Here is a 57,671-nt window from a genome sequence, read left to right on the forward strand (position 1 = left end):
AAGTTCGTCAATTTCTTTCATGCTTTCGTTTGAAACTGCAGGACAGCCCCAGCCTTCTGGTGTTCCTTCGGGATAAACTTCATTATCTGGCACCGCTTCCCAAGAATGCAAAACAATAGCACGTTTTCGCGCATTAAAATTGCTTTTTTCTTTTCCTTGCAAAACATAATTTACTTTTATTCCCCACTGACTTACACCACGATCTAAAACGACATATTTTCCAACCGAAGAACAATGGGAATCAAATTCGTTGCTCGTCCTTGCATTATTTTTAGAAGAAGTTCCTCCCCATTGATTATCTCCACAACCATGACTTACCATATACGATTTTGAGACTTCCTTCATTTTAAAATCGTAAACAAAAAATCTTTTATAACCAGAATGCAATCCGAGGTCAATTAAAATAAATTTATCTTGATTCAAATCATTGACTTTACAATAGTATGTTGCTTCTTTATAATAATTACTGTAATTAACTTCAATATGAGGATTTTCTAATGAAACCGCTTCGCTTTTATTCTTATTTTCTGAAACAGTTATTCTTTTGCTTTCTTTATTACAAGAAAAAACAAAAGCCAGACAAATTATAAAAAGCATTTTCTTCATATTAAACATTCATTAAAAGCACAAACGAAAATAGAATTAAAAAAGTACATAAAAAAACCTGTTCAAAATAAATGAACAGGTTCTATAAATTGAACTTTGTCAAAGTTTTAAACTTTGACAAAGTTGATAATCCTAGAGTCTAAGAAGCAATCTCCATACGCTTCAATAAGTTTTTACTTAACGTATGTTCTGCATATTCTTTGTCGATTGTCAGACTAATATCATCAGATGTTGGCAGTTCGTACATGGCATCTGTTAAGATAGCCTCACATAATGAACGTAATCCACGAGCACCTAATTTGTACTCTAGAGCTTTATCTACAATAAAATCTAAAGCTTCATCGGTAATTGTAAACTCAACATCATCCATTAAGAACAACTTCTGATATTGTTTGATCAACGCATTTTTAGGCTGTGTCAAAATTGCACGAAGCGTTGCTTTATCCAAAGGATCCATGTGCGTTAAAACTGGTAAACGTCCAATAATCTCAGGAATCAAACCAAAGTCTTTAATGTCTTTGGGGATAATGTATTGCAACAAATTGTCTTTATCTATATTGTCAGCATTTTTAGAAGTTGAGTACCCAACTGCCTGACGGTTTAAACGTTTTGAAATAATACGTTCTACCCCATCAAAAGCACCACCAGCAATAAATAAGATATTTTGAGTATTCACCTCAACAAATTTCTGGTCTGGATGTTTACGTCCACCTTTTGGTGGTACGTTTACAACTGTCCCTTCTAATAATTTCAATAAAGCCTGCTGAACACCTTCTCCAGAAACATCACGAGTAATAGACGGATTATCGCTCTTACGGGCAATTTTATCAATTTCATCAATAAATACGATTCCTCTTTCTGCTTTAGCCACATCATAATCTGCAGCTTGAAGCAAACGTGTCAAAATACTTTCAACATCTTCTCCAACATAACCAGCTTCTGTCAATACAGTTGCATCAACAATTGCTAACGGAACATCTAACATTTTAGCAATAGTTTTTGCTACTAATGTTTTTCCAGTTCCTGTCTGACCAACCATTATGATGTTACTTTTTTCGATCTCTACTTCATCGTCTAATTGCTGTTGCATTAAACGCTTGTAGTGATTGTAAACCGCAACTGACATCACTTTTTTTGTCTGGTCTTGACCAATAACATATTGATCTAGAAAAGCTCTAATTTCTTTTGGTTTCTTTAAAATTAAGTCCCCAACTAGTTTCGCGCTTCCGCTAGATTTTAATTCTTCTAAAACAATTCCGTGTGCCTGTTCAATACACTTATCACAAATATGTGCATTGATACCTGCAATTAATAAATTAGTTTCTGGCTTCTTTCTTCCACAAAACGAACATTCTAATACTACTTTTGCCATTCTATATTTAAGTTACTAAGCTGCAAAGATACTAAGTTTCTAAGCTTTTTGACCTAAAACTTAAAAACTTAGCTCTTTACAGCTTAATATTTTTGTTTAAAGTTTAAAGTTTCATGTTTCAGATTTGCCGAAGCAACTTGAAACATGAGACCTGAAACTAATTCTTAGCTTCTTCTTAATACTTCGTCAATCATTCCGTACTCTTTTGCTTCATCTGCTTTCATCCAGTAATCACGCTCACTGTCTTTGTGCACTTTATCAAAAGTTTGTCCAGAATGTTGAGAGATGATGTTGTATAGTTCATCTTTTAATTTCAACATCTCACGTAAGTTGATTTCCATATCTGTTGCAACACCTTGCGCTCCTCCAGATGGTTGGTGAATCATTACTCTTGAGTGAGGTAGTGCAGAACGTTTTCCAGCAGCTCCCGCACATAATAAAACTGCCCCCATAGAAGCGGCCATTCCTGTACAAATTGTTGCTACATCTGGCTTGATGTACTGCATAGTATCATAAATTCCTAAACCTGCATAAACACTTCCTCCTGGCGAGTTTAAATAAATTTGAATATCTTTTGAAGCATCAGCGCTTTCTAAAAATAACAACTGAGCCTGAACAATATTAGCAATCTGATCGTCAATACCAGTTCCTAAAAAGATAATTCTGTCCATCATTAATCTTGAGAAAACGTCTAATTGAGAAATATTCAGCTGACGCTCTTCGATAATATATGGAGTCATGTTTGTTGGTGTCATCGCTGCTACGATTTTATCGTAATACATTGCGTTTACTCCTTGGTGCTTTGTAGCAAATTTTTTGAATTCTTTACCGTAGTTCATATTTTTAGTTTAAAGTTGAAAAGTCTAAAGTCAGCATGTGACTTAAACGAATTAAACAAAGTTCATACCTTTTTATAAGAAATGCCAATTTGTCGTCTTTTTTAAGATGCTAAGATTCTAAGTTACTAAGGTCCTAAGTTTTTTTTTCTAAGAAACATTTACCAACTTCAAACCTGAAACAAAAAAAGAACGTCAACAGAATAAAAAATTCCATTGACGTTCAAATATAATTATTTTTATCTTTCAGTTTCTGTAATAAAATCTTAATTTTTAAAAAGTATACCTCTTAACTTTAGACTTTAGAACTTTAGACTTTCAGACTTAAATTTATTCTCCGTAAGAAGCAGCAATAAATTCTTCGTAAGTAACCTCTTTAGTAGTTGGGTTAGCTTTTTCTTTGAAGATATCTAACATTTTAGCTGCTACAACTTGCTCAGAAAGTCTTTTTACTTCGTCTTGGTTAGATAAAACTCTAGCCACGATTCCTTGAACTTCTTCATCAGTTGGGTTTGTTTGACCAAATTGAGCCATTTGCTGTCTGATTGCGTTTGATGTAAACTCTTTCAAGTCATCAAATGTAATTTGGATATTGCTTTGAGCCAATGCTTTTCCTTCGATTAATTGGAAACGTAAACCTTTTTCAGATCTTGCGTATTCAACTTCAGCTTCTTCTGCAGAAAGTTTTTTCTCTCCAACAGTTTGCAACCATTTTTTAAGGAATTCAGCTGGTAAATCAAATTTTGTGTTTTCGATCAAGAAATCCTGAACGTCTAATAATAATTTTTGGTCTGCTTGCTGAGCAAATTGCGCTTCAGCATCTTCTTTAATTTTAGCTTTTAAGTCTTCTAAAGAAGCAACATTTCCTTCACCAAAAAGTTTATCAAATAATTCTTGGTTTAATTCAGCTGGTTCAGAACCGTTAATAGCTTCGATAGTGAAGTTTACTTCAACATCTAAACCGTGAACACCTTCGTGACCTACTTTTAAATAATCCATTAATTGGTGATCGTCTTCAAATAAACCTTTTGTGCTTACTGTAACAACATCTCCAACTTTTTTACCTGTGAATTGTTTTTGAGCTTTTTTGCTAAATGCATCAACAGAAATTGTAGTCGTATTATTGATTCCGTTTGCTTCGTTTGAGAAAGTTCCAGTTAAATCAGATTTAGCATCAGAAACTTCTTGAGGAACTGCTTTTCCAAATTGTTTTTGGATACGCTCCACTTGTCCGTCGATTAATTTATCGTCTGCAGTAACGATATATTTTACGATATTATTTTTAGCTTCAAGATCAATTTCGAAGTTTGGCACTAAACCAATTTCATATTCGAAAGTTAACTCTTCAGCATCCCAGTTAAAGTTTTCGTCTACTTTAGCAAGAGGAGTTCCTAAAAGATTTAATCTTTCAGATTGAATATAACGCTCTAAAGCCAAATCAACTACTTTTTTGATCTCTTCTTGCTTAATAGCTTTTCCGTATTGTTTTTCAACAAGATCTTTAGGCACGGCACCTTTTCTAAATCCTTTAACTTGTGCTAAAGGCATTTTTTCGTTAATTCTTTTTGCTACTTGACCTTTATAATCCATATGAACAACGTTCATAACAATCGTCTCGTTTACAGCGTCTATTGCTACTCTTTTAATATCCATCTTCTTCTTTAATTTACATAATAAAATTGGGTTGCAAAATTATAAAATTTTTGCAACCCAACCAAGTTTTTAATCTATTGTATTTGAAGCAGTTTTAATCTGCTCAATTGTTTTATTTATCGTCTCCCAATATTTTATAAGTAAGAGATTGAAGGATAGACAAAATAATGCTGAATATTAATGCCGTCCAGAATGTATCGACTACAAAACCGCCAACAATTTTTGTACAAAGCAAAATAATCAAAGCATTTATAACTAATAAAAATAAACCAAGTGTAACAAACGTTACTGGCAGAGTTAGCAATACCAAAATTGGTTTAATGAAGATATTTAGCAATCCTAAAACTACTGCAACAATTACGGCTGTACCAAAACTTTTAACATCTACTCCAGTTAAAATGTTAGACAATAATAAAACCAAGGCAGCTGTAACAAGAAGTCTAAGTAATAATTTCATAGTTATTCAGGTTTAAAATTTATTTAAAAGTACTAATTTTTCATCAAAAAATAACTACTCTTTCAAAAACTCCGTTGTCAATTCAAAAAACATTTTCGGATTTTCAGCATGAAGCCAATGCCCAGCATTTGGTATGGTTTCTAATTTTAAATTTGGAAAATGTTTACGGATTCCGTCCAAATCTTCATCTTGAATGTATCCAGAGTTTCCTCCACGAATAAATAATGTCAGGTTATTAAAAACTAAATCGTCTTCCAAAGGTTTTCCAATGGCATCCAGATTATTATTAAAAGCTTCAAGATTAAATCTAAAAGCCAATTGTCCAGGTTCTTTCCAGTATAAATTTTTCAACAAAAACTGACGTGTTCCAAAATCCGGAACGTATTGAGACACAATTTCCTCAACATCATTTCGGCTTGGTTTTATCGAAAAATCAACCGCATTTAATCCTGCCAAAATCTCCTGATGGTGCTGTTTGTAGAATCTCGGGCCAATATCTGCCACAATCAATTTATCGACAATCTCTGGATGCGTTGTTGCGAAAAGCATTGCTACTTTTCCTCCCATTGAATGTCCAAGAATATCAATTCGTGTTAGATTATTTGCTTGACAGTATTCATAAACATCTTGAACCATTGCTTCATAATTCCATTCGCTTGAATGAAAACTGCGCCCGTGGTTTCTTAAATCTAAAATATGAACCTGAAATCCAGCTTCTACATATTGCCCCGCAAGAGTTTTCCAGTTATCAGACATTCCTAGAAATCCGTGCATGATGACAAATGGTTTTCCTTCGCCTTCTATTTTTGAGTATAACATTTAATTTGCTTATAAAAATTCTATTTACAAATGTAAAAAACTTATCCATTACGACGATAACAGATATATCTATTAAACATTTTCAGATTATAATATTAATAAAAAAAACTTTACATACTTACGGTTTCCCGTAATGTTTAGAGCATTTAATCCTCTACCTTGCGCCCCAAAATAAAACCTAAAATTTCATTTTAATTTAAACACAAATCATGATCAAAAAACTACTTTTATTATCATTGATTGCTTCGCAACTTATGATTTCATGTTCTAGCGACAACAGCGATGAAGTAATTCCAGAAGTAAAACCAGACCCAAAACCAGAAGTAGAGCTAACTTTAGAAGAGCAAATTGCTGCGTTATTAAAACAGCCTTATTCAAGCCTTACTCCTGATCAGCAAAAAACAAAATTAGAAGCAGAAGCTAATGAAATGCTTGTTCAATTAGATAAAACAAAAAAATTAAGTGCTCTTGAAACTATCGAAAATCTAAACAATCTCCTTCAAGAAAGCCCTGTTGACATTTTTAACGGAAAAAGCGGTAATGGTATCGAAGAAGCTTTAACAGTATCTGGCGCTTATGGCGTATACACTTGGAACAGTACTCAAAAAATCTGGGTAAAAACATCGTCGTCTACTGAATTAAAATTTGTTTTCCCTGCTAAAAAGACACAAACTACTAACAATGCAGCATTTACTGCAAAAAGCACATCTTCTGATATTAAATTTTTAACTATCGATACTTATGGCGAATGGGCATGGAATTCAACTACTAGCCAATACACACAGGTTAAACCAGACTTAAATGACTGGTATTATTTGCCAACATCTGCAGATGCTGTTTTAACTATTGACAATGCACCAGCAGCAACTCTTTCTCTAACAGCAAAATATGCTAATGGCAAACAAGTTCCAACCGACCTTGGTTATAAAGTAACTCTAATCGATGGATATACTTGGGAAATGAGCAGTATAAAAGCAGTGCAAAACACTGCAAAAGCAGCTCTTACTTACAATGGTAAAAATTTACTTTCATTTACTGGCGGAAGCAGCACTGAAGTTGACAAACTAATTGGTAATGACGAACTTGGACAATACAGAGGTAAAGCAAATGGTCTATTGTCATTAATGGATAATTTTGTTGTCATAGCTGATATGGATCTGGCAAAAGACGCTGCTGATCGTATAGCATTAGACAAAAATATGCCTTATCCAACCTCTAGCACTCCTTCTGAAATGAGTATTTACAACAAAAAATACGCTGAGGCTAAAGTCGCTAATTTCAATAAAAACATCAAATTAATCTTAGTTTCTAAAAAAGACGGAACTAAAATCGCAGATATTGTACAGTATGCAGAAAAAGAAGTTAATGGATATTCTTCTGAAATCGATTATTACAATGCTGTGAATTATTTAAAATTTAATGACAAAACTGAAGTAGAAATGGGAGTTTATTTCTCTAAAGGATTTGATACTTTCTATGCTAAATTTAATGATTTTTCTGCTAGTTTTCAACAAAAGTAATACATCATTAAAATAAAATAGTAAAGCCGATTTGATCAGTTCATCAAATCGGCTTTGTTTTTTTAGAAGAAGTCTGGATAATTATATTACTTTGCCCATACCCAGCCCAAATACCTATTCCTCCTTTTATATTCGATTTTAAACTTGTATTCGATGGATAAATTGGATTTTTGGCATTCACAATTTCGTTTTGCCAACTGTTCCAGAAATCTAAAGATTCTTTAGTTTGAGTTCGTAACTTTACATGAATCAAATCTCCGTCAGTAAAATTTGGTGTAAATTTAGTTTTAGGAAACAATAAAACTCCTCTGTTTATCTGCATTTCAATGGCAGGATTTTCGAAATTTTTATCATCTAAATTACCATAAAAAGAGGGAACAAAAATGGGTTCTTCTCCTTCCACTTTTGTTGCAATTTGATAATAATTTTTTTCAGATACTGGATCATCAAATTTCACGAAGACATATCCTGTTGTATCTGTTGCATTCTTTTTTATGTATTCTGCACTTTTAAGCTGTACCGATTTTGGAATTGTGGTCGTTGCTTCAATAACACGGTTTAAATATTCAATTTTCATCGTGTATTCTTTCCCTGCTTGCCCCATTAAAGTCGAACCAAAATATACAAAGGGCGGAATACGGTTTTTATCGTTTTTTACTCTTAAAACTTCTGAACTCTCTCCGTCAGAAATGGTGATTTTTGCAGATCGAATTACATGATTTAAAACGTTTGTAGAATCAATGCCATCTGTCACAGGAATACTGCTAGAAAGCAAAACATTTGCATAATCTCCTTCTTCAATCCAGCCTTCTACAACTATTTTAGATTCCACGTTTTTCTGTTCACTAAAATTATCATTAGAACAGCTGACTACTAATAACCCCAAAAGAAACAATAGATATTTTTTCATCTCATTTTAAAATTTAAATCTCCAGCTCACTGAAGGAAGAATTCTATACAAAACTTTCTCATCTTGCTTTACTACAACTTTGTCTTTGTTTTCGTTTACTTGGACATCCAAAACAACATATATAGGATTAGAAACATTAAATGTATTGTAAATCGAAAAGTTTAAAGCGCTTTCTTTCTTCGAGGTTTTTATAAAATAATAATTAACTGAAAGATCTGTTCTGATATAATTTGGCATTTGAGCATTATTATATCCCGAATATTCTTTGACAGGATTATTATTTATAAAATACCACGACGTTGGCATTGTGAATCTATTTCCAGAACCAAATATTTGAGTTATTCCGAAATTCCATTTTGTATTTAAATCATACATTCCAACTACTGAAAGATTATGTCGTCTGTCATATTTTGCAAAATACGTGTTGCCGTTATTCAATTCATCAAAGTTTCTTTCAGACCAACTCAAAGTATAGCTTAACCAGCCCGTAAATTTTCCATTGCTTTTTTTCAACATCATTTCAAATCCATATGCCTTACCTTCTCCAACATACAAATCGTTCTTTAGAGTTGTAATTTCATTAAACTGAGTTATTCCATACGGATATTCGAGTAGATTTTTCATCGAACGGTAAAACCCTCCAAAAGAAGAAGAAAAATTCCTGCTTATATTTTGATTTGATCCAATAGAAAATTCATTAGAAGACTGCGGTTTAATTCCGTCAGAACTCGCAATCCAAAAATCAGTAGGAATACCAACACTAGAAGTTGTGATCAAACTTAAATATTGATATTGTTTATTGTAAGAAGCATAAAACGAATACTTTTCGTTTGCATAATAATTAAGTACCACTCGCGGTTGAAAATGCAGATATGAATCAGATCCCGAAATATAATAGTTCATTCGAAGTCCTAATTCAGCTGTTAGATTCTCCAATAATTTAGGTTTGGCACTTATAAAAATTGCGACTTCGTTTGCATCAATTTTTCTTTGAGAATAATTGTCAATTGTTGCCAGATTTTCGACATTTATTTTTTGAGGTTGCAAGTCATGATAAACATATTGCAATCCAGATTCAAACGGAACATTATGGATTGAAAATCTTACTGAATTTGCAAATCCTAAGTCCTTTACATAAGAAGAAACTCCAAACTCAATTGTTGCCTGCTCCATATTCAAGTCATTCAAATATTGGCTAAAATAAACCGTATTAGACATACTTACTTTAGACGAAAATGTAGTTGTTAAAGATGGCGATACTGTAAAATTACTCCATTTTAAATCGGTGTCAAGCGCAAAATTCTTATCCTTTATTTTGAGTCTATCAGCACTGTAAAAAGAATTTAAAGAAAATGAATTCTTTTCTGAGACTTGAGATAGAAAAGTAATATTGGCATCCGAAAAACCATATTTCATATCCTGAACATCATTCTTCGAATCAGATTTTAGCAATGGCCCAACGACTTCATCAATATAGGTTTTTCTTCCAGAAATATAGAATCCGGTTTTGTCACTTAACGGAACCGCTAAAGTTACCTGCGACGCCAGAATTCCAGCATTCCCTTGAATCGAAAACTCAGAAGGAATTTTTTTATTGGTATTTAAAAGCGTTGTAGAACTCAAGCGTCCGCCATATTTTGCATTCGAACTCGATTTATCAAATTCAACATCTTTAATATGATCTGTATTGTAAAAAGGAAATATTCCCAATAAATGCGACATTCCATAAATTGGAGTTTCATTATATAAAATCGCATTATGGCCCGGATCACCGCCACGAACATACAAATAACCATTTGCGTCTCCAGAGTTTTGCACTCCAGGTGTTAACTGCAAAAGTTTAATAACATCTGTTGTTCCTAAAAGTGTTGGAACAGCGTTTAATTCTTTCAAGTTAAAAGAAAGTCTTCCGCCAGATAAAGTTTTGATTTGATTTTTCTTATCACCTGAAACGATCACCTCTTTTAACTGAGAAATATCTTTTTCTAAAACTACAGCAATCACAGTATCTTTTAGGATATCGAACTCAATAGTTTTTGAGATAAAATCAGAATGATTGACTTTTATAACAAGTCTGCCAGAAGAAATGTTTTCTGAAAAATTCCCTAAAACATCAGTAGCAACATTCCATTGTTTTTTATTTACTTCTAAAAAAACATTTGCGCCAACAAGATTTTGGCTGTCAGAAGATTTTATATTTCCAGATATCTTTACGGTCTGTGCAAAGAGGCCAGAAAAAGAAAACAAGAGAAAGAAAATAATAGATTTTGGCACTTCGTTTTAATAAGAAAAGTGCGAAAATAAACAATTATAACCCAAATGTATCAGGTTATAATTGTTTTAAGTAGAAAGTTTATTTCAATTTATTCAGATACATATTTACGGTATTATCCAATCCAAGATAAAGTGCCTCTGAAATTAAAGCGTGGCCTATAGAAACTTCTAATAAACCTGGAATATTTTCTTTGAAAAATTTGATATTGTCTAAACTTAAATCATGTCCAGCATTGATTCCTAAACCTAATTCGTTTGCCAATACTGCCGCTTTTGTATAAGGATCAATTCCTTTTTCGTTTCCTAAACTATATTGATGCGCAAAAGATTCGGTGTATAATTCAATTCTATCTGTCCCTGTTTTTTTAGCGCCTTCAATCATTTCTAGAATTGGATCAACAAAAATCGAAGTTCTAATTCCGTTTCTTTGAAACTCGCCAATAACCTCTGTTAAATATTCTTGATTTTTGATGGTATCCCAGCCTGCAGATGATGTTATTGCTCCAATTGCATCTGGAACTAAGGTTACCTGATCTGGTTTGCATTCTAAAACCAAATCAATAAAATTATGTTGTGGATTTCCTTCAATATTATATTCTGTAGTAACAACTGCTTTTAAATCGCGCGCATCCTGATAACGAATATGACGCTCATCTGGACGCGGATGAATGGTAATTCCTTGCCCTCCAAATCGCTGAATATCTGCAGCTACTTTTAATAAATCAGGGACATTTCCGCCGCGAGCATTTCGAAGCGTTGCTATTTTATTGATATTTACACTTAATTTTGTCATATAAATAGATATTAATTCTAGTAATCTTATATTTGTTACGACAAAAATACAAAGTAAAACAGAGCAGTTTTCGGTATTTTTTGATTATTTTGCATCAAATATCCTCAATTGATTTATGACAGAAATTACAAACTATATCACAAACGATTTCAGAGCGATTGACAGTCAGGAAACGATTGCCTCGATTCAGGACTTTTTTATCGATGTAAATTTTTCTCATTTTCCGATTTTAGAAGATGGTATTTTCATTGGAAGCATCTCTTCTGATGATGTTGAAACATTTGACATTGATAAAAAAGCAATTGATTACAAATATACTTTGGAACGTTTTTTTGCGCGAAAATCTATGATTTGGTTAGACGTTCTAGAAGTTTTTGCAAAAAACCATACCAATATTCTTCCTATTCTTGACGAAAACAATACTTACATAGGCTACTATGAAATGGAAGATATCATGAAGTTTTTTCAGGAAACTCCGTTTTTAAAAGAGCCAGGTGCAATTATTATTGTTCAGAAAGGACTTTTGGATTATTCTATGAGCGAAGTAACCCAAATTGTAGAAAGCAATAATGGTAAGATTTTAGGCTGTTTTGTTTCTGAAGCTGATACAGAAAATGTTCAGATTACAGTAAAAATAGGCTTAGGAGCAATCAATGAAATAATCCAGACGTATAGAAGATACGGATACGAAATTATTTCAGAACATCAAGAGGACAACTATATCAACAGCTTAAAAGAGCGATCAGATTATTTAGACAAATATCTCAACATATAAATTATGAATGTGCCAATGGGAGAATTAGTTAATTAGATAATTTTCGCATTTTCCAAATTATCTAATTTACACATTGACAAATTATCTAATTTACAAAGAATGAAAATAGCCATTTACGGACAATACTATCAGAATAGCACTGAACCTATCATAAAAGACATTTTCTCATTCTTCAATACCAATAACGTCGAAATGGTAATTGAAGAAAACTTCCTGAATATGCTTTATGAAAAACAGCTTGTAAAAAAAGAATACAAAACTTTTTCGCCAAGTACTGCTTTAGACAATAGTTTCGAAATGCTGATTAGTATTGGAGGTGATGGAACGATTTTAAGAGCCGCTGCTTTTGTTCGTAATTCTGGTGTTCCTTTATTAGGTATAAATGCTGGGCGTTTAGGATTTCTTGCTAAAGTTCAGAAAGAAAATATCGAAAGTTTATTGCAATATGTAATAGATCAAAACTATACCACTTCTGAAAGAACTTTATTAGGAATTACATGCGAACCTTTTAATGAAGCCTTTAAAGAACTTAATTTCGCTATGAACGAAGTTACAGTAAGTAGAAAAGATACAACCTCGATGATTACAGTGGAGACTTATTTGAACAACGAATATTTGAACTCTTATTGGGCCGACGGATTAATCATTTCTACACCAACTGGTTCTACTGGATATTCTCTAAGCTGCGGCGGCCCCATTTTAACTCCAGATGTAAAAAGTTTAGTTATTACGCCAATTGCCCCTCACAATTTAACTGCCAGACCGCTTGTTATTCCAGACGATACCGAAATTAAACTTCGAGTAACAGGAAGAGAAGACCAATATTTGGTTTCTTTAGACTCGAGAATTTCTTCTGTAAAAAACGAGTCTATTTTAAAGATTAAAAAAACAGATTACAAAATTAAAATGGTTGAAATACCAGGCGAAACTTTCTTAAAGACCTTAAGAAACAAACTGCTCTGGGGAGAAGATAAAAGAAATTAAACTCTTTTCTGATTCTTCACTATACGATAATACCACATTTTCTCGTTCTGCATGTAGTGAATCATCATTAAATGGCTCTAAATCATATCGTAAATTGAAAAAAAAGCACATTTAACCAAAGGAACTTTGATTCGTATTGATAATTATTATATTTGCACGCAATTTTGAATTAAATGAAGAAAATTTTTAATTTATTGTTATGTTTTTTCCCCTTTATTACACTTAATGCTCAAATCCATGAGCTTGGTGTCTTTCTTGGCGGAAGCAACTTTGTAGGTGATGTTGGAAAAACCACTTACATAGCCCCAGAAAAGCTAGCTTTTGGAGTTCTTTACAAATGGAACAGAAGTCCGAGACATGCCTGGCGTTTCTCTTATACACAATCAAACATTAGTGGAAATGATTATAAATCAGATGAAACTGGAAGAAATCAGAGAGGCTATCGTTTTGACAATGATATAAAAGAGCTTTCTGCTGGTTTAGAATTCAATTTTTTTGATTTTAATCTTCACGATTATCACACCAAAATAACACCTTATGTATTTACTGGTCTAAATTACTTTTTCTACAATAATTTATACCGATATACTTCAAGTCCAAACACCGTATACGAGCTAAAAAATCAAAGCTCGGTTGCTATACCTATTATATTAGGTATAAAATCAAATATATCACCACGTTTTGTTTTAGCCGCTGAAGTTGGTGCGCGCTATACCTTTACAGATAATATTGACGGAAGTAATCCTAATACAAGCAGTCCAAATATCATGAAATTTGGAAATTTAAATAATAATGACTGGTATATTTTTTCAGGTATGACTTTAACGTATACCTTTGGAAAGAAACCATGCTATTGCGCATACTAAAAAATGAATTTACTAGAATCAATAGATCACACAAACTTACCTAAGCATCTGGCCATTATTATGGACGGTAACGGACGATGGGCAAAACAACAAGGTTTTTTGCGCGCATTTGGCCACGAAAACGGTACAAAATCTGTAAAAGAAATAATCAAAACTTCAGCTAAGCTTGGTATTGAATATTTAACCTTATACGCTTTTTCTACAGAAAATTGGAATCGTCCTAAATTGGAAGTTCAGGCATTGATGAAAATATTGATCAATTCATTGAAAAAAGAGCTTGTTACCCTTCAAGAAAACAATATTCGCCTTAACGCAATCGGAAATCTTGACAAATTACCCAAAACAGCCCAAAAAGAACTTTTGGATGTTATGGAAAAAACGAAAAACAATACTCGCTTAACTCTTACTCTCGCTTTAAGCTACGGCTCTAGAGAAGAATTAGTAAATGCCATAAAGTCAATTAGTGATAAAGTTAAAAATAATATAATTTCAATAGACACTATTGACGATTCAATTATAAATGAGCATCTTTACACGCAAAATTTACCAGACGTAGATTTATTAATACGAACAAGTGGAGAACATAGAATAAGTAATTTTTTACTGTGGCAGATTGCCTATGCAGAATTGTATTTTACTAATGTCTTGTGGCCAGACTTTAAAGACCAAGATTTATATGAGGCTATTATTAGTTATCAAAAAAGAGAACGTAGATTTGGAAAAACCAGTGAACAAATTAAATAATTTTTTAGTGTTACAAAAAAGAATACCACAAATAATCTGTGCCCTTTTATTACTGGGTAGTTTTTCACAAGTCAAAGCACAAGAAAGAGTTCCTTTTGATCAAGGAAAAAAATATATTCTAGCTAAAGTTTCTGTTGTTGGTAAAATAAGCTTCAATGAGCAGACTGTTGTAACCTTTTCGGGACTTCAAAAAGGCCAAGAAATTACTGTGCCTGGAGAAGAAATCAGTAGTGCAATTAAAAAATTAGGTAAACTAGGACTTTTTGACGAAATCGCTTTCTATGTTAACAAAGTAGAAAACGACAGTATTTATTTAGACCTAGATATTGTTGAGCTTCCTAAATTAAACGAAGTTAAAATCGTTGGCGTTAAGAAAAGCAAAATCGAAGGATTAATTAAAGATAATAACCTGACAAAGAACAAAATTGTCAACGAAAACTTAATTACTACGACAAAAAATTACATCGAAAATAAATACAAAAAAGAAGGTTTTTATAATACGAAAGTTACTATAACAAACACTCCTGACACTATTAACGGGCATCAAGTTAATATGCTTGTTAGAATAGATAAAGGAGACAAAGTTAAAATTAGCAGTATTGACTTCATTGGCAATAAACAGCTTACTGACAATCAATTGCGTGCTGCAATGAAAGACACGAAACAGAAAAACTTCATTCGTGTATTTAAAGCTTCTAAATTTATTCCAGAGAAATACAAAACTGACTTAGAAAAAGTAATTGCTGCCTACAAAGAAAAAGGATATCGTGATGCGCGTATTATCTACGATTCTGTGCAATACAGCAAGCAAAAAAATACCCTTGCAATTAAAATTAATGTAGAAGAAGGAAACAAATATTACTTCGGAAACATCAAATTCTTAGGAAATACTGTTTATTCAGATCAGCTTCTAAGCCGTTATTTAGGAATCAAAAAAGGAGAAACTTATAACGGAGTTTTACTAGAAAAAAGAATTGCAGATAAGACTAAACCAGACGCAGAAGATATTACGAATTTATACCAAAACAATGGTTATTTATTCTCTAACATCAACGCTGTAGAGGTAAAAACAGTTAATGACACTATTGATTTTGAGATTAGAGTTACAGAAGGTCCTATCGCTTATTTCAATAAGATCACTGTTGTTGGAAATGACAAAACAAACGACCACGTTATTTATCGTGAGTTAAGAACAAAACCAGGAGAAAAATATAGTAAAGAACAATTAGTTAGAACCATTCGTGAGATTGGACAATTAGGCTTCTTTGATCCTGAGGCAATTGATCCTAAGTTTAAAAACGTAGACGCCGGAGCTGGAACTGTAGATATTGAGTATAATGTAGTAGAAAAAGGATCTAGTCAGGTCGAACTTCAAGGAGGTTATGGCGGTGGAGGTTTCATTGGTACATTGGGACTTTCGTTTAATAACTTCTCGGCACGAAAGCTCTTTGACAAAGAAGCTTACAAGCCTTTACCAATGGGAGACGGACAAAAAGTTGCGCTTCGTTTACAAGGAAGTACCTATTTCCAAACCTACAGTTTATCTTTCTCAGAGCCATGGTTTGGAGGAAAGAAACCAGTACAGTTTAGTTCATCTATTTCATACAGTAAGCAATTTCTTAACAATTACATCACTAGAACTGTTGATAGAAGCAAAAGTTTTAATATTTTTACAATCCAAGTTGGGTTAGCAAAAAGATTAACGGTGCCAGATGATTACTTCGTATTATCACAATCTGTAAGTTATCAGCACTATGATTTGAACAATTACAACACAGGTTTATTTACTTTTGGTAATGGTGCATCAAGAAACTTAGCGTATACAATCGGGCTTTCAAGAAGTAATAAAGGGGTAAACCCAATATTCCCTACTTATGGTTCTGAATTTAGTATTAGTGCTAAAGTTACACCTCCATATTCATTATTTAACGGTGTTGATTATGGTAATTTACAAAATGAAAAGGAATACAAAACACAATATACAGGAACATCTGGAAGTGGTATAGATGGAAAACCACTTAACAATGGTGACTATGTTAAAACAGAAACTATAAATGGAACATCTGGTTATGTAAGTGTTGGATCTGATTTTGCAAGTGCTGATACAGATGTAGCAAAAGTCGATCAGAAAAAATACAACTGGTTAGAATACTATAAAATTAAATTTAAAGGAGACTGGTATACTAAAGTTTATGGAAAATTAGTATTAAGAACACTTACTGAATTTGGTTTCTTAGGAGCTTACAACCAAGAAAGAGGTGTAATTCCGTTTGAGCGTTTTTACTTAGGAGGTGACGGTATGGCAAACTACTCAATGGATGGTAGAGAGACTATTCAGTTGAGAGGTTATCCAAACAACTCTTTAACTCCAGTAAATGCAAATGGTGATGCAATTGGAGCAACGATTTACAACAAATTCTCTATGGAATTACGTTACCCAATTACATTAAAAGCGTCGGCTTCTATTTTTGCATTAACGTTCTTAGAAGCAGGTTCATCATACCCAACGTTCAAAGATTATAACCCATTCGACTTAAACCGTTCTGCTGGTGCTGGTTTACGTGTATTTATGCCTGCATTTGGATTATTGGGTATTGACTTTGGTTACGGGTTTGACGCTCTTCCAGGACAAACAAAAGCTAATGGTTGGGAAACACACTTTATCATTGGACAACAATTTTAAAGAAATAACGTTTGGTTAAAAATCATCAAATAAAGTTATGTTATGAGAAAACAATTTTTATTTATATTTTTAGCCTTGATTGTAGCAAATACAAGTCAGGCACAAGGTAAGACTACTCGAATTGGCTACATCGACATGGAATATATTTTAGAAAATGTTTCCGATTATAAAGAAGCTAAATCACAATTAGAGCAAAAAGCTCAAAAGTGGAAACAAGAGGTAGAGGCCAAAAAATTAAATATAAATAATTTGAAGGAAGGCTTAAAGACAGAAAAAGCTTTACTTACAAAAGAATTAATAGAAGAAAGAGAAACCGAAATTAAGTTTCTTGAACAAGAAATGATGGATTATCAGCAGAAACAATTTGGTTCTGATGGAAATCTAATGAGACAAAAAGCGGCTTTAGCAAAGCCAATACAGGATCAGGTTTTTACTGCTGTGCAAGATATCGCAGAAGCAAAAAATTACGATTTTGTTTTTGACAAATCATCAGATCTTACCATGCTTTTTAGCAATAAAAGATTTGATATTAGCGATCAGGTTTTAAGAATCTTAAACCGTACCGAAAAACGTGAGCAGCTAACAAAGAAACAATTGAAAGAGCAAGAAGTTAAAGAAAATCTTGAGAATGCAATTGACGAAAATCCAGCAATGGCTGACCGTCAAAAAGCACTTGACGAGAAAAGAGCTGCTAGAGAAAAGCTTATTCAAGATAGAAAACTAGAGCAAGAAGCTAAGAGAAAAGAATACGAAGATAGAAGAAAAGCGTTGCAAGAAGAGAGAGACGCGAAAAAAAATGGCACGGTTTCTGGAACAGCTACAACAACAGCCGTTCCTGCTGCAACGAGTGGTGCTGCTAATACAAACTCGACTGCAAAAACAGCAACGCCTGCAGCCAACGGAGAAATACCTTCAGCTGAACAGTCTGGAATGACAAAAGCAGAAGAAAGACAATTACTTTACGAACAACGTAAAAAAGAATTGGAAGAAAGAAGAAAGAAAATTTTAGAAGAAAGAGAAGCGGCTAAAAAAGCAAAAGAAGCCGAATCGCAAAAAACAAATACGACCAATAATTAATTAATATTTTAAAAATGATGAAACAAATCAAAACTTTACTAATTGCTGCAATTCTTATTTTAGGAGCAAGTAACACAATGAACGCACAAGCGAAGGTAGCTCATGTTGATGTAAGCGAGATCATGTCGAAAATGCCTGCTATGCTAGATGCTCAAAATCAACTGCAAAAATTAAGTGGTACATATGATGCTGAATACAAAAAAATGGTTGACGAATATCAAGTAAAAATCAAAAAGTACGAAGCTGAAGCTGCAACTGTAACTGATGCTGTAAACGGTGAGCGTTCTAAAGAGGTTCAAGATATGCAAAAGAGAATTGTTGATTACAGAGACAATGCTCAAAAAGAATTACAACAAAAAGAAACTGACATCGTAAAACCATTAATGGAAAAAGTTAGAACTTCTATTCAAAAAGTAGGAAAAGCTAAAGGTTTCCAATATGTTTTAGACGGTTCTACTTTATTATTAGCTGATGGTCCAAACATCACTGCTGACGTTAAAAAAGATTTAGGATTCTAAGAAATTAAATCTCTATAATTAAACTGCTCAATTACACGATTGAGCAGTTTTTTTTTACAAAAAATTAAAAGCAATCTTTGAAATTATTTCAAGATTTGACTTAACTTAGAATAACGAATTATCTTAAAAAACATTAAATTTGCTTTATGACAAACAATAATCCTATAGGCGTTTTTGATTCTGGTATTGGTGGAACTTCCATTTGGAGCGCTATTCATGATCTTCTTCCGAACGAAAAAACCATTTATTTGGCTGACAGTAAAAATGCTCCTTACGGGCAAAGAACCAAAGAAGAGATTGTTGCATTAAGCAAAAAAAACGTAGAATTTCTATTAGAGAATAATTGTAAACTAATTGTTGTAGCGTGTAATACTGCGACTACAAATGCGATATTTGAACTTCGTGCAGATTATGATGTTCCGTTTGTCGGAATTGAGCCTGCCATTAAACCTGCCGCAAACAATTCTCAAACACAGGTAATCGGAATTCTAGCTACAAAAGGAACGCTCAACAGCGAATTGTTTAATAAAACTGCTGAGATGTTTCAAAACACTAAAATTATTGAGCAAGTAGGACACGGACTTGTACAGCTAATTGAAGATGGCAATTTGTACTCGCCAGAAATGACTCAGTTATTAGAATCATATCTGCAACCTATGATTGAAGCTAATATTGATTATTTGGTTTTAGGATGCAGCCATTACCCTTATCTAATTCCTCAGATAAAAAAAATTCTCCCAGATCATATTAAAATAATAGATTCAGGAGAAGCTGTTGCGCGTCAGACTAAAAATCTGCTGCGTGATAAAGTTGGTTTTTCTGAAAGTGCAGATCATGATCCTATATTTTATGTCAACTCAAACCCAAAAGTTTTGGAGTCAATTTTAGAACATAAATATCCTGTAATCAAAAAAGACTTTTAAATCATTATTCAAACTTTCGCTTGACGAACCAAATTCCGTCCAACGACAAATTGATTGATATTTTATGGTAATTTTCTTTTATTAAATCATTTGCAATTCGGCCTTTCTGCCCATAAGAATACGAAATGTTAAGTGACGAAAATGTATTTTCGATTGGCAAGTTTAATCCAATAGAAACAGATGCATTATTGACACGATGTTTATCAACTTCAAGATAGCCATTGTCAAAATTTACACCTGCAGAATACCCTACTCTATCCCAATATTTCCTAATATTCTTTTTAGCATTATAGGAAATCCCTAGTGCAAAACGATCTTGATTTACAAATTCTCCATAAAGTTCAGATTGCTTTGTGCTATCCCAGAAACTTTTCTCATAATCTAAAGTTAGATTCAAATTATTTTTAAATCGTTTACTGACTCCAAAACCTAGCTCTAAAGGCATGTAATAATCGTCTGTATCTGTAGCTACATTGGTCTCTACAGCAGTCTCTACTTCATCTGCAATACTTGCTACCGACTGCACTTTGGACGCTTTTATTCTTGACGGAACTTTAACTGTTGTACCGATCGTAAAAGTAGAATCTATTTTGAATTGCCCCCCTAATGTTGCGCGTACGCCATTATAATCTGTTTTTTTATGTATGGTTGTAATGGCATTCGAAATCAAAAAAGCACGATCGTCTACTGTGTTTCCAAAAAGAAACGTTCCTGTTGCTCCCAAGGTTAATTTTTTTCCAAATCTATATCCGTACGAAAAATCCAAATTGTTTAAACCTCCAGATCCCTGTGCTGTCACATAATAATATTCCTGACTATCGGAAATGGGAAGTTTTAAATTTGAAATCTTAAACACCGAACTAGAATAAGGACGAAGTGCTAAACTAAAACCAGAATTTTTAGTGACTGGAAAAGCAAAAGCCAAATGAGAAAATTGAAAATTATTTCGCTTTTCTGTACGAGTACTGCTCTGATAAGTTGTCGCAATAGCTTTTCCTCCAATATCAAAAAGAAAGTGACTCTGATACATAAATCCTAATGATGCCGGATTTAGATTATTGATAAAAGTATCTGAAGGCAAAGCAATTCCAGAACCACCAATGGAAGGCAGATTACCAAAATCTGATTCATACAAGCTTCCAACACCATAAAGTGAATAGGGAGAACTTGAGATGCTTTGAGAAAACGAAGTCAGCGACATTAAAAGGAAGCAACTCCATAAAACAATTTTATTTTTCATTTAGTAAGAGATGTAATAAATTTTGAGCTGAAGTTTGTTGTCGACATGTTTTTGATTTCCTAATACAATTCGATTAACCGATTTAGAAATCGAAGGTAATGTCAGAATAAGTGATGATCTAGAATCGGCTTGCTTGAGCATTTCTTTTTGAAGAAAAGCGCCAATCGGAATGGTGTAACCTAAATTTTCATTAAACTCGTCACTCTTTTTATTCAATATTCCATAGACAGTGGTTCCAGCAGAATTTACCAATGTCCCGCTTATTCGATTCAGATTATCTCCAACATAAACCGCCAAAGAATCTGCCAACGGATATTTATCTGAATAAGAATTATTGATGGGCTTAACGAACAATTCGGCATTTACAATAGCTCCGTTGGTCGAGATATTTTTAAACTGCTTAATATTCGGAAATTCAACCCTACAAGCAACTCCTGTTCCTGACTGAATAAATCCTTGATTATTGGTTAACTTACTGGAGAGATTACTGCTTGAAACCGGAAGGTTTTGCAGTATGGTTCCCGTTTTATCCAGAGAAATAGAATTGAACTGTTTTGTATTGTCAATAATTGTAAAATCGAGATAATAAGAGGCTTGATCTGCATCTCCTTTATATTTTGAATAATACAATCGAATTTTACTATTTCCCCCACTAAATCCGATTACACTAGAAGAATTGGATGTGTCTGGAACCAAAACAAGTCCTTTTAAATATTCGGTAAAACTATCTAAATCTGTAACTTCTTTCTTTTTTACTTTCTGAAAGAGAGCTTCTCCAAACTCATCATTCATTTTAATATTTATAGAGTCCTTTTGTGTTGGTCTTGGCATAAAGGATATCTTTCCCAAGCTTTCAGAACTATAATTAAATGCCGAATTGTTGTATAAATCACTCTCGCCAGTATTGGCCTTAATTTTTTGAAGCAAACGATGAATATCAAATGTTTGAACTTTTGTAGTATCTCCATAATAATACTTATCGTATTTAAGAATCATCGAAATAGAATCGAAAACATAATTTACAGCATCAGTATCAGAGCCTGCACTGTTTAAGGTATAAATATTGCTTGAAACCTGAAAATAGCTGTTTGATTTGACTTTCCCAAAAATAGGATCATCATAATTCCCAACCAATATTCTGTTTTTAGCCGAAGTTACCAGCGAGTCAAAATTAATAGTTGACATTTCTACTGTCACAGTATCTATCATAATTACTTTATTGCTTAAAGCCAGATAATCTGAACCAACAGTAAATTCTCCAGTATCTGTATCTGTACCACATGAAAATAGGGTAAATACAAAAAGCAGTATCAATATAAACTTGTGCATAATTTAATTTTTGGGCAAATATAAATTGTGCACTTTGGCAACACACTATAACATATACTATCGCGCTTTTTTAAGCTACAAATTGTACAAAACGATCTATAATCTGAATTCTATTCTCAAATTCTAATTCGGCCTTAAAAACAACGATTTTGTCTATCAAAACACGTCATATATATATCTTCTTTTTTTTAAGGGCGTCATCCATCTAATTTTGAACCAATAAAATAAATAATGAAAGTAAGGTTTTTAGTTTGTTCTCTTTTTTTGATTTCGTTTTTAGGTTTAAAAGCTCAGGAAAACTTTGGCGCTACGATAAATTTTAAAACGGAGCCAACAGAAAAGATAAATTTTAGCGAAACAGATGTTGCCATTTTTTATCAGAAGAAACTAGGAACAAAAAGCAAAATAACGAACACGTTAGAATATTCTAATTTGAAGGTGAATTACGAATTCAATCCCTATAATTTTTATGCGGATGAGGATAAATTCAATCAAGTTCAAAACAAATTCGAATATTCGTCTAAAATAACAGAAAAAACTAAATGGCAGTTTTCTATTATTCCGACAGCAAATTTCCAGAGCAAACTTGATTTTTCGGACCTGACAGTTCTAGGAAGTTTGACAATAAGCCAGCAGTTGACTTCAAAAATAAATTTAATTGTCGGAGCTGGCAGAACATCGATTTTTGGAGCGCCAAAAATAACACCGATTGTGGTTTTTGATTATAAAATGAATGAGCAAACCGATTTTAAAATTGGATTCCCAGATTCGAGAATTTCTTATTCTAATAATGATCGAAACCAATTCAGTATGACGAATAGTTTTAATGGAAATTTTTATCATTTGAACGAAACAAACACAGACAACAATGCCGAAAAAGCAGTTTTATCGCAAATGACATCGGCTCTAGAATATGAAAGAAATGTTACTGGCAATTGGTTTTTAAATTTTAAAACTGGTTACGATTTCAATAAAAAATACAATTTACTAGATAAAAGTGACCATAAAGTATATGACTACAATAGCGGAAATGGTTACGTTTTAGGAATAGGGATCAAATACAAACAATAAATATTAAATACACTATGATTAATCTAAAAAAAGGAATTTTATTCACCGCGCTTTTTTCAAGCCTCTTTTTGATAAGCTGCAGCAATGATAATGATGATGATGATTTGATGGGTAACTGGATTAAAAAATCAGCTTTTGACGGTCCTGCAAGATCTAGTGCAACAAGTTTCGTTATCGGAGATTATGCTTATGTAGTTGGCGGCTATACTGGCGATGTTTATTTAAAAGATTTATGGGTTTATAACTCAAACGGAGATTACTGGGAGCAAAAAGCAGATTTTGGAGGCGTAGGAAGAAGTTCTGCGTCTAGTTTTGCATTAAATGAAAAAGGTTATGTTGGTCTTGGTTATGATGGAACGAACAAACTGAAAGACTTTTACCAATATGATCCTTCTGCAAATAGCTGGACACAAAAAACAGATTTTGCAGGAACAGCGCGTTATGCCGCCGTAGGTTTTCAAGTTGGCGGTAAAGCCTATTTTGGAACAGGTTACGACGGAAACTATTTGAAAGATTTCTATCAGTACGATGATCAGGCAAATACGTGGACTCTGGTAAATGGTTTTAGCGGTAACAAAAGACGAAATGCAACGGTCTTTACAATTGCAGACAAAGCATATTTAGTTACTGGTGTAAATAATGGGGTTTATCAAGAGGATTTCTGGGAATTTGATCCAGCGACAGATGTGTGGACCAGAAAAAGAGACGTTGACAAAGATACAGATGACGATTACAGCTACAATGATGATTATGCTATTGTACGTTCTAATGCTTCAAGCTTTTCTATGAATGGATTAGGATACATTATAGGTGGTGAAAACATAAAAACAGTTTGGGAGTACAATCCATCAACTGATTTATGGACAGAAAGAACTCCAATGGAAGGCGCTACAAGAACAGATGCTGTTGGTTTTGCCATCAACAACCGTGGATTCTATATGTTAGGAAGAGTTGGTTCTACTTATTTTGATGATGCATGGGAGTTTAGCCCATTAGACGAACAAAGCGACGATGATAATTAATATTAAACAATTCTTCTGGAGTAACATCCAGAAGAGTTTTGTAGTTTTTGCTATTCTATTTTTCATCGCTTGTGCGAAAAAAGAAACTTTAACAACAGCTTCTTTTAAAACAAACTCCGGTTGGGGATACACCATTGCCTACAAGGAAAAAGTTTTAATTAAACAGTCTGTTATTCCCGTAATAAGCGACACTAAAAGTTTTGAAACAGAAACAGATGCTCTAAAAGTTGCAGATCTTGTTAAGCAGAAGCTCCAACAAAACTTATCTCCAACGGTAACTAAAAATGAATTAATTTTATTAAAAATAAAATTGTAAATGCAGATCGATACCATTAAAAATACAGGCTATAACAAAATATTATTCCATTCTATGATATGGATTTTCTTTATTTTAACTTCTTTGATTCAATTTTACGAAAGTCCATTTAAACTCGACAGCGATTTTTACGCCCAATGGTTTTCTGGAATTTTATTGTTTTATCTGAACTATTTTTATTTGGTTCCCAATTATCTGTTGCAAAAAAAATATTGGCTGTATGGTATATTTGCTATTGGCCTGATTGTACTATTTATGGTAATAAGATTTAATTATTTTGTTCCTGAATTTAGACACTTAAGACCTGAAAATGCAATGTATGCTAAAACCGCTATTCGTGACCCTCATTTTTTTCCGAGAGACGGCAGAATACATCACAGAGTAGAAATGAGACAGCCGTTTTTTTTTAAGATTGCTCCTTCATTTTTCTACATCCTGATCATTACCATTTCAGCAATTATTAGAACATTAACTGAGTTTTATAATAATCAGCAAAATAAACTGATTGCCGAAACACATAGAACAAATACAGAATTGATTTATCTGCGCAAACAAACCAATCCGCATTTTTTATTCAATTCTTTAAACAGTATTTATTCTTTGGCACACAAAAAATCTGATTTGGTCCCTGATGCCATCGTGACCTTATCTGAACTGATGCGCTACATGCTGTATGAGACAGATAACAAAACGGTGGCTTTAGAAAAAGAAGTCAATTATATCCAGAATTACATAGAGTTACAAAAACTGCGATTAAATAATATCGAAGACATTGTTATCAACGTACATGGCGATACTAAAAATAAATTTATCGAGCCTTTGTTACTAATATCTTTTGTCGAAAACGCCTTTAAGTATGGAACAGATTATAAAGGTGCGGCTCATGTAAAAATTAAGATTCTAATTACAGATCATAATCTGGATTTTTGGATTGAAAACACCATTGAGAATTACGTAAAAGATCCTGAAAATTCAGGAATTGGATTAGTAAATATTCAAAGCCGTCTTGATCTTTTATATCCTAACGCACACGAACTAACCATTACTCAGGATAATGAATATTACCGAGTTCATTTGAATTTAAAGTTGGACGAAATTAAAACTGCAATACATTAAAGAAAACTGATTATGGACAGAAAGAAATTTATCCGAAATGGTATTTTGGGCATTGCATCATTGGCAACAGCTTCAAAATTTTTAGAATCTTGTTCTAAAAGCGACAATGACGAAACTGACACGAGCAATTCTGGAGACGGAAGCTGTACCGTTTCTCCTTCAGAAACAAAAGGTCCGTTCCCTATCAAAACGCCAAGTCAGCTAGTTTTAGAAAACATCAAATCTGATCGTGTTGGAATTGCGCTATTGATTAATTTAAAAATCGAAAATAAAAGCAACAATTGCGAACCTCTTTCGGGAGCTTTAGTAGATGTTTGGCATTGCGACAAAGACGGAAATTATTCCGAATACGGCGGCACGCAAATGCAGCAGACAGATTATACTTCTGTTCATTTCCTTAGAGGAAGGCAAACTTCTAATGCTAGCGGAGAAGTTTCTTTTATTTCAATTTATCCTGGTTGGTACCAAGGAAGGGCTCCTCACGTGCACGTAGAAGTTCTATCAAGCACTGGAACTTCTTTATTGGTAACGCAGATTGCTTTTCCTGAAACCATTTCAAGTGAAGTATATTCAAGCACAAATTATGCCGCACACGGGCAAGCAGATACTGCAAATACAAAAGACAATGTTTTTGCTGATAGCTTATCCGACGAGCTAGCTACCATAACGGGTAATTTGACAGATGGTTTCACATTGACTAAGACTATAACTGTTAACGCATAATTTTGATTTGTAAAAACCAGTATTTTATGAAAATTTTAAAACTTAATTTACTGGTTTCAAACTACTTTTGACTGCGAAATAAACTTTAAAAAATTAATCCCGAAAAAGATGAAATGTGTAATTATTGATGACGAACCTTTAGCTGTAGACTTATTGCAGGATTTTGTCAAAAAAGTAGATGCTCTAGAGCTGGTAAGCACTTTCAATAATGCTATTGATGCTGTTTCATTTATCAACCAGAATAATATTGATTTAATTTTTCTAGACATACAGATGCCTCATTTTTCTGGAATTGATTTTTTAAATACAATTGAAAAAAAACCTCTTGTTATTTTTACAACTGCTTATTCTGATTATGCTGTAGAAGGTTTTAATTTAGGTGCTGTCGATTATTTAGTGAAGCCAATTCCGTTTCATCGATTTTTGAAAGCAGTCGTAAGAGCACAACAAGTCTTGCAACCTGTCGCCAATACTGCAATTGCAGAAAACAATAATGCACCCGAAATTGAGCAGGATTTTATGTTTGTTAGGGCTGAATATGAAAATGTAAAATTGAATTTTGCTGACATTCTTTTTATTGAAGGCCTAAAAGATTATGTCAAAATTTATACAACAGATAATAAATTTACACTGACATTAATTAGTTTGATCAAACTTGAAAATCTACTTTCAAGCAAAGGTTTTGCAAGAATTCATAGATCGTATATTATCAATATCAAACACGTAAAATCGATTCAGAAAAACAAGGTTTTAATTAGCGATAAAAGAATTCCAATCAGCGAAAGCTACAAAAATACTTTCTTCGAAAAAATCAATCTATAAATTTCTGAAATTCCAATAATAAAAAATTCCAAATTCCAAGGATCTGATCTTTTTGGAATTTGGAATTTCTATTTTGGGATTTTATTATTTTTATTTTTCTTCTTTAAACCAACTAGAATACATCACATAATTGTTTGAAATACGCCCTATTTCGCCTGCAAAATCAGATTGATCAATGTCTTTCACTTTTTTGGCAGGAACTCCAGCATAAATACTTCCAGAAGTTACAACAGTATTCTGAGTTACAACGGCGCCAGCAGCAACGATAGCATTGCTTTCTACCACACAGTTATCCATTACAATTGCTCCCATTCCGATTAAAACATTATCATGAATAGTACAGCCGTGCACAATTGCATTATGCCCAATTGAAACGTTATTCCCAATAATTGTTGGGTGTTTTTGATACGTGCAGTGAATTACGGCACCATCCTGAATGTTAACCTTGTTTCCGATTTTAATGAAATGAACATCTCCTCTCACAACAGCATTAAACCAAACGCTACAAGATTCTCCAAAAGTAACATCTCCTACAATAGTCGCGTTTTCGGCAACATAACAATCCTCTGGAATAAGAGGTGATTTTCCGTTTACAGATTTAATAAGCATAATAATAATTTTAGTTCACCGCAGGACAATTACAGTCGTAACGTGCTTTTCTGCAGAATAAATTAATTCCTAAAGTAATTTGATGAAAACCGCCTGTATCAAACTTAACATCTCCCATTAACTGAGTATAGGTGTAAGCAAACATAAAGTTCTTGAAATTAACACCAACAATCGGTGTAAAGTATTGTAATTTTTGAGAGGATACTCCAGTTCCCGAAATATATTGAGCGCCATCAAAACCTCTTCTATAAGATAAAGCCGCCCATAGACTTCCAAAATCCATGCTTTTGTAGGCTTTCATATTCAAATCAAGCGTTTTTGCTTTTGTCTGATCAAATAGCTGAAAAAGAATAGAAGGCTCCCAAGTCCAACTGCTATTTTTCCCAAAAACATAACCAGCACTCAATAAAAACTTTCTAAGATTATCCGATTCATAATCAGTATATAATTCTCTTCTAGTTTCTAACAATCCTTGAACTGTTGCGTGGGCATAGAAATCTAAATAATTATAAGACGCTCCAACATCAAGATTGAAATAAGAGTCTTTCTGAATTGACCCAAAAACAATTGGATCAAAAGTTCCGCCAAATTTAGTTTCGTCCAATTGGCTTTGTATTAAACCTCCGCTAATTCCAAAAGACAACTGATTCAAATCTAATTCATCTCTTGAAAACATAATATGGTGCGCGTAAGTCAATTTCACACCTTTTTGAGAATGATATCCGTTTTTATCATTAAAAAGAATTATACCAGCTCCAGAACGTTCTCCAACTCTTCCGTTAAAACTTAGAGTCTGTAAAGATGGAGCATCTTCTTCTCCAAACCATTGCTTTCTGGCCGTTAATCTTATTTTGGCACAGTTAGCCGCGCCAGCCATAGAAGGGTGAATTAAGTAATAATTATCAGACAAATAATCAGAATAAACTGGTAGTCCCTCTTGAGAGTAGGAATAAAAAGTAGTAATAAGAAAAATTAATAAAACCTTGATTTTAAATTCCATAAAGACAATTTTGTTTTCATATAATTTTCACTCTTGCAATTTAACACGATTTATTTGAAAAGAGTCTTAATTATTTCATTAAAAAATCAAATATAGCCATTAGTAGAAAATAACTTTAGTAAATTTGCAAAAAATATATTACCATGACTAAAATCACTATAAAAGAAACTCAAAATCCAACTATTTTAAAGTTCGAATTTGATGATTTCATTACTCAAAATCAAAACTTTGAGTTCAAAAATATTGATGAAGCGCAAGCTTCTCCTCTAGCACAGCAATTATTCTATTTACCATTTGTTAAAACAGTTTATATCTCAGGAAATTTTATCGCTATCGAAAGATATAGCATTGTAGATTGGGACGATGTAAAAGACGCGGTTGCAGAGCAAATTAGTGCTTTTGTTGACAAAGGTGGAGTTATCATTAAAATTGACGAAACAAAAGCAAAAAAACAGCCTATTACAGTTTACGGAGAAACAACTCCAAACCCTTCTGCATTAAAATTTGTTGTAAGCAGAATGTTAACTCGCAATGCTGTAGAATATAAAAATATTGACCAGACTGCTTCTTCTCCATTAGCTCAGGAATTATTTAAATTTCCTTATGTGAAAGAAATTTTTATTGACGAAAATTATATTTCGGTAACAAAATATGAAATCAATAATTGGGATGAAATAACTTTAGAATTAAGAACTTTCATTAAACAATTTATTGAAAATGGAGGAACTGTTTTAGACGAAAGTTTAATCGAAACTAAAGTCAAAAATGAAGCAACAAAAGATGAAGCTTTTGATAAATTGGATGTTACTTCACAGCAAATCATCAATATCTTAGAAGAATATGTAAAACCAGCTGTAGCTGCTGATGGTGGAAACATTGCTTTTGAATCTTATAATGAAGATGATAAAACAGTAAAAGTATTATTGCAAGGTGCTTGCAGCGGTTGCCCTTCATCTACATTTACTTTAAAAAGCGGTATCGAAAATATGCTGAAAAGCATGTTGAATGATGACGCTATAAAAGTAGAGGCATCAAATGCATAGTTTGACTAAATTATTATACAAAGCGTCTCATTGAGGCGCTTTTTTTATTATTAACCACTAGTTACCAATTATTTACCATTTAAAAAACGAGTAATTCTATAAAATTAATTAATATTGTAATCTTAACCAATTAATTAACAACCATGGGATTATCTTCATTTTTTAAAAATCTATTTGGCTCAACCAAAGAGTCTGTAACTGAATTGGCAAACAATGCCGAAAGTACTTTTGAGCAGGCAAAAGAAGCTGCTGCGCCATACATCGAGAAAGCGGAAGCTTTTGCAGAAGAAGCAATTGAAAAAGTAAAAGAAGTTTCGGAACCTATTATTGACAACGCAGCCGAGTATGCTGAAAAAGCAAAAGATACCGTAAGCGAATATGCCGATAAAGCCGCTAAAGTAGTAAATGATGTAGTCGATTCTGTTAAAGAAAAAACAACTTCTGCAACAGTAAGCGAGACGCCAGAAACTATTTATGAAACTGTTGTTGATGTAAGCGAAAAATCGGCTTCAGAAGTAGAAGAAATCGCCGATGAAGCAGCCGACAAGGCCTAAACTTACTTTTCTGATAATGTAAATATTTTTATATTTGCACTACTAATATACCTTCTCTTTTGAGAAGGTTTTTTTATTTCAAAATCATGAACATTAGCCCAGAACAAGTCAGTAAATACGTTGCTCGATTTATTGATATTTTAGTCGATTATTCACCAAAACTGATTTCTGCATTTTTAATCTTATTTGTTGGTTTATATGCCATCAGATTGATTAATCGAATTATTAGAAAAATAATGATTCAGCGAAATCTCGATCCAACATTAACAAAATTCTTAACTGACATTTTATTATGGGCATTAAGAATTTTATTATTTGTAACCTTTATTTCTAAATTAGGAATTGAAACTTCTTCATTTGTTGCCATCTTAGGAGCAATGGGACTTGCGGTTGGCTTATCATTACAAGGATCACTTTCTAATTTTGCTGGCGGAATGCTTATTATTGTTTTTAAACCATTTAAAGTTGGAGATACGATAGAAGCACAAGGCATTGTTGCTACGGTTGAAGAAATTCAAATTTTTGTAACAAAAATGATTACTGGAAACAATCAGACTGTTTTTGTTCCCAATGGGGCTTTGTCTAACGGAAATATCATTAATTATTCCATGAAGGGGGAAAGAAAAGCCGACTTGACATTTTCAGTTTCCTACGACTCTGATATTAAAAAAGCAAAAGAAGTTCTCTTAGATGTCTTGCTTAAAAACCCAAAGGTTCTTAAAAATCCTGCTCCAGAAGTTTTTGTAAAAAATTTATCTGCAAGTTCGGTGGATTTTGCAGTTCGCCCTTGGGCTAAAAATGCCAATTATGGAGCTGTTTTTTCTGAAACTCTAGAGAATTGTAAAATAGCTTTGGATGAGGCAGGAATTGCAATTCAGCCGTACACAATACAGAAATAATATGTTTACTCGTGGGGCAAAGAATAAAATAATTTTGCGCTACGAGCAAAATCTAATTTAATCTGCTAAAATCTTATCAAATCTGCGTGAAATACTTTTTACGCAGATTTTTTTTCACGCAGATTTAAAAAGATTAAAGCAGATGCAAACAGATTAAATTTAAACATGAGTTAAATTCTTATTCTTGTTTCTTTGGAGGAGCAATCATAAAATCTTTTAAATAATAAGGTTCAAAATAAGCGACATCTACAGTGTCGCTTTTTTGATACTTATCAAAACTGATTTTACTCATTGCTTGCGCTGAAGGATATTTTATGTTATCTAAAAACACAAAATTGTCTTTAGTCAAAACAGATTTACATTTATCAGCACAATCGCCAACAAAGTAAAGTTTCTCTGTATATTCTTGAAATGAATTTTCGTCAATAATTTCAGCTTGAATAGCTCTTTCGACTGTCAAATCTGAGTTAAAAATAGCGCTGTAAACTTCCATTCGGCGCGCATCTAACATAGGTACAATTTTTCCGTCTGTAACTCCCGCCTGAGAAGCTAGAGTTTTTAAAGTGTCTACAGCAATTAACGGAATATTTAAAGCATAACACAACCCTTTTGCTGCCGAAACTCCAATTCTTAAACCTGTATAAGATCCTGGACCTTGGCTAACCGCAACAGCATTTAAATCCTGTGCCGAAATTCCTGCTTTTGCAATTACTTCTTCTATAAAAACATGCAGTTTTTCGGCATGCGAATAGCCTTCATCTGCCAATTCATTGCAAACAATTGTTTCACCATCTTTTGCAATAGATACAGAACAATTTTTAGTAGCCGTTTCGATATTGAGAATAAAAGACAAAATATGTAGTTTTAAATTAATTATTGATGCCAGGCTGAGCGAAGTTGCAACTTCGAATTCGCTCAGCCTGACAATATGCTTATATTGTTATTTTTTTGGAGCTTCAGCTTTCTTAAGCTTTACCTTGTCTCCAGAATTAAGATCTTTAGAAACTGTTGTGTAAGGCCCTGTAATTACGACATCCCCTGGTTTAAGACCAGACATTACTTCAATATTAGTATCATCCTGAATTCCAGTTTTAATAACTCTAATCTTGGCCTTATCTCCAACTTTCACAAAAACACATTCGAATTTTTTATCGCTTTTTGGAGCTGCTTTTTTATCTTCGTTTGGATCTTCAACCTTAAAATCTTTTACGGCGGTAGTATCCGACTTTACTACAACAGAACTAATTGGCACTGCCAAAACATTTGTTTTTGTTGTTGTAATAATGTCAACCGTAGCCGTCATTCCAGGTCTAAAAGGAGAATATGTACTTGGCTTTCCTTCTAACAAATCCTGATAAGAATCTTTTAGGATACGAACTTTAACTTTAAAATTTGTTACCTGATCTGAAGTTAATGTTGTGCTTGCAGAATTAGAAATACTGGTTACAACGCCCTTAAATTTCTTTTTTAAATAAGCATCAACTTCAACATTTGCTTCGTCTCCAATTTTAATCTTTACGATGTCATTTTCATTCACATCTACTTCAACCTCCATATTGTTTAGGTTTGCCACACGTAAAAGCTCCGTTCCGGCCATTTGCTGTGTTCCTAAAACTCTTTCTCCCAATTCTACATTTAATACCGAAATGGTTCCATCTGCAGGAGAATAAATTGTGGTACGGCCTAAATTATCTCGAGCTTCAGTAACAGATGCCGAAGCACTCTGCACATTATAATAAGCACTTTGTTTTGTTGCTTTAGCAACTTCAAAAGTAGAAATGGCTTTATCCCAATCTGATTTTGAGATTACACCTTTATCATACAATATTTTATTACGCTCATAATTTGCTTTTGCCTCTTTAAAACTTGCGTCAGACTGAGTTAGACTTGCTTTTGTTCCAGCTAAATTTGCAACAGATCTTTCTAATCCTGAGGTGTACAAATCGGGATTTATTTTTACTAATAAATCTCCTTTTTTCACCACTTGCCCTTCTTTTACATTTAATGAGATAATCTCGCCTGACACCATCGAAGCAATTTTAACTTCAATTTCAGGCTGAATTTTACCTGTTGCCGAAACAGTTTCTACAATTGTTGAAGCGGTTACTTTTGCAATTTCTACTTCTTTTCCTTCGTCCTTATTTCCTATTACTCCAGCCTTAGAAAGACCGACCAAAGCTGCAATAATAACTATTGCACCACCTAATAAGAAATAAACAGTTTTTTTTGACATAATGAATTATTTTGTAATAATTGGAACAATTGGAATTCCGAAATAAAACTCTAATATTTTAATTTTAAACATGTAATCGTATTTTGTTCTGATAACATCAGACTGTGCATTAGTCAATAATGTTTGAGCTTGAGTGAAATCAAATGAATTCATTAAACCAACATCATATTTTTCTTTTGCATAATTGTAAGCCTGCTGTCTTGCCTCTAAAGTTACAGTAGAAGATTCGTACGTATTTAAAGCTCCTCTTGCATCTGTAAAAGCGGTGTAAACGTTACGCTGCAAATCTAAACTTTTTTGCTCTAAATCTATTTTAGATTTTTCTAAACTTACTTTATTACGCTCTACATTATTCTTAACTGAGAATCCATTGAAAATAGGAACATTTAACTGCAAACCAAAATTATGTCCTTTATTATCGCTAAACTGCTGGAATATAGGATCTGGACCTACAGTATATGGATTACCGCTTGCATCTAACCTAACTTGATCACTATAACTTGCTCTGGTATTAAACCCATAGAAACCAGAAAGTGTTGGCTGATAAGCTCCTTTGGCTATAGCAACATTTTTTTCGGCAATCTCCAAATTGGTCTGTGCTAATTTTAACTCTGTTCTAGTTTCTTTCGCTTTATTGTAAATTTCAATTGGAGTCTGAGCTAGGATATTATTTTCATCCGCTACATTAGTATCGTCAACTACATCAAAATCTGCAAACTCTTTTAATTGTAAAAGCTGTGCTAAACTCAATTTAGAAATCAGTAAATTATTTTCAGAAACCGCAATGTTTTGTTTGTCTGTTGCAACAGTAGCTTTCAAATCGAACAAATCTCCACGTGGAATAGTTCCTGCATTTACCATTTCTTCAGAACGAGCATATCGTTTTTCGTCAATTAACAATTGCTCTTTTTTAACCTTTAAATCTTCTTTATTAGATAAAATCTGCAAAAAGGCACTAGCGACATTCAACGAAATATCTTCCTGCATTTTTAACAGCTGATAATGTGAGGCAATAATACTTAATTTTGCCCTTCTCATTGTATTTTGATTCTGCAGACCTTTGTAGATGTCAACTCCTGCGTTTATCCCAACTGAAGAATATTGTGTAGTTTGATTACGTAAAATACCTGTTGTAACATCCTGGTTCAAACCGATATTCCAAGAGTGAGAAGCGGTTCCATTTACAGATGGAAGATAATTTCCTAAAGCTCCTCTTTTATCGATCTCAGCATTTTTTACATCTAATTCAGATAGTTTTACCGTGATATTATTTTCGAGTGCATATCTCACACACTCTTCCAATGTCCATTGTTTTGATTGTGCCTGCCCAGTTAATCCGAATCCGAATAACACTGCAAAAATCAGACTATTATATTTATTTATTTTCATATACTTTTAATGAAGGCGCAGTAAACCGAACTACGCAAATTTAACATTTTTAAAACCAAAAAGATCCTTAACCTTTCAAATTAGCTTATTTTTTTTCTTTGTCTCCTTCGTTAATCAAGCCCTGATTCCAGATTTTAATTTTATCTGTATCACTTATACCGCTTTTAACTTGAACGTAGATTCCGTCGCTTACCCCCAGAACCAAATCCCTTCTTTGAAATTTCTGTGGAGCATTTTCGACTTCTACATAAGGCTTTTGTGTTTTTTTGTCAAATTGAACCAAAGATTCTTTTATTGCTAAAACTTTCTCTGCTTTCTCCAAAATAATAGAAGCATTGGCACTTAAACCAGCTCTAATAAAAGTATCATCTCTGTTGATCATTTGTGCTTTTATTTCAAATTGGATCGCACCATTTTCTGTAACTCCTTTTGGAGCGATATAGTTTAAAACTGCATCAAATTTTTTATTTTCGATTGCACCAATTGTAATCTCGATTGGCATTTTTTCTTTGATTTTTCCAACCTCAGATTCATCAATTTTACCAATAAAAATCATTCTTCCAACATCGGCAACACTTGCAATTGTAGTTCCTTCGTTAAAGTTATTACTTTCGATAACTTGGTTCCCTACTTTTACCGGAACGTCTAATACCATTCCGTTAACTGTCGAACGAATTAATGTATTAGCATAATTTCCTAAAGATGAAGTTGTTCCTGTTTTAACAATATCCAAACCTTGTTTTGCAGCCAGATAATTTTGTTTTGCCTGATTGTAAGCCAGCTGTGCAGCATCATAATCATTTGCAGAAATTACATCTTTCTCAAATAATGTTTTCTGTCTTTTATAAATTTTTTCCTGATTATCTAATGCTATTTTAGCAGTCTGTACCTGATTCTGAGAGCTACTTACATTCGAAACGTTTGCTACAACTCTAATCTTAGCAATCATATCGCCAGCTTTGATTTTTTCACCAGCTTTGATATACACTTCTTCAATAATACCTGAAATATTTGGTTTGATTAAAACTTCTTCATCAGGCTGAATATTTCCTGTCGCAATAGTATTTTTTACGATAGTTTTTATTTCTGCTTTTTCCGTTTTAAATACAATCGGTGATTCTTGGTTTTTCGCATACAAATAGTAAAGTGCGCCAAAAAAAACAACTGCAATAAATATTAAAATGGTTACGGTTACTCCTTTTTTCATTTGTTCTTGGTTTAATCGATTTATTTTGATTGATAATTTATTCTGTCCTTAATGCATCTACGGGTTTCACATTGATGGCGGTCTGTGCCGGGATAAATCCAGCGAGCAAACCAGATCCGACCAATATAATTAATGCTACAAATACAACTCCTAAATCTACAGTTGGATTGGCAAACATAGTATTTTGATCAGGAGGCATCGAATCTAGTACCATATTTAAAAGTGCTATAATTCCTGTTGCAACAGCAATTCCGAGCATACCTGAAATAATGGTTAAAAATATTGACTCCGATAATATCTGCCCTCTAATTGCTCCAGGAGTTGCACCCAAGGCTCTTCTAATTCCGATTTCTTTTGTGCGTTCTTTAACCACAATTAGCATGATATTCGAAATTCCAATTACACCCGAAATCAAAACTAATGTTCCTACGAAATACGCAATTACTTTTAAGATATTAAATAAGCTTTGTACTTTATTAAACTGCTCATACAAATCAAAATTTCCAACCGCTCTTTCATCTGTCGGATTTATAGAATGTAGTGCTTTTATAATCTCTAAAATTTTAGGCTTTAAATCGGTTATAGAAGTTTCGTCTTTTGCCGTAAGCGCCATCCATCCCACTTTATCTCCATAATTAAAGGCTTGCTGAAAAGTTGTAAAAGGAATAAAAATATTTTTCTGTTCCTGTTCTGCATTTCCTCCCTGCTGTTTCGATTTATAAACTCCAACAACCATGAAATTAATGCTGTTAATTTTTATATAAGTTCCAACAGCTTCCTCTTCTTTACCATAAAGCTCACTGATAACTCCTTTACCAATTACGCAAACTTTTCTTCTCTGCTCAATATCCTGCTGATTTACAAATCTTCCTTTAATAATATCCATCGGCTGTTGTTTAATCAGCTCTGGGTAATCTCCATAAATTGTAAATGCAGAAGTTTTTGTGCCTCTTACCACGTTATTTGTTCCGTTAAAATCCCCCAATTGATTTCTCGGAGAAACATATAATAAATCTGGTAGTGCTGCTTTTAAAGCTGTTACATCACTATTTCTAAAATCATAACGTCTTGTTTTTGGTAAACCTTTATAAGCCTTAGAAGTAGTCTGGCTCCACATAAACATGGTATTGGTCGCGATTCCGTCAAAACCTTTTTTGATACCATTTTCCAAACCATTACCTGCAGCAAGTAAAATCACCAAGATAAAAATACCCCAAAAAACACCAAAAGCCGTCAGGATAGTCCTGAAAGGATTGGCAGTTAAGGCCTGTAAAATCTCGTCCCAATTATCTTTTTTAAACATAATTATTCGTCTCTAAGTGCTACAATAGGTTTAATTTTGGCTGCTCTGTAGGCTGGAAAAAATCCTGCCATTGCTCCGGCAAAAACAAGTAATACCAAAGTAGTTAAAGCTACACTAAAATCTACTTCAGGATTTCTGAAATACTCGCTCTGAACCATCGGACCAACGAACTCCAATAAAGCAAGACTGGCCAATAACCCCACAAAACCAGCAATGGTCGTAATGAAAATTGATTCATGAAGAATCATCGTGATAATAGAAAAAGGTGAAGCTCCCAGAGCTTTTCTAATTCCGATTTCTTTTGTACGTTCTTTTACAATAATAAGCATGATATTACTAACTCCAACAACTCCTGCTATAATGGTACAGATACCAACCCACCAGAAAAAGAGTCTGATATATAAATTTAAATCGTAAAACTGTTTAGCGTCTTTAACCGAATTATAAACTCCTACACCTCCATCATCTTCGGGTGCCACTACGTTTTTACTTTTTAATAAGTTTTTTAAATCTTGGGTAAATTTTTCTGATTGAGCCAATGCTTCATCATAATCGCTTGTCTTTTTTAGGGTAAAAAACAAGTTGCTAATTTTATCGCCACCTCCAAATGTTTTCTGAACTGTAGTTAAAGGCAAATAAGCACGAGTCTCTTCTCTTTCTCCTCCTGGATCTGTAAAGACTCCAACTACTTTAAAGTTAATGTTGTTAATTAGGATTTCTTCTCCTATTGCTTCTTTATCTTTAAGCAAATCGGTTTTTAATTTCATTCCGATAACCGCCACTTTTGCATTACTTTCTAAATCCTTTGCGTTTACATAACGGCCTTGAACTATGGTTAAATTCTCGATTCCGCCATAATCTGGATTTACTCCTCTAAATTGATAATTACCAGATTCTTTGCCATAAGCAAAAGACTGCCCCCAGTAATTGTTTGTTGAAGCTCTCAAATCTAATTTATCTTCGAATTTCTGTACCGATTGATTGTAATCGCTATTGCGAAATTGAATTTGCCTTCCTGGGTTTAATCCCTTATATTCTTTAGTGGTCGTTCCAGACCAAACCTCTATAATTCCAGCTGCATCACGTTCGAATTGTTTTTCAATTCCGTTCTGAAGACCTTTTCCTGCACCAAGCAAGATTACCAAAATAAAGATCCCCGAAGCCACAGAGACTCCCGTTAAGAATGTTCTTAAACGGTTTTTAGAAATGGCTTCAAATATTTCCTGCCAACGTTCAATATTAAACATAAGACGAAGCTCTAACTTGTTCTACTCTTTTATCATCGATAATTAATCCATCTTTTAGGACTACATTTCTTTTGCACATTGCCGCAATATCGGGTTCGTGTGTCACAATCAAAATTGTTTTTCCCTCGTCATTGATTCCTTGAATAAGCTCCATAACTTCATAAGACGTTTTGGTGTCAAGAGCCCCCGTTGGTTCATCGGCAAGTAACACTTTGGGATTTGAAGCTAATGCTCTCGCAATAGCAACACGCTGTTTTTGACCTCCAGAAAGTTCATTTGGCAAGTGGTTAACATGAGAACCCAAACCTACTTTCTCCAAATACTTCATTGCAATCTCGTAACGTTCCTTCCTTTTAACGCCTTGATAATACAATGGCATCGCTACATTGTCTAATGCTGTTTTGTAATTTATTAAGTTAAAAGACTGAAAGACAAAACCTAAAAATTTGTTACGATATTTTGAAGCAATTGTTTCGTTTAATTTCTTAATTGGTGTTTTGTCTAAAATATAACTTCCTGAATCGGCTTCATCCAAAATTCCTAAAATGTTAAGAAGTGTTGATTTACCTGAACCAGACGATCCCATGATTGCAACCAATTCTCCTTCCTCTATATTAAAATTAATTCCCTTTAATACATGTAATTGCGAACTTCCCATTTTATAGGATTTGTGTAAATCTTTAATTTCAATCATGGTATTGTTAAATTTTTTAGACAATAATAACGTATTTATTAAGTAATTTATGATAATAAAAAGTTAATAATTATGTTACCTATTTTCTATTAGACTACCTTTTTGAGTTATTGTTACACTTTTTTCAGAAAATATGATTGTTTTTGTAATTTTACCTTGTCTAAAAATTCATATTAAAATGAAGCTTACTTCTATTATTACAATGTTTTCGGTGCTTGCCGTATTAACAAGCTGTTCTTCAACTTCAAAATTAGAAACATTAAAACCCGAACCCGACGATGCCAGTCCGCTAGTTTATGACAGCAGCCCATCCTTTATTAACCTTCCGATTACGATCAAATTAAGTGATATCGAAAATCAGACAAACACGCTCCTTAACGGATTGATTTATGAGGACAACAACATCCAAGATGATGATATTGAAATGAAAATCTGGAAACAGGCTCCAATCAAAATTCAAAATGATCCTTCAAATCCGAACAAAAGAATTAGAACGATTTTACCGCTTAAAGCGAATATCAAATATCGAATCGGAACAAAAAAAATGGGGATAGAGCTCTACGACGTTAGAGAATTTAACCTAAACGGAGTGATAACTTTATCTAGCGAAACCACTCTTACCAATTGGAAACTAACAACAAAAACAGAGTTCAAGTCTCTTAATTGGAACGAAAGCCCAACAATGACTGTATTTGGCAAAAACATGCCGATTACTTATTTAATAAATCCAGCTATTTCTATTTTTAAAACCCAACTGGAAAAGGAAATTGATGGAGCAATTGAAAAATCAATGGATTTTAAACCAAACGTTCTTCAGGCTGTTGAAAAAATTTCTACTCCTTTTCAAATGAGTGATACATATGAAAGCTGGCTGCGAATTGTTCCAATTGAAATTTACTCTACAAATGCAAAACTGAAAAACGATTCTTTCTTGCTCGATATGGGAATGAAATGCAATATGGAAACCATCGTTGGAAAACAGCCAGAATCAAAATATAATGCTAGCAAAATTGCTCTAAAACCTGTTGCTAAAATCCCAAATCAGATTTCTGCTAATATTGCTGCCATTTCGAGTTATGTAGATGCATCCAAGATTATGACCAAAAATTTTGCAGGTCAGGAGTTTGGTTCTGGAAGCAAAAAAGTAACCGTAAAAAATGTTTCCATTTGGCATAAAGACGGAAAAATGGTCATTGCTTTAGACATTTTAGGTTCTATAAACGGAACCATTTATTTAAATGGATTTCCTTCATACAATGCACAAACAAAAGAGATTTATTTTGAAAAGCTGGATTATGTCTTGGACACCAAAAGCAAATTGATGCGTACCGCAAACTGGCTTGCGCAAGGATATATACTTAGAAAAATGGAAGAAAGCTGCCGTTATTCTATTCAACCGAATTTGGAAGAAGGCAAAAAAAGTATGGCGGGTTACTTAAAGAACTATTCACCGATGCCTGGAGTATTTGTTAACGGAAAAATGGAAGACATTCAGTTTGATAAAATACAGTTGACCAATCAAGCCATTATAGCCTTCATCAAAATAAACGGAACGGTAAATGTCTCCGTAAACGGACTTAAATAAAAACAAAAAAAGCAGTGTAAAATTACACTGCTTTTTTCTTTTTAGAATACATTCGATAAATCAAATATCCAATTATTAATACAAGCAAATAAGGAATTACCATTAAGTAAACAATTCCATCATTTACAGCTTCAGCCTTTTTGATATTAGAATCTCCTCCTAAAGCCGCACGGCACATTGCACATTGTGCATTAGCAGAAATTCCAATAAAGAAAAAACAAATTCCAAAAAACAGAGCTTGAAATTTGAATTTCACGGTTTGAATATTATTTTTTCTAGTGTACATAATATGGAGAAATCATTAAGTAAACCACTACTCCCGTTACTGCTACATATAACCAAAGGGGGAAAGTGATTCTAGCTATTTTTCTATGTCTGTCAAAACGTTTTGCAAGCGCTCTTACATAAGTAATCAAAACAAGTGGAATAATAGCAATTGACAATAAAATATGCGTTACAAGAATAAAGAAATACACATAACGCAATACTCCTTCTCCTCCATATTTTGTAGAATCCGAAGTCATATGATATGCTACATACATAACCAAAAATGCAACAGACAATGCAATAGCAAAAGTCATTAATCTTTCGTGTAATTTTTGGTTTCCTTTCTTAATTGCCATAACAGCCAAAACTAACACAACAGCAGTAATACCATTTGTAGTTGCATAAATTGGAGGTAAAAAAGATAAAGGCTCTACATTGAAACCAAAATCTTTTAATTTAACACCAAATAAAATTGCCACGACAACTGGAATTACAATTGAAACCGCAATAATAAACTTGTTATATTTTTTCTCTAAAGTATTATCTTCCATTTTTATTCTTCTAATAAAATTTTAATGTCTTGCTGAATATCTCTAACTCCTTTTTTATCTAAACCATCGTAGTATATACTTGGATTTCCGAATTCGTCTTTTCTGCATCTAATGTTTCCGTCTTTGTCAATTAGAGCAAACAAACCAGAATGCTCAAATCCGCCGCTTACTTTATCATTTTCTCCTGCATAAAGATTAAATCCTTTATTAGACAAATCCATAATTACGTTTCTGTCTCCAGTTAAGAAATTCCAGTTTGAAGATTTTACACCTAACAATTTAGCATGGTCTTTCAAAACTTGTGGAGTATCGTGTTTCGGATCGATCGTAATAGAAACAATTCCAAAGTTTGGGTTTCCAAAAAAAGTCTTTTCAATCTCCAGCATACTCATATTCATCTTTGGACAAATTGAAGGACAAGTTGTAAAGAAGAATTCCAAAACATATACTTTTCCTTTATACGTTTCATTAGAAACCTTTACGTTATCTTGATTCGTCAATTCGAATTTTGGAGCTGGCCCAATTGTCAAAAGCTTAGCATCTTTTGAAGATTTAGCCTCTACATTGTCCAAACGGTTTCCTTTTACAACGTCACCGTTTTTAACTCGATCGACAATTTTAGGAATGGCATAAATCCCGAAGATTAGAATCACAAAAGAGATTCCGATATATGATTTGTTCTTAAACATTATAAATGATTTTTTAAAGTTGCTTTGTAGCGTTATGATTCTTCTTTAAAGCTGCGCGATATTCGTAAAGAATAATCTTGAAGTCATCAAGCATTTCATTACTCAACTCAGACGGATGAAAAGTATCGTAACCTTCTTTATATTCTTTCTGATCTTTTCTACCTCTCAAATTACGTTCTTTATCGATAATATAAACATTAGAAGTTCCAAGGTTTTCATTTAGTTTTTCTTTTAAATGCAATCCGTCATAAAATTTCTGGATTTCTTCTTTTGAAGCAAAAACAAAATTCCAATTCTTAACATCTGTAAAAGGAGATAATGCATCAACAATTTTTTGAGCTTCTTTTTCAGTTCCTGTTGGACACAGCACTACAAACTGAAGATCTTCAAAACCGTTATAACGTTTGTAAATCTTTTCATTTAGATTAAAATAATTACCTCTATTTTCTAAAATATTTGTACCAGCAAAACCTAGCACGGTAATCTTTTTATCAAGGGAGATTTTTTTTCCGTTTAATGAATTCCAATTTCCAAAGTCGGTCACTTTTGGCGTTATTACAGGAAGTGTTGTAAAACTATTTACACCGGAAGCGAAAAACAAATACGCTACAATTGGCAATACAAAAAGTACAAAGAGAACTATATTTTTTTTCATTGTATAACGGAGAATTATTGAGGTACAAAAATAAAAAAAGCTCCGTAAATCGGAGCTTCTTTTCGAATTAATATCATGTTAAAAATTCCATTTAATAGTAGAATCTTTAAAAACCCCATAAATATAATGTCCTTCTGTCAATAGAATAAACAATAAATATAAAACTAGGAAGATAACAGGAGAAACTACAGACCATCTAAGGCTGCTTTTTTCACCTTCCATGTGCATAAATGCCCATACAATATAATATGCTTTGAAAATTGTAAGGATATAGAAAATCCAGTTTAACAAATTCAAACCAACGAAATGAGTAAATTCTAATGATGCAGGTTTGTAGATACCCAAAATAACTTCAACTGTAGTTACTACTGAAAGTAATGCGAAAACAAACCAGATTCTTTTTGTATTTGATACGTGCTCGTGTGACATAATAATGAAATGCTAAAAATTAAACTAGGTAGAAAACTGTAAATACAAATACCCAAACTAAATCTACGAAGTGCCAGTATAAACCAACTTTTTCTACCATTTCGTAGCTTCTTCTCTTCTCGTAAGTACCTAATAATACATTAAAGAAAATAATGATATTGATGATAACTCCAGAGAATACGTGGAATCCGTGGAAACCTGTAATAAAGAAGAAGAAATCAGCAAATAATTTATTACCGTACTCGTTTCTGATCAAGTTAGCACCTTCTACTACATACTTAGCTGTTGCTAAATGTTTTTCAGATTCTTCTCTTGACAAGATTGTCTTTTTCTTTTTATCTGTAAGTTTTTCTGTTCTGATTAAAACTTCAGGGTGTGCTTTAAAACCAGCCTGAACTTCAGCAACTGTGTAAGTCGGTAGAGACTGAGCATCTTCCATAAACCAAGTTGAGTGGCTTCTTGTTAAAGCTTCTCTTTGTTCTGGCAATTTAACAGCAAAATCAGCTAAAGCTACTCTTTTACCATCTTTATCCACAAACTGAAGCAAACTACCTCCAGCAGTTTCAACTGCACCATATTCTCCTTTAATGAAGTTTTTCCATTCCCAAGCTTGAGAACCAACGAAAATTAAACCTCCAATAATAGTTAAGAACATGTAAACAGCAACTTTTGTCTTTTTCAATTGGTGTCCTGCATCAACAGCTAATACCATTGTTACAGAAGAAAAGATCAAAATAAAAGTCATTAATGCTACATAATACATTGGAGCCGCAACACCATGCATAAATGGGAAGTGAGTAAACACTTCATCAGCCAAAGGCCAAGTTTCAATAAATTTGAATCTAGAAAAACCATAAGCTCCTAGAAATCCAGAGAATGTTAAGGCATCTGATACGATAAAAAACCACATCATCATTTTACCATAACTTGCTCCTAAAGGCTCATTGTGACCGCCTCCCCAAGTTTTTTCGTCGTTGTTTGCAGTAGTAACTGTCGCTCCCATAAAAGATATTCGTTAAAAAGTTCCCAAATTTACGTTTTTTTCTTATTTAAAGAAATATAAAAATAAAAATAAATATACCCATAATAAATCCAAAAAGTGCCAATACATCGCACCTAGCTCTATCCCAAGAGTTTGAGTCGAATTGTATTTTTGTTTAAAATGATTATAAATTATAATTAAAAGTGAAATTAATCCGCCAGCTAAGTGTAACAAGTGTGTAACTGTTACCACATAAAGAAAAGTTGTAGTAATTGAACTACCTTCTCCTGTAAAGTAATACCCTTCTGAAACGATTTGTCCAAATCCTTTGAATTGTAATACCACAAATAAAACCCCTAAAGCTAAAGTTCCAATAAGCAATCCTGTAACCGCACTTCTATTGTCTTTTTGAATGGCTTTTTTTGCCAAGTAAAAAGTAACACTGCAGGCAATAATTACTGCTGTACTCCAATAGAAAGCTGAAGGAAGTTCAAAATTCTTCAACCAGTCTGCTCTTGATTTACTAACTACAAATGCACTTGTTAAACCAGCAAACATCATGGTCATACTAACCATCGCGAAAAGCAGAATCAGTTTTGCCGATTTTGATTTCCTTGCTTGCTCTTCATTTGTTTTCAATGTCATTTCCATAACAACTATCTTAAAAATTTATCTACTATAAATACAATTTGCAAAAGCGAGATATAAGAAACACTCACTAGCATTAATGTTCTCGCTGCCTTTGCAGTTCTTAACTTATACAAACGAACCGCATAAAAAAGCATCCAAATCCCTAAAAGAAACACTAAAACTGCCGCAATTGGAGAAATAAACAACTGCCCCGTAAAACCTAACATAGGTAATAACGATGCTATAATAAGCCAAATTGTATACAATATTATCTGTAATGCTGTTCCTTTATCTTTTTTACCTGTCGGAAGCATAAAAATTCCTGCTTTCTCATAGTCTTCATATAAAAACCATCCAATAGACCAAAAATGCGGGAACTGCCAAAAAAATTGAATTAAGAACAAAGTCCCTGCCTCGATGCCAAATTCGCCAGTTGCTGCTACCCAGCCCAACATAAACGGAATCCCTCCTGGAAATGCCCCAACAAAAACAGACAACGAAGTTACTGTTTTTAATGGTGTATAAACACTTGTATAAAGAAATATAGAAATCGCAGCAAACATTGCTGACTTTGCATTTATCGTATAAAGAAGCGCAATACCAATAATAGTAAGCAAACTTGCTACTAATAAAGCGACTTTAGGAGACATACGTCCTGAAGGAACTGGACGGTTTTTGGTACGATCCATTAAAGAATCGATATCTTTTTCTATTACTTGATTAAAAGCATTCGAAGCTCCAACCATGCAATAACCTCCAACTGCCAAAACAGCCAAAACACTCCATCTGAAGGGATGTTCAGAATCTACTCCTAATAAATATCCAGCGATTGAAGAGAACAATACACTAATAGCTAAACCAGCTTTAGTAATCTCTTTAAAATCCAGAAATATTGATTTGATTGATAATGTATTTTTTGCAGCGTTCAATACCGTTGTATTTTGTGTATTTTTTTTGAGTGGTGCAAATGTACAAATTAGATTGTAGAATTTAAGCCTATAAAAATAGATTTTTTTCAATAAAACCTTTGCAAATTAAGATCTCAGCATTCTTTAACACTATTATTTCGAAAAATCTTATTAAAAAGACTAGTAATCAAAATACCAATTAAAAATATCTGATCGCAGACCAACACTAAACCAAGTTGTACTTTGCTTAAAAGTTGTTGCTGTTTCTTGAGTCGGATCAAAATTTCTATAGATTAAACTTCCAAATAATTTCAAGTTTGTCATTGGATTAATTAAATATCCTCCTTGAACGTCTGCAATAAAAACACTAGTTTTATTTCCTTGTCCAATTTTCACACCTGTATCATAAGGGCGTTTTACATCGTAACTTTTATAGATATTTCCTCCATAATTATAAGAATCTGCTGCAGTATCAAAATCCAAACCTCTAGTTCCAACAGTCAATTTCGCATCGGCAAGCCAACGTCCTTTATGGTATCTCGCAATTGCAATAAGTTCTTTAAAATTGCCTCCCCATTGATGCCCTACACTCTGATTGTTGTGTCCGTAGTTTGTAATAACAGCGCTGTGCGAGTACACATAAGGACGTACACTGTTCAATTCTACCTGCAACAAAAGATCTTTTACATTAAATGCGTTGAAATATTTTGCTCCAAATTGAAATCCGAATTTATTTTTCCAGCTTTGATTTCCCGCTCCAACATCTGAAACAGAAAACTCATCAATCAAGAACTGCGAATACAGATTTATGCTATTATTCCATTTGTATTTACCCGTAATCCCCAAAAGTGCATTTCCACTTTTAGATGAAGATCCAAATTCTACTGCACGGTAAAAAATAATCGGATTGACAAAATTAGCATCAAAACCTCTATTGTTGGTATCTGTCCAAACTACAGATTCAAAAAATCCTAAGTTTACTCTATTTGAAACATTCCAACTTAAATAATGGTTCGCCATAAATTTTGTTGCATACGTCTTTTCGGCTGTTACTTCTGGACGAACATCTTTCATCCACATATACGTATTGGTATATTTAATTTTCCAAAATTTAGTATTGATTTTAAAGTACGGGTACGGACTTGCTCCATCGCTTTCCAACAAAGAACGATAACCATCACCTATGAAATTTCTTCCATAACCCAATTGAAAATCAAATATTTTTCCTGGTGCAAAAGTGATATTCGCTTCCGCTAAAGGAAAATCGTAAGCATCTGTTTTGAATCTTTTTGCAATTCCAACTCCCGGAATTATTGCCGGATTTCCTCCAGATGGCTTAATAGATTCCGCATAATCGTTAAAATACCCTGCAAATCTTCCCTGACTTTCAAAAAATGTAGTCGTAAAGTTAATTTGTTTCCCTAAACCTCCTCTAAAGTTTAGAGCTCTAGTATTCACATAAGTGTAAGATGCATCAAGATCTGAAGCCTTACCCATTTGTAAATCTACAATCGGGTTTAAAGAAAACCAGTAATCCTCTCCTTGAATCTGTACCAAGTTCTCATTCCACCATTTTCTTCCTAGCCAAGTCGATGTTTTTTTCTGCAACGATTCATTGACCGCTCTCAAATTATAATATTTTGAAACCTCAGCGTAAGTATAAGGTTTAGACGCTGTATGGTTATTAATCCCAACTTGATTCATTTCTGCATCAAACTGCGCATAATAACTATGTGAAAAAGGAATATTTAAATGGCTATCAAATTCTGGATTATTGTATTTTTTGTATACAATACTATCCAGCTCAGTCATTGGTTTTTGTGTTGGCTTTAAGATTTCTGCCGCTGCCTGAGCTTCTGCTGCAAGCTGCGACGCACTTTTCAACGGTATATCAATAGAAATCGTATATTTAGAATACGTTGGTTTTCCATTGTAAGTTGAAGGTTTTATTTTCGGAAATGTGCCAAAAACTCTTTTTGCTTCTTCAGACAATTCTTCAGTTTCTGCAGAAACATAAATTACCTTAAATTCGCCTTCCGCATTTACCTCAAAAAGTACTTTTACCACTCCTTTATAATTGTTTTCTTTTGACTTTTGAGGGACTTGAAAATTGCTAAAAACAAAATCTTGCACTTCTTTATAAAAACAATTTTCTAATTTTTTTCCTTCTAAATTTTCGCAGTTAGGAAAAACTGGAAACATTTCTGCCGCAAAACCTGGCTGAACAGAAGAATTACCATTTTGCTGAGCAGAAACAATAAAGAACGAAGAAATTAAAACAAGGGACAAAAAAAACTTATTCACTTAAAATTTGGGTATTTATTTAATATTGATTTGGGGAAATTTCTCCGTTTACAATTGCTTTTGCTGCCGAAGTTCCGATGCGTTTTACTCCTAAACGAATCATTTCTGCTGCTTCTTCAAATGAACGGACTCCACCAGCTGCCTTTACTGAAAGTGGCGAAGCATTTTCGAGCATTATAATTATTGCTGGAACCGTTGCTCCATTTGGAAGATCATTCTCTGTTTTATAAAAACCCGTAGAGGATTTCACAAAAACAGAATCAAAATCTTCTTCTTTAAAATTAGACACTACAACATGTTTTATTAAAGAAGATAACTGGATGATTTCTTTATCTGTTAAGGCCGCAACTTCAATAATCCATTTTACTGTTTTATCATTTGCCAATGCGATCTGCGTTCCAATTAAGATTTCTTTTTTAACCAAATCGAAATCTCCATTCTTGAATGCTTCGTAATTACAAACAAAATCTAAATCGTCAGCTCCATTTGCAATTGCTTCGTTTGCTTCTTTAATTTTGGTTTCCAAACTTGACTTTCCTTCTGGAAAATCAATTACAGTTCCAACCAACAAAACAGAATTGGCTTCAACAATCATGTTTTTTGCCAAAGAAACATACTCTGGACGAATCATAATTAGCTTAAAACCTTCTTGAATTGCTTCGGCAATGGCATTTTTGACCACAACAGTATTTTCTGCTTCCGAAAGACCAGCTTGCGATGCAGTTTTCAAATACGTGGAGTCTAAATATTGCTTTACATTCATTTTGATTGAAGTTGCAGGAAACCAGCACAAAAGTACATTTTATATTGAAAAAACATAGCTTTTAACTGCTTGATTTTCTTGTAATAAAAAACCCACCGAAGTGGGTTTTGAAATTATATTTTATCGATTTGACTTTTAAAAGCTATTGCAGAAAAAACTGCCACAAACGCTCCTAGTGCATTTGCTAAAACATCTGTAACATCTGAAGCTCTTGTTACTGTAAGAGCGCTTTGGAGAATTTCAATTGTAATTCCGAAAAAAACAGAGAATATAAAAGAAATTAAATACGCTTTATAAGCGTCTGCTTCTTTTCCTTTTAACTCTTTTTTGAAAAACAAAATCCATGAAATTGTAAATCCAAAATGAAAACAGAAATGTACAATTTTATCAATGCTTGGAAAACTAACCGCTGGTATATTACTAGAATCTGTAAGACAAAAATAAGTAATGATTCCAGAGCAGATAATTGCCCAAATTAATAATAGTTGTTTAGGCACCGATTAATTCTTTATAAGCTTGATCAGACAATAAAGTGTCAATTTCTGAAGCATCAGCAATTTTTATTTTAATCATCCATCCAGCTCCATAAGGATCTGAATTTACAGTTTCTGGAGCACTTTCTAAGTCTTCATTAAAAGCAATGATCTCACCTGTTAATGGTAAAAATAAATCAGAAACTGTTTTTACAGCCTCAACAGTTCCAAAAACTTCATCTTTTGAAAGTGTCTGATCTAAAGTTTCTACCTCAACATACACGATATCTCCTAACTCTTTTTGTGCAAAATGAGTAATTCCTACAGTTGCAACATCTCCTTCGATGCTAACCCATTCGTGATCTTTTGTGTACTTTAAATTTGCTGGTATGCTCATAATCGTTGTGTTTGAAAATTGATTGTTTAAAATTTAAGCCACAAATGTAATAATCTTCTAATAAAATCTAGTTTAGAAACTAAAATTTAATTTCCAAAATTATAACGAAGTGTGAAACCTGATCTGATATTCGTTAAAGGGAAAGAAGTCGAAATAACTGCTTTCGAGAACGAATGATCGTAATAAAATATCGCTGTTAAGTTTTTACTGAAAGCATAATCGGCCGTTAATTTTAAAGTCCAGATGTTCTGTCCCGCTGCCAGCTGATTATTATCATAATCTAAATATCGAACTAAAGTCTCATTGTTTCTATATGAAAAATCAGCTTTTATATTGATATCACTCTTAATAATTCCAGTTGGATTATCTGCCAATCTTGATGAAATAATAACATCTTTAAAACGATATCCTACTCCAACAACATATTCAACTCCTTTAACCTCTGTCAATAAATTATTATCAAAACTCATAGACAATGCACGGTCCTTTTTAACTTCTGTCAATAAACGGAATGAATTTTTCAATTCAAAATCAATTCTCATCAGCGGACTAAATTGCTCCACTAAGTTAACATTAGACATGATTGTTTTATTGAAGAAGTTCGTATTTACATCTTGCCCTCCAGGGGTTTCCAAATAATCAAAATTTGACCTAAACTGACTTATTGTATATGATGCTCTATAATTATGTTGTAACGAAAAACGTCTAAAATGATCTTTGAAATACTTATAACGCATTAAACCATTATACTTCACATTCCAGTTCGGGATAGGGAAACTTCTAAAAATACCTGTTGAACTCTTTGAAGCATCTGCTCCTGTATACGCCGCCATAAATGAAGGCAACAATACCGCTTGATTACTTTTTGAGAAACCAATAGGATAACCTTGATTGGCTACATAAATTTTGTAATTCGGATCTGATTCATCTGGAATAGGATTATTTGCATCTCCGTATCTCGGAATTTCCCCTCCTCCATAATGCTGTTCTGCCAAACGATTTGCAATAACTAAACGATTGCTTCTAAAATCATCAAATGCCGAAGACTCCGTTTCTGTACTTGTTGAGAAAGCAGTCTTAATCAATACAGTAGAAATTGAAAACATTCCATAAGTGTATGGAGATAAAGGCGTATAAAACTTTTGTCCAATAGAATCTCTAACTGTATATTGCTCTGATGAATTTTCAGAATAAGCGCGATCCATAGCCAGATCGATTTTCAAATCGGGCAATAAATCTACGTTTGCCATTACTTTCAAAAGCTTATTACTTACTTGCGTATAGTTTTGATTAAAGTTCTGGTAACTAGTCAGCCATCCATTTTTAGCAGCTTCAAAACGCACATCATCCTGACTACCAAAAACAAAACCTAACGAAGGTTTCGATGTACCAAAGAAACCAACTCCAGGAATATATCCTGGTAAAACGGTTCCGCTGTTTTTTGTATAGTTGATCTGAACATTTTTAACACTTGTTAAAACTCCAATCAAACCATCATAAAAAGGATTACTGCTGGTAACTGGTTTAGCCGTATTTACAATTTTCTCTCCTGGTTTTGGCGGTGCAGCAGGTTTTGCTTTTGCTGGCTTGCCTCCAGGTGTCAAACCTAAATATTTATACAGTGTATTCATATTTAATGTCGTAGAGAAAGTATTCGAATTGGCATTTTGAACCGTATTTCCTAAATCCCAAGACACTCCACTATCATCAACGTATTGAGAAAGTGCCGTAGACGATCTTTGCCAATTGTAATCTGCCGTATAAGAATAGTTTGCTTTTATGAAACTAAATATTGGAATTTTGTTAATTGGAATGTCATAGTTTAAAATCAATTGTTGTAAATGCTGATTTGGTATACCAATATCAAAATAATCATCCCAGATATTAAAATCTTCTTTTGGCGTATTATCGTCGTTCAAAAAGTTTCTTACAATATTGTTAGACGCTGCTGTGTAATTTAATTTTAACGATTTTGTCAAATTAAATCCGAAACCATATTGATAATTAAACGCAAAGTTTCTTCTGTAAAGAGGATCTAATCCAATACCTTCTACATCAACTTGTCTGTATTGCTGGCGATTACTTTGTCTTAAAATATTGGTGTTAAATGAAACGTTCGAAGGAAGATAATTGATATTAAAATCGCTTAGCAATTTCCAATATTCACTTGTTTTCATGAATTTGGTTTGCTTAAACGGAACTACTTCTTTAGGCTGAAAAGTGTAAGCATAATTGACAGAAGTATTAGACTGCTCATCATTATAACTTTCAACTTCATAATCATGTCGCTCTACCTGATTATAAGACTGCGAGAACGTAAAGTTTTCTACATCATAAACATGCGGTTTCTGTTCTGGCGCTCTATCCTTTCTTACCCCAATAAAATTGATGCTTTTACGCTTCGTGTAATCAACCGCACGAGTTCTAATATTTTCTTTTTCTGCCGGATCTGTCGTTTCTTTAATCAATTGATCTAACTTGATATCCTGATTAAACGGATCATATTCTGGCGTAATAACTTCTTCTCCAATAGCATAATTGAATGGAAGATTAATACCCCATTTCGGTGGCAATAACTTTCCTAAATTTATATTGGTTACAATGTTGTACTGCTGAATATCTTCACGATCTCTCTCGTTGGCTCCCTGCTCAAGAGAACCAAAACCGATTGTGCTCTTTTTTCCAGAAGCCGATAATGTCATTAAATCGGCCATATTGGTATCTACATTCAGTAATGCAGCCATACCTCCTTTGTTTTCCAAATCGGACATACGAAGTTCGTTAAACCACACTTCTCCCATAATATCCTTATGGTTTGCCGCGCTTTTTACCCCGACCATTAAATTTCGAACTAAACCGAAATTCGGATTTCCTTTAATACCTAAAGTCAACTTACCATCCTGGTCACCACCGTCTACATCTGGATCTCGGTCTGGATAATAAATACCATTTATATCTCTTTTTGGCGAATTAATATCGATATTCATTCCCAAGATTTTCATTCTGGTAAGTAATGAAAGTGCTACATCAATATTATTTTCTTCAAGCCACACTTGATCTGGACTTATAGTACAACTTCCTCCAGTTCTCGTTACTTTTAATGGAATCTCAATTTGATAAAAGTTTTGTGTAAAGTCATTACCAAAACGAATAAATCCGATCATCTCATCGTCTAAAAGCTGAGTTTCATTTGGAAGAGATTCTGCGTGAAGGAACATTTTCAGTTTTTTGTACTGACGCATATCAACACTTACATTTTTGAAAACTGCTCTAGAATCTTGATATTCTAATCCTGAACCAGCAATTCTCAATGCTAAAGACTGTTCGTTCTGATTGATAATTGTATTGTTGTTGTACAATTGCTCCCTTTGAACTCCTGGCGGAATAACATAATTTACAGGACATTTAGTTCCGTTTTCCTGAATATTTACAGCTGCAACATCAAATTGAGTTCCGTCATCATCAGGGTTTGTATCATTTGCATCAAGCGTTCCTGTATACTTTCTCCATTCTCCTCTAACTAAATCTAATGCTCCAAAACGAACTGTCATTTGATCATTAAACCCAGTCATGAACATACGCATGAAACGAATAGATCTAAAATCGGTAATATTTCCAATAGTATTTTGAGGTTTCGAAACCGGAATTTTAAACTGAATCCATCTTGCATTGGTAGTACTACCATTAGGAAGATCTACATTTTGAACCTCTCTAATATCTGTAATATAATTTTCTCCAACCTGCATTCCTGGTCTTACATCAATACTATACTCATAATACGCATTGATTGTACTCATGGTATTATCACGATTAATGTCTTCAACATCTGGAAGAGTGGTTGAACCACGATTTGGATCATCAACGCTTACAGCAGAGTTCCCCTCTGTTCCATTGTATCTTTTATAACGCTGTAAAATGCCTCCTTCTGTATTTAAGAAGTATTTATAGTTGTCTGCTGCGGGATCTTCTTCTCCTGCATAGTTGGTATAGATTGATCCCTCTTTTGCGTCTGGCAAACCATCTAAACCAACATCCTGATTTTTACGATTGTCTGGATTAGTATCAAATGCATAAATCAATGATTGAGATGCTGGCACGTCTCCCCAAATTGGCTGTGGGTTTACCATTATTTGATCTGGCCCTAAACCGTTTTCATATTGTTTTCTTCCATCTTTCAGAACATCTTCTGAAACTTCTCCTAAATTGAAGTAAATTTTTCCATTATTAGTTCCTTGAGCCTGCCCCGTTCCAACATAAGGATCCAATACCCAGAACTGAATGTATTCAACATTTCCTTGCTCAAAGTTTGTAGAATTCAGCGCACGCATAATTCCACCAAAATTAGATGAAGCGCTACTTGAACTAAAATTAGGGTTATTATTGTAAGGCCCTCTATCTGATGGATAATACGTTAAGTCTAATGTATTAACAACCTGAATCTGTCCTTGTGCAATATCTGTATTTGGATAAAGCTCTCTGCTATAAATTCTTCTTGTTGAGTTTAATGATAAATCATCATTTGAGACTCCAGATGGTTTTGAGGTGTAGAAAATTGGATCGATAGTATACCAAGCCAATTTTGCACGTTTAAAACCATACTCAAGCGTATTGGAGTTAGCATTGAAAGTATTGTCTGTTGCAGAAGTAATAAATGGTGTAGAAGCCAAACTCCACGCGTAAGCAGACCTCATATCAATTGTGGTCTGAGTACCTTCAAAATCATCAATATAAATAGTTGCTTCGCCTTCAAAATCACTTGCCTTTGGAGCATCTGGTTTCAAAAATGCGACTTCTCCACGAATCGAAAGATTGGACGGAACGTCTGTGTCTATGTTAGGCAATTTATTAGCCAATCTTGTCAAAAACGGAACTTCTGTCGCATAATTTCCATTAAAACCAAAAATGGTATTATTTACAGACTCTTGTCCGTAGCTTGATTTTTGAGTGAAAGGACGTTCTGTCATTTTCAAAAATGTACCTCCAACAACAAACTTTTCAGAAATTTTATGTTCAACATTGAATCCCATAAATCTTCTTGTCTGCTGCCCAAAGATTGAATTGTTCTCCAACGAAACTTCAATCGGTGTATTAGAAGCTTGAAGCGAAGGATCTAATATCTGCACACGTCCTAATTGATAATCAACACTATAATCTATACCCTCTACTAAAACACGTCCTGCAGCAGTTACCACAACAGACCCTTGCGGAACATTAAAGGCTCCGATAGGAATACCATTGCTTCCCGAAGATTTATATTTTCCTCTTAATAAGAATTTGTTTTTATCACTATCCTGCAATGCACCAGCCTGAGTATTCTTGTACATGTTTCTAAACACATATTTCCTCTGATTTGCATTATAGGTAGCCGGATCATCATAACTTTCTCCAGAGTTGGTATTCAATTTTCTAAATAAAAGTTCTCCAAAAGGCTCTTTAGTGGTGAAAATAATTCGGGCATTCTGCACATCAACCGTAACTCCTGGAACATAATCGAAGAATCCGTCTCCTCCCGTTTGCGGATCGTTGTTGTAATTTAAACGGTCAAGATTAAAAACATTCAATAATGGCGTTTGGTCTATTTTATCGTCTGGTGCAGGATTTGCCGGAAAAGTACTTCCTGTTACTGGCGTAATATAATTTATTGGCGAAGGATCGGTATAAAGAATATTAAGTCTAAAATCTTCTTGTTTGATTTGATAGGCTTGAGGAATTTGATAAACGTTTTTCATCATCAAGTTCCAAACTGGATTTTGAACGTTTGTCAAACTACTTTTCAGCATTTTTAAAACCAAACTCTGTGTTACAATTGCTTGATTGGCATTGTTGTTTCCTGTAACTACAGTTGCATCTACACCATCACTACCAAACTCCCCTACTTGGTATGTTTTTCCTCCAACGGTATATTCAAACGCAACCGCTAGAATTTCGTCATTGGCCAATCGCTGTTGTAACGAGATGTAACCTAACTGTGCGTTAAAAGTATACTCGTTTGTAGTTAATTTTCTAGCATTTTCTAGAACAGAATAATCAGTTCCCTCGTTTACGTTGGTATTATTAAATCCAGATTTTGCTGTTACAATTTCTCTAATATTAGAGTTTAAATAACTTCCTGCTTTTCCAATGGATGCCGGATCGTATTTGTTATTTGTATTATCTGTAGGTGAATCTATTGGGTTATTAAAGAATCCGGCAGAATTTGTAATTACAACAACCTGGTTATCTGGCACACCAGAAACTTGTCCTTCCCCTAAATCCTGAAGCGCAATAACGTTTCTTAAGTTGTTACTTGTTGTTGTTACCCTATTCTGTTTATTCGTTACCCATACTTCGATTCTTGTAACTTGAACACGGCTGTCAATTAACGGATAGTTTTTAAGAGAAGCATCGTATTTATTTCTAAAGTATTGTGATAAGAAGAAATGTCGGTCATTATCATAATCTAAGGCAAATAAATCAAAGTTTTGTACGGTACCGCCACCCTCTGCGACTATACTTTTGGTTTGAGACTTTTGTTCTGAGAAAACTCCCGTAACAGTTGTCTTACCAAACTGCAGTTGCGCTTTAACCCCAAATAAACTTTGAGCACCTCGAATTAAGGTACTATTTAAAGGCATACTAACGTTACCGACCTCAACTTTCTGAACAATATCGTCTTCTGAAGGTGTGTAAGCTAGTTTAAATAAATTCTGAAATGCAAATGTAGATTGTGTATCGTAGTTGGCATTTACCTCCAAACGAGTTCCAATTTTCCCCATTAAACTCATACTGATTCTTTGGTCGAAATCAAAAGTTAGAGAGGATCTGTTTCTTGGCGAAAATGATGGATTATCTTGTTTTGTATAACGCATACCCAAGTCCATTTCTACTGACCCTGTGGGCTTTACATCTATAGTATTACTTCCAAAAATACTTTCGAATAAGCTCGAGTTGATGTAATATCTTGGCAATAAATCTTTTTTGGCTGCCTCGGCTCCCGCTTTTTTACCATCAATAGCATCAGATTTTTTTCTAAAATAATCTCTTCTTGCTTCTTTGAGAACTAAATCTTCGTATTCTTTTGGAGTTAGAATTAAAGGGTAATTGATGGAGAAACCATCTACCGAATTGGTATAGATATAACGATCTGTAATAGGGTCGTATCTATATGCCGAAAGTACGCTCGGAGGATCTTCGAGCTCTATCTTACCTACTGAAAACTGAGTTTTAGTTGTATCTTGTGCCGCCGGTGTAACCTGTGCCCGTAAAACATTACCGCAGAGCAATACCAGCAACAAAATACAAATTTTACGCATAGAATTCTTTTATATAAAATGAAATTTATAAGCTTTTTAAAGCCTTTTTGATAATTGTTTCAACGGTAGCTTCTGGATCTTCTTTTACGATTTTTTCTACCACTTTTTCGGAAGCTTTT

Annotated in this window: 53 protein-coding genes (2 of these 53 running past the window's edge); 19 read left to right on the forward strand and 34 right to left on the reverse strand. The window is 33.5% G+C overall.

Annotation, left to right across the window (positions count from 1 at the left end):
- The 6 genes from NCC77_RS01650 to NCC77_RS01675 form a co-directional block, all read right to left on the reverse strand.
- Positions 1-597: the 5' portion of a murein L,D-transpeptidase catalytic domain-containing protein gene (locus tag NCC77_RS01650; protein ID WP_250834091.1), read on the reverse strand. The gene continues 45 nt to the left of window position 1, outside the view; only the first 597 of its 642 coding nucleotides appear in the window; its start codon is at positions 595-597; its stop codon lies beyond the left edge, outside the window.
- A 148-nt stretch (positions 598-745) separates the two neighbouring features.
- Positions 746-1,978 (reverse strand): ATP-dependent Clp protease ATP-binding subunit ClpX, encoded by a 1,233-nt coding sequence (gene clpX / locus NCC77_RS01655; RefSeq protein ID WP_095927868.1) that lies wholly within the window; start codon positions 1,976-1,978, stop codon positions 746-748.
- A gap of 164 nt (positions 1,979-2,142) precedes the next feature.
- Complete coding sequence (clpP, locus tag NCC77_RS01660; protein ID WP_095927869.1) at positions 2,143-2,817, reverse strand: ATP-dependent Clp endopeptidase proteolytic subunit ClpP; 675 nt, start codon at positions 2,815-2,817, stop codon at positions 2,143-2,145.
- A gap of 327 nt (positions 2,818-3,144) precedes the next feature.
- Positions 3,145-4,467: a trigger factor gene (locus NCC77_RS01665; RefSeq protein ID WP_250834092.1), complete on the reverse strand. Its 1,323-nt coding sequence runs from the start codon at positions 4,465-4,467 to the stop codon at positions 3,145-3,147.
- 112 nt (positions 4,468-4,579) lie between these two features.
- On the reverse strand, positions 4,580-4,924 hold the full coding sequence (locus NCC77_RS01670) for a phage holin family protein (protein ID WP_250834093.1): 345 nt from the start codon (positions 4,922-4,924) through the stop codon (positions 4,580-4,582).
- A gap of 54 nt (positions 4,925-4,978) precedes the next feature.
- Positions 4,979-5,743 carry an alpha/beta fold hydrolase gene (locus tag NCC77_RS01675; RefSeq protein ID WP_250834094.1) on the reverse strand — a complete coding sequence of 255 codons (765 nt, stop codon included), beginning with the start codon at positions 5,741-5,743 and terminating at the stop codon, positions 4,979-4,981.
- A 209-nt stretch (positions 5,744-5,952) separates the two neighbouring features.
- Here NCC77_RS01675 and NCC77_RS01680 point away from each other — a divergent pair, with 209 nt between their 5' ends.
- On the forward strand, positions 5,953-7,263 hold the full coding sequence (locus NCC77_RS01680) for a hypothetical protein (RefSeq protein WP_250834095.1): 1,311 nt from the start codon (positions 5,953-5,955) through the stop codon (positions 7,261-7,263).
- A gap of 43 nt (positions 7,264-7,306) precedes the next feature.
- Here NCC77_RS01680 and NCC77_RS01685 read toward each other — a convergent pair whose 3' ends face one another.
- The 3 genes from NCC77_RS01685 to NCC77_RS01695 form a co-directional block, all read right to left on the reverse strand.
- Positions 7,307-8,173, reverse strand: coding sequence for a DUF4249 domain-containing protein (locus NCC77_RS01685; RefSeq protein ID WP_250834096.1), 867 nt, complete (start codon positions 8,171-8,173; stop codon positions 7,307-7,309).
- Between the two features lie 6 nt (positions 8,174-8,179).
- Positions 8,180-10,447, reverse strand: coding sequence for a TonB-dependent receptor plug domain-containing protein (locus NCC77_RS01690; RefSeq protein WP_250834097.1), 2,268 nt, complete (start codon positions 10,445-10,447; stop codon positions 8,180-8,182).
- Between the two features lie 79 nt (positions 10,448-10,526).
- On the reverse strand, positions 10,527-11,240 hold the full coding sequence (locus NCC77_RS01695) for a pyridoxine 5'-phosphate synthase (RefSeq protein WP_250834098.1): 714 nt from the start codon (positions 11,238-11,240) through the stop codon (positions 10,527-10,529).
- A gap of 115 nt (positions 11,241-11,355) precedes the next feature.
- Here NCC77_RS01695 and NCC77_RS01700 point away from each other — a divergent pair, with 115 nt between their 5' ends.
- From NCC77_RS01700 to murI, 8 genes are all read left to right on the forward strand, one after another.
- Positions 11,356-12,015, forward strand: coding sequence for a CBS domain-containing protein (locus NCC77_RS01700; RefSeq protein WP_250834099.1), 660 nt, complete (start codon positions 11,356-11,358; stop codon positions 12,013-12,015).
- A 99-nt stretch (positions 12,016-12,114) separates the two neighbouring features.
- Positions 12,115-12,999, forward strand: coding sequence for an NAD kinase (locus NCC77_RS01705; RefSeq protein ID WP_250834100.1), 885 nt, complete (start codon positions 12,115-12,117; stop codon positions 12,997-12,999).
- Between the two features lie 173 nt (positions 13,000-13,172).
- Positions 13,173-13,865 (forward strand): type IX secretion system protein PorG, encoded by a 693-nt coding sequence (porG, locus tag NCC77_RS01710; protein WP_250834101.1) that lies wholly within the window; start codon positions 13,173-13,175, stop codon positions 13,863-13,865.
- Between the two features lie 3 nt (positions 13,866-13,868).
- Positions 13,869-14,609, forward strand: a complete 741-nt coding sequence (gene uppS / locus NCC77_RS01715; protein WP_095927880.1) for an undecaprenyl pyrophosphate synthase — start codon at positions 13,869-13,871, stop codon at positions 14,607-14,609.
- Positions 14,542-17,292: a BamA/OMP85 family outer membrane protein gene (locus NCC77_RS01720; protein WP_250834102.1), complete on the forward strand. Its 2,751-nt coding sequence runs from the start codon at positions 14,542-14,544 to the stop codon at positions 17,290-17,292. Before uppS ends, NCC77_RS01720 begins: the two co-directional genes overlap by 68 nt.
- A gap of 42 nt (positions 17,293-17,334) precedes the next feature.
- Positions 17,335-18,369 carry an OmpH family outer membrane protein gene (locus tag NCC77_RS01725; RefSeq protein ID WP_250834103.1) on the forward strand — a complete coding sequence of 345 codons (1,035 nt, stop codon included), beginning with the start codon at positions 17,335-17,337 and terminating at the stop codon, positions 18,367-18,369.
- Between the two features lie 14 nt (positions 18,370-18,383).
- Positions 18,384-18,887: an OmpH/Skp family outer membrane protein gene (locus tag NCC77_RS01730; RefSeq protein WP_172426837.1), complete on the forward strand. Its 504-nt coding sequence runs from the start codon at positions 18,384-18,386 to the stop codon at positions 18,885-18,887.
- Positions 18,888-19,033: 146 nt separating this feature from the next.
- Positions 19,034-19,810, forward strand: coding sequence for a glutamate racemase (gene murI / locus NCC77_RS01735; protein WP_250834104.1), 777 nt, complete (start codon positions 19,034-19,036; stop codon positions 19,808-19,810).
- Between the two features lie 4 nt (positions 19,811-19,814).
- Here the strand turns inward: murI and bamG are convergent, their stop codons facing one another.
- The gene (bamG, locus tag NCC77_RS01740; protein WP_250834105.1) at positions 19,815-21,050 is read right to left on the reverse strand and encodes a BamG family beta-barrel-assembly machinery protein; all 1,236 of its coding nucleotides are present in this window, start codon (positions 21,048-21,050) and stop codon (positions 19,815-19,817) included.
- Entirely contained in the window at positions 21,051-22,379 is a 1,329-nt protein-coding gene (locus tag NCC77_RS01745) for a DUF4270 family protein (RefSeq protein WP_250834106.1), read from the reverse strand.
- 231 nt (positions 22,380-22,610) lie between these two features.
- Between NCC77_RS01745 and NCC77_RS01750 the strand changes: the two genes are divergently transcribed.
- The 6 genes from NCC77_RS01750 to NCC77_RS01775 all read left to right on the forward strand — a co-directional run bounded on the left by NCC77_RS01750 (position 22,611) and on the right by NCC77_RS01775 (position 27,449).
- A complete protein-coding gene (locus NCC77_RS01750; protein ID WP_250834107.1) occupies positions 22,611-23,450 on the forward strand; it encodes a DUF6268 family outer membrane beta-barrel protein in 840 nt (279 codons plus the stop codon).
- Positions 23,451-23,464: 14 nt separating this feature from the next.
- Entirely contained in the window at positions 23,465-24,472 is a 1,008-nt protein-coding gene (locus NCC77_RS01755; protein WP_095927887.1) for a Kelch repeat-containing protein, read from the forward strand.
- Entirely contained in the window at positions 24,462-24,788 is a 327-nt protein-coding gene (locus NCC77_RS01760; RefSeq protein ID WP_250834108.1) for a DUF4907 domain-containing protein, read from the forward strand. The genes NCC77_RS01755 and NCC77_RS01760 overlap by 11 nt, the downstream gene beginning before the upstream one ends.
- Entirely contained in the window at positions 24,789-25,904 is a 1,116-nt protein-coding gene (locus NCC77_RS01765) for a sensor histidine kinase (protein ID WP_250834109.1), read from the forward strand.
- A gap of 12 nt (positions 25,905-25,916) precedes the next feature.
- Positions 25,917-26,627, forward strand: coding sequence for a dioxygenase family protein (locus NCC77_RS01770; protein ID WP_250834110.1), 711 nt, complete (start codon positions 25,917-25,919; stop codon positions 26,625-26,627).
- 108 nt (positions 26,628-26,735) lie between these two features.
- Entirely contained in the window at positions 26,736-27,449 is a 714-nt protein-coding gene (locus NCC77_RS01775; protein WP_250834111.1) for a LytR/AlgR family response regulator transcription factor, read from the forward strand.
- Positions 27,450-27,539: 90 nt separating this feature from the next.
- On the opposite strand, the gene NCC77_RS01780 is transcribed toward NCC77_RS01775, so the two are convergent.
- Entirely contained in the window at positions 27,540-28,058 is a 519-nt protein-coding gene (locus tag NCC77_RS01780; RefSeq protein WP_095927892.1) for a gamma carbonic anhydrase family protein, read from the reverse strand.
- A gap of 10 nt (positions 28,059-28,068) precedes the next feature.
- The gene (locus tag NCC77_RS01785; protein WP_250834112.1) at positions 28,069-29,058 is read right to left on the reverse strand and encodes a PorP/SprF family type IX secretion system membrane protein; all 990 of its coding nucleotides are present in this window, start codon (positions 29,056-29,058) and stop codon (positions 28,069-28,071) included.
- A gap of 143 nt (positions 29,059-29,201) precedes the next feature.
- On the opposite strand from NCC77_RS01785, the gene NCC77_RS01790 reads away from it, so the two are divergent.
- The 3 genes from NCC77_RS01790 (at position 29,202) to NCC77_RS01800 (ending at position 31,554) form a co-directional block, all read left to right on the forward strand.
- Complete coding sequence (locus NCC77_RS01790) at positions 29,202-30,101, forward strand: NifU family protein (RefSeq protein ID WP_250834113.1); 900 nt, start codon at positions 29,202-29,204, stop codon at positions 30,099-30,101.
- Between the two features lie 143 nt (positions 30,102-30,244).
- Entirely contained in the window at positions 30,245-30,655 is a 411-nt protein-coding gene (locus NCC77_RS01795) for a YtxH domain-containing protein (RefSeq protein ID WP_250834114.1), read from the forward strand.
- An 86-nt stretch (positions 30,656-30,741) separates the two neighbouring features.
- Positions 30,742-31,554 (forward strand): mechanosensitive ion channel family protein, encoded by an 813-nt coding sequence (locus NCC77_RS01800; protein WP_250834115.1) that lies wholly within the window; start codon positions 30,742-30,744, stop codon positions 31,552-31,554.
- A 178-nt stretch (positions 31,555-31,732) separates the two neighbouring features.
- On the opposite strand, the gene tsaB is transcribed toward NCC77_RS01800, so the two are convergent.
- The 7 genes from tsaB to NCC77_RS01835 all read right to left on the reverse strand — a co-directional run bounded on the left by tsaB (position 31,733) and on the right by NCC77_RS01835 (position 39,627).
- On the reverse strand, positions 31,733-32,407 hold the full coding sequence (tsaB, locus tag NCC77_RS01805; RefSeq protein ID WP_250834116.1) for a tRNA (adenosine(37)-N6)-threonylcarbamoyltransferase complex dimerization subunit type 1 TsaB: 675 nt from the start codon (positions 32,405-32,407) through the stop codon (positions 31,733-31,735).
- An 87-nt stretch (positions 32,408-32,494) separates the two neighbouring features.
- Positions 32,495-33,787: an efflux RND transporter periplasmic adaptor subunit gene (locus tag NCC77_RS01810; protein WP_250834117.1), complete on the reverse strand. Its 1,293-nt coding sequence runs from the start codon at positions 33,785-33,787 to the stop codon at positions 32,495-32,497.
- A 6-nt stretch (positions 33,788-33,793) separates the two neighbouring features.
- Positions 33,794-35,176: a TolC family protein gene (locus NCC77_RS01815; RefSeq protein ID WP_250834118.1), complete on the reverse strand. Its 1,383-nt coding sequence runs from the start codon at positions 35,174-35,176 to the stop codon at positions 33,794-33,796.
- A gap of 85 nt (positions 35,177-35,261) precedes the next feature.
- Positions 35,262-36,383 (reverse strand): efflux RND transporter periplasmic adaptor subunit, encoded by a 1,122-nt coding sequence (locus NCC77_RS01820; protein WP_095927900.1) that lies wholly within the window; start codon positions 36,381-36,383, stop codon positions 35,262-35,264.
- A 37-nt stretch (positions 36,384-36,420) separates the two neighbouring features.
- A complete protein-coding gene (locus NCC77_RS01825; RefSeq protein WP_095927901.1) occupies positions 36,421-37,686 on the reverse strand; it encodes an ABC transporter permease in 1,266 nt (421 codons plus the stop codon).
- Between the two features lie 2 nt (positions 37,687-37,688).
- Positions 37,689-38,933: an ABC transporter permease gene (locus tag NCC77_RS01830; protein WP_095927902.1), complete on the reverse strand. Its 1,245-nt coding sequence runs from the start codon at positions 38,931-38,933 to the stop codon at positions 37,689-37,691.
- Entirely contained in the window at positions 38,926-39,627 is a 702-nt protein-coding gene (locus tag NCC77_RS01835; RefSeq protein WP_095928196.1) for an ABC transporter ATP-binding protein, read from the reverse strand. Before NCC77_RS01835 ends, NCC77_RS01830 begins: the two co-directional genes overlap by 8 nt.
- A gap of 178 nt (positions 39,628-39,805) precedes the next feature.
- Between NCC77_RS01835 and NCC77_RS01840 the strand changes: the two genes are divergently transcribed.
- Positions 39,806-41,212, forward strand: a complete 1,407-nt coding sequence (locus tag NCC77_RS01840; protein ID WP_250834119.1) for a DUF4403 family protein — start codon at positions 39,806-39,808, stop codon at positions 41,210-41,212.
- Between the two features lie 22 nt (positions 41,213-41,234).
- Here the strand turns inward: NCC77_RS01840 and NCC77_RS01845 are convergent, their stop codons facing one another.
- The 14 genes from NCC77_RS01845 to ruvA form a co-directional block, all read right to left on the reverse strand.
- Positions 41,235-41,498: a hypothetical protein gene (locus tag NCC77_RS01845; RefSeq protein WP_250834120.1), complete on the reverse strand. Its 264-nt coding sequence runs from the start codon at positions 41,496-41,498 to the stop codon at positions 41,235-41,237.
- Positions 41,488-42,030, reverse strand: a complete 543-nt coding sequence (locus NCC77_RS01850) for a DUF420 domain-containing protein (protein WP_250834121.1) — start codon at positions 42,028-42,030, stop codon at positions 41,488-41,490. Before NCC77_RS01850 ends, NCC77_RS01845 begins: the two co-directional genes overlap by 11 nt.
- 2 nt (positions 42,031-42,032) lie before the next feature.
- Positions 42,033-42,719, reverse strand: a complete 687-nt coding sequence (locus NCC77_RS01855) for an SCO family protein (protein ID WP_250834122.1) — start codon at positions 42,717-42,719, stop codon at positions 42,033-42,035.
- 13 nt (positions 42,720-42,732) lie between these two features.
- Positions 42,733-43,374 carry a hypothetical protein gene (locus tag NCC77_RS01860; RefSeq protein ID WP_250834123.1) on the reverse strand — a complete coding sequence of 214 codons (642 nt, stop codon included), beginning with the start codon at positions 43,372-43,374 and terminating at the stop codon, positions 42,733-42,735.
- Positions 43,375-43,452: 78 nt separating this feature from the next.
- Complete coding sequence (locus NCC77_RS01865; RefSeq protein WP_250834124.1) at positions 43,453-43,803, reverse strand: cytochrome C oxidase subunit IV family protein; 351 nt, start codon at positions 43,801-43,803, stop codon at positions 43,453-43,455.
- Between the two features lie 19 nt (positions 43,804-43,822).
- Entirely contained in the window at positions 43,823-44,806 is a 984-nt protein-coding gene (locus NCC77_RS01870) for a cytochrome c oxidase subunit 3 (RefSeq protein WP_095927908.1), read from the reverse strand.
- A 42-nt stretch (positions 44,807-44,848) separates the two neighbouring features.
- Entirely contained in the window at positions 44,849-45,436 is a 588-nt protein-coding gene (locus NCC77_RS01875) for a cytochrome c oxidase subunit 3 (protein ID WP_250834125.1), read from the reverse strand.
- A 5-nt stretch (positions 45,437-45,441) separates the two neighbouring features.
- Positions 45,442-46,344 (reverse strand): heme o synthase, encoded by a 903-nt coding sequence (gene cyoE, locus NCC77_RS01880; protein WP_250834126.1) that lies wholly within the window; start codon positions 46,342-46,344, stop codon positions 45,442-45,444.
- Between the two features lie 159 nt (positions 46,345-46,503).
- Entirely contained in the window at positions 46,504-48,627 is a 2,124-nt protein-coding gene (locus NCC77_RS01885) for an energy transducer TonB (RefSeq protein ID WP_250834127.1), read from the reverse strand.
- Positions 48,628-48,646: 19 nt separating this feature from the next.
- A complete protein-coding gene (deoC, locus tag NCC77_RS01890; RefSeq protein ID WP_250834128.1) occupies positions 48,647-49,390 on the reverse strand; it encodes a deoxyribose-phosphate aldolase in 744 nt (247 codons plus the stop codon).
- Positions 49,391-49,503: 113 nt separating this feature from the next.
- Positions 49,504-49,887 carry a VanZ family protein gene (locus NCC77_RS01895; RefSeq protein ID WP_095927913.1) on the reverse strand — a complete coding sequence of 128 codons (384 nt, stop codon included), beginning with the start codon at positions 49,885-49,887 and terminating at the stop codon, positions 49,504-49,506.
- The gene (gcvH, locus tag NCC77_RS01900; RefSeq protein ID WP_095927914.1) at positions 49,880-50,260 is read right to left on the reverse strand and encodes a glycine cleavage system protein GcvH; all 381 of its coding nucleotides are present in this window, start codon (positions 50,258-50,260) and stop codon (positions 49,880-49,882) included. Before gcvH ends, NCC77_RS01895 begins: the two co-directional genes overlap by 8 nt.
- Before the next feature lie 86 nt (positions 50,261-50,346).
- Positions 50,347-57,552 (reverse strand): T9SS outer membrane translocon Sov/SprA, encoded by a 7,206-nt coding sequence (gene sov / locus NCC77_RS01905; protein WP_250834129.1) that lies wholly within the window; start codon positions 57,550-57,552, stop codon positions 50,347-50,349.
- Positions 57,553-57,577: 25 nt separating this feature from the next.
- On the reverse strand, positions 57,578-57,671 hold the 3' portion of the coding sequence (ruvA, locus tag NCC77_RS01910) for a Holliday junction branch migration protein RuvA (protein ID WP_250834130.1). 488 nt of this gene lie beyond the right edge of the window; 94 of the gene's 582 nt are visible here — the last part of the coding sequence; the start codon falls outside the window, past its right edge — the gene reads right to left on this strand; the stop codon is at positions 57,578-57,580.

The organism is Flavobacterium tyrosinilyticum (assembly GCF_023656565.1).
Taxonomy (GTDB): Bacteria; Bacteroidota; Bacteroidia; order Flavobacteriales; family Flavobacteriaceae; genus Flavobacterium; species Flavobacterium tyrosinilyticum.

Bases quoted from the DNA above. Each gene is read 5' to 3' on its own strand.
- bamG (WP_250834105.1), bottom strand. From the start codon at position 21,050: ATGAAAAATAAAATTGTTTTATGGAGTTGCTTCCTTTTAATGTCGCTG.
- sov (WP_250834129.1), bottom strand. From the start codon at position 57,552: ATGCGTAAAATTTGTATTTTGTTGCTGGTATTGCTCTGCGGTAATGTT.
- NCC77_RS01865 (WP_250834124.1), bottom strand. From the start codon at position 43,803: ATGTCACACGAGCACGTATCAAATACAAAAAGAATCTGGTTTGTTTTC.
- NCC77_RS01720 (WP_250834102.1), top strand. From the start codon at position 14,542: ATGAGGCTATTATTAGTTATCAAAAAAGAGAACGTAGATTTGGAAAAA.
- NCC77_RS01685 (WP_250834096.1), bottom strand. From the start codon at position 8,173: ATGAAAAAATATCTATTGTTTCTTTTGGGGTTATTAGTAGTCAGCTGT.
- NCC77_RS01850 (WP_250834121.1), bottom strand. From the start codon at position 42,030: ATGGAAGATAATACTTTAGAGAAAAAATATAACAAGTTTATTATTGCG.
- NCC77_RS01870 (WP_095927908.1), bottom strand. From the start codon at position 44,806: ATGGGAGCGACAGTTACTACTGCAAACAACGACGAAAAAACTTGGGGA.
- NCC77_RS01815 (WP_250834118.1), bottom strand. From the start codon at position 35,176: ATGAAAATAAATAAATATAATAGTCTGATTTTTGCAGTGTTATTCGGA.
- deoC (WP_250834128.1), bottom strand. From the start codon at position 49,390: ATGAATGTAAAGCAATATTTAGACTCCACGTATTTGAAAACTGCATCG.
- NCC77_RS01835 (WP_095928196.1), bottom strand. From the start codon at position 39,627: ATGATTGAAATTAAAGATTTACACAAATCCTATAAAATGGGAAGTTCG.
- NCC77_RS01875 (WP_250834125.1), bottom strand. From the start codon at position 45,436: ATGGAAATGACATTGAAAACAAATGAAGAGCAAGCAAGGAAATCAAAA.
- NCC77_RS01705 (WP_250834100.1), top strand. From the start codon at position 12,115: ATGAAAATAGCCATTTACGGACAATACTATCAGAATAGCACTGAACCT.
- uppS (WP_095927880.1), top strand. From the start codon at position 13,869: ATGAATTTACTAGAATCAATAGATCACACAAACTTACCTAAGCATCTG.
- porG (WP_250834101.1), top strand. From the start codon at position 13,173: ATGAAGAAAATTTTTAATTTATTGTTATGTTTTTTCCCCTTTATTACA.
- NCC77_RS01765 (WP_250834109.1), top strand. From the start codon at position 24,789: ATGCAGATCGATACCATTAAAAATACAGGCTATAACAAAATATTATTC.
- NCC77_RS01825 (WP_095927901.1), bottom strand. From the start codon at position 37,686: ATGTTTAAAAAAGATAATTGGGACGAGATTTTACAGGCCTTAACTGCC.
- NCC77_RS01725 (WP_250834103.1), top strand. From the start codon at position 17,335: ATGAGAAAACAATTTTTATTTATATTTTTAGCCTTGATTGTAGCAAAT.
- NCC77_RS01820 (WP_095927900.1), bottom strand. From the start codon at position 36,383: ATGAAAAAAGGAGTAACCGTAACCATTTTAATATTTATTGCAGTTGTT.
- NCC77_RS01665 (WP_250834092.1), bottom strand. From the start codon at position 4,467: ATGGATATTAAAAGAGTAGCAATAGACGCTGTAAACGAGACGATTGTT.
- NCC77_RS01860 (WP_250834123.1), bottom strand. From the start codon at position 43,374: ATGAAAAAAAATATAGTTCTCTTTGTACTTTTTGTATTGCCAATTGTA.
- NCC77_RS01695 (WP_250834098.1), bottom strand. From the start codon at position 11,240: ATGACAAAATTAAGTGTAAATATCAATAAAATAGCAACGCTTCGAAAT.
- NCC77_RS01770 (WP_250834110.1), top strand. From the start codon at position 25,917: ATGGACAGAAAGAAATTTATCCGAAATGGTATTTTGGGCATTGCATCA.
- NCC77_RS01670 (WP_250834093.1), bottom strand. From the start codon at position 4,924: ATGAAATTATTACTTAGACTTCTTGTTACAGCTGCCTTGGTTTTATTA.
- clpX (WP_095927868.1), bottom strand. From the start codon at position 1,978: ATGGCAAAAGTAGTATTAGAATGTTCGTTTTGTGGAAGAAAGAAGCCA.
- NCC77_RS01700 (WP_250834099.1), top strand. From the start codon at position 11,356: ATGACAGAAATTACAAACTATATCACAAACGATTTCAGAGCGATTGAC.
- NCC77_RS01750 (WP_250834107.1), top strand. From the start codon at position 22,611: ATGAAAGTAAGGTTTTTAGTTTGTTCTCTTTTTTTGATTTCGTTTTTA.
- NCC77_RS01800 (WP_250834115.1), top strand. From the start codon at position 30,742: ATGAACATTAGCCCAGAACAAGTCAGTAAATACGTTGCTCGATTTATT.
- NCC77_RS01810 (WP_250834117.1), bottom strand. From the start codon at position 33,787: ATGTCAAAAAAAACTGTTTATTTCTTATTAGGTGGTGCAATAGTTATT.
- NCC77_RS01760 (WP_250834108.1), top strand. From the start codon at position 24,462: ATGATAATTAATATTAAACAATTCTTCTGGAGTAACATCCAGAAGAGT.
- NCC77_RS01785 (WP_250834112.1), bottom strand. From the start codon at position 29,058: ATGGAATTTAAAATCAAGGTTTTATTAATTTTTCTTATTACTACTTTT.
- NCC77_RS01790 (WP_250834113.1), top strand. From the start codon at position 29,202: ATGACTAAAATCACTATAAAAGAAACTCAAAATCCAACTATTTTAAAG.
- NCC77_RS01730 (WP_172426837.1), top strand. From the start codon at position 18,384: ATGATGAAACAAATCAAAACTTTACTAATTGCTGCAATTCTTATTTTA.
- NCC77_RS01845 (WP_250834120.1), bottom strand. From the start codon at position 41,498: ATGTACACTAGAAAAAATAATATTCAAACCGTGAAATTCAAATTTCAA.
- NCC77_RS01840 (WP_250834119.1), top strand. From the start codon at position 39,806: ATGAAGCTTACTTCTATTATTACAATGTTTTCGGTGCTTGCCGTATTA.
- NCC77_RS01855 (WP_250834122.1), bottom strand. From the start codon at position 42,719: ATGTTTAAGAACAAATCATATATCGGAATCTCTTTTGTGATTCTAATC.
- NCC77_RS01680 (WP_250834095.1), top strand. From the start codon at position 5,953: ATGATCAAAAAACTACTTTTATTATCATTGATTGCTTCGCAACTTATG.
- NCC77_RS01775 (WP_250834111.1), top strand. From the start codon at position 26,736: ATGAAATGTGTAATTATTGATGACGAACCTTTAGCTGTAGACTTATTG.
- NCC77_RS01830 (WP_095927902.1), bottom strand. From the start codon at position 38,933: ATGTTTAATATTGAACGTTGGCAGGAAATATTTGAAGCCATTTCTAAA.
- murI (WP_250834104.1), top strand. From the start codon at position 19,034: ATGACAAACAATAATCCTATAGGCGTTTTTGATTCTGGTATTGGTGGA.
- NCC77_RS01755 (WP_095927887.1), top strand. From the start codon at position 23,465: ATGATTAATCTAAAAAAAGGAATTTTATTCACCGCGCTTTTTTCAAGC.
- gcvH (WP_095927914.1), bottom strand. From the start codon at position 50,260: ATGAGCATACCAGCAAATTTAAAGTACACAAAAGATCACGAATGGGTT.
- clpP (WP_095927869.1), bottom strand. From the start codon at position 2,817: ATGAACTACGGTAAAGAATTCAAAAAATTTGCTACAAAGCACCAAGGA.
- NCC77_RS01780 (WP_095927892.1), bottom strand. From the start codon at position 28,058: ATGCTTATTAAATCTGTAAACGGAAAATCACCTCTTATTCCAGAGGAT.
- NCC77_RS01745 (WP_250834106.1), bottom strand. From the start codon at position 22,379: ATGCACAAGTTTATATTGATACTGCTTTTTGTATTTACCCTATTTTCA.
- NCC77_RS01795 (WP_250834114.1), top strand. From the start codon at position 30,245: ATGGGATTATCTTCATTTTTTAAAAATCTATTTGGCTCAACCAAAGAG.
- NCC77_RS01675 (WP_250834094.1), bottom strand. From the start codon at position 5,743: ATGTTATACTCAAAAATAGAAGGCGAAGGAAAACCATTTGTCATCATG.